This window comes from Marinobacter lipolyticus, from assembly GCF_018424605.1.
In the GTDB taxonomy this organism is placed as follows: Bacteria; Pseudomonadota; Gammaproteobacteria; order Pseudomonadales; family Oleiphilaceae; genus Marinobacter; species Marinobacter lipolyticus_B.
Window position 1 is genome coordinate 1 of record NZ_QTKT01000010.1, and the last position, 57,021, is coordinate 57,021.

A 57,021-nucleotide genomic window follows, 5' to 3' on the forward strand; every position below is an offset into this window, starting at 1 on the left:
GTCTGTTCCCCGTGTTTTTATTGCTTGGAAATACAAACCGACTCAAAGCAAAAATGCCCCGGACAATGTCCGAGGCATTTTGCTTGCCAGCCCAGGGGCTATGTAAATCGAGTTTTTACACAGCCTCCTTCGGGGCCCCTTTTTTGTTCGCGGTATAAAAAACGCCAGCCCGAAGGCTGGCGTTTTTACGGAACTAAACCTGAAAGGTCAGCGCTTAAGCAACGTTCGCTTCAGCCGCCTTCTTGGTGTAGTTCTCCATCTGGTCGAAGTTGAGATACTTGTAGATCTCTTTCGACATGCTGTTCAGGTCCTTGGCGTACTCCATGTACTCCGCCGGGGAGGGGAGTTTGCCCAGTACCGCACCGACCGCTGCCAGTTCCGCGGAGGTCAGGTACACGTTGGCACCATCGCCGAGGCGGTTCGGGAAGTTACGGGTGGAGGTGGACAGCACGGTGGACTTGGCTGCTACACGTGCCTGGTTACCCATGCACAGGGAGCAACCCGGCATTTCGGTGCGAACACCGGCGGTGCCGTAGGTGTTGAAGTAGCCTTCTTCCATCAGCTGCGCCTGATCCATCTTGGTCGGCGGAGACATCCACAGGCGGGTGCTCAGCGGGCCTTTGTGCTGCTCGAGCAGTTTACCGGCGGCACGGAAGTGACCGATGTTGGTCATGCAGGAGCCGATAAACACTTCGTCCACCTTGTCGCCAGCCACTTCGGACAGGAACTTGGCGTCGTCCGGGTCGTTCGGGCAGCAGACGATCGGCTCTTTGATGTCGGCCAGATCGATTTCGACGACGTGGGAGTACTCGGCGTCTTTGTCGGCACGCATCAGCTTCGGATCGGCAATCCACTCTTCCATCTGCTTGGCGCGACGCTCCAGGGTACGCGGATCGCCGTAACCTTCGGCAATCATCCAGCGCAGCATGGTGATGTTGGAACGCAGGTACTCGGCCACGGACTCTTCAGACAGGTTGATGGTACAACCAGCAGCGGAGCGCTCGGCAGAGGCGTCAGACAGCTCAAAGGCTTGCTCAACGGTCAGGTGCTCGAGGCCTTCAATTTCCAGGATACGACCGGAGAACTCGTTGATCTTGCCTTTCTTCTCAACGGTCAGCATGCCCTGCTTGATGCCGTACAGCGGGATGGCGTGTACCAGGTCACGCAGGGTGATGCCCGGCTGCATCTCGCCTTTGAAGCGCACCAGCACAGATTCCGGCATATCCAGCGGCATAACGCCGGTAGCAGCGGCAAAGGCCACCAGGCCGGAGCCGGCCGGGAAGGAAATGCCCATCGGGAAACGGGTGTGGGAGTCACCGCCGGTACCCACGGTATCCGGCAGCAGCATGCGGTTCAGCCAGGAGTGGATGATGCCGTCACCCGGACGCAGGGCAACACCGCCACGGGTCTGAATGAAGTCCGGCATGGTGTGCTGCATTTCAACGTCCACCGGCTTCGGATAGGCAGCGGTGTGACAGAAGGACTGCATCACCAGATCGGCCTGGAAACCGAGACAGGCCAGGTCTTTCAGTTCGTCACGGGTCATCGGGCCAGTGGTGTCCTGGGAGCCGACGGTGGTCATGTGTGGCTCGCAGTAGGTGCCCGGGCGAACGCCCTGGCCTTCTTCGAGGCCACAGGCCTTGCCAACCATTTTCTGGCCCAGGGTGAAGCCCTTGGTGCCGGCTTCCGGATCTGTCGGCAGGCGGAAGATGTCAGTAGCGCCCATGCCCAGAGCGGCGCGTGCCTTGGCGGTCAGGCCACGACCAATGATCAGCGGGATGCGGCCGCCAGCCTGGACTTCGTCCAGAATGACGTCGGACTTGAAGTTGAACTCGGAGATGGTTTCGCCAGCTTCGTTCAGGATCTTGCCGTCGTACGGGCGGATCTCGATGACGTCGCCCATGTTCATGTCGTCGACCGGAGCTTCGAATACCAGGGCGCCGGCGTCTTCCATGGTGTTGAAGAAGATCGGGGCAACCTTGTTACCGATACAGACACCACCAGCACGCTTGTTCGGCACGCCCGGGATATCTTCACCGAAGAACCACAGCACCGAGTTGGTAGCGGATTTACGTGAGGAACCGGTACCGACCACGTCGCCCACAAAGGCAACGGGCAGGCCTTTGGCCTTGATTTCGTCGATCTGGCTCATCGGGCCGGTCACGCCGGGCTCTTCCGGCTTCAGGCCGTCACGTTCCATTTTATAGGCAGCGCGGGCGTGCAGCGGGATGTCCGGGCGGGACCAGGCGTCCGGTGCCGGGGACAGGTCGTCGGTATTGGTTTCGCCGGTGACCTTGAACACCACCATCTTGGTGCTTTCCGGTACCTTCTTCTTGTTGGTGAACCACTCGGCATTGGCCCAGGATTCAACCACTGCCTTGGCGACCGCGTTGCCGGCGTCCATCTTTTCCTTCACATCGTTGAAGGCATCGAACATCAGCAGAGTCCGCTTGAGCTGTTCACCGGCCAGTTCGGCCAGTTCGGCATCGTCCAGCAGGTCGACCAGGGTGGCGATGTTATAGCCACCCTGCATCATGCCCAGCAGCTTGACGGCCTTGGGCTTGTCGAGCAGGGGAGAGGCGGTTTCGCCTTTAACAATGGCAGTCAAGAACGCGGCCTTGACGTAGGCAGCTTCATCGACGCCCGGCGGAATGCGGTTTTCCAGCAGGTCTACCAGGGTGTTTTCTTCACCGGCCGGTGGGTTCTTCAACAGTTCTACCAAAGCGGCAGTCTGCTCGGCGTTCAGGGGCTTGGGGGGAATACCCAGAGCCGCACGTTCGGCAACGTGTTCACGATAGGCTTCTAACACGATATGGACCCTCATCAGTTGGAATGTCCCGCGCCGTGGGCGTCAGTGCCTGGCGGGAGTTTTATGGCGGAAAAGGCCTTAAACTGGCGCAGCATTCTATAGGAAAGCCCTTATAAAGTTAAGTTGGACAGTGGTCGGAGTGATCTGTTAAGTGCGCTATACTCGCTTGTCCCGACGCCACTGCTGTACTCCCGATATGAACGACGCCCTACAAGAGATTCACAACTTTCTGCCCTGCCGCACACCGCATCGCTGGATCGAGAACGCTCTGGACCAGCAGGCGCTGATGTTGATTGACCACGCCCACTGTGAGAAGAAGGCAGCCTCGACCGCCCTGAGCCTGATGTACCGGTATGTCGACAACACCGAGCTGCTCAACAAGATGTCGCGACTGGCGCGGGAGGAACTGCGACATTTCGAGCAGGTACTGGCCATCATGAAAAAGCGTGGGGTGACCTACGACCATCTCACCCCGGCCCGATACGCCGCGGGCCTGCGGCGGGAGGTGCGCACCGACGATCCCGGGCGCCTGGTCGATGTGTTGATTGTCGGTGCCATTATCGAGGCCCGGTCCTGTGAGCGCTTTGCGGCACTGGCGCCCCATCTGGACGACCGGCTGGCCGAGTTTTACACGGGGTTGCTGAAATCCGAGGCGCGCCACTACCAGGACTACCTTGCGCTGGCCGAACAGGCCAACGGCGGGCCGGTGGACGAGCGGGTGAGGGTGTTTCTGGATATTGAACAGTCACTGATCGAAGAGCCGGACACGGAATTCCGTTTCCACAGCGGACCGGTGCTATAGCTGTCGGCACAGCTCCATCCAGCGATCGATGCCGGCACTGCGGTACTTCTGTTTGTGCAGGATGAAATAGAACTGCCGGTCAAAGGCCCGGTAATCGGGTACCTTTAATGGCACGAGACTTCCGCGCCGGAATGCGTCCGCCAGACAGACCTGAGACAGGCAACCGATGCCCAGGCCCGCATCCACCGCTCGCTTGATGGCCTCGGTGTGCTCCAGCTCAAGCAGGATGTTGAGATCCGGAAGCAGGCCGTGCATACCCCGCTCAAAGCTTTGGCGGGTGCCGGAACCGGGTTCACGCATAATCCAGGTGGCTTCTCGCAGATCGTCGTCATCCAGTTGCTTTTTCGCCGCCAGCGGATGGTCGGGCGAACAGAACACCACCAGTTCGTCGCCCCGCCAGGGAATGACTTCCAGTTCCGATGACTGCAGTTCGCCCTCAATCAGCCCGATATCCAGCTCGAAATCACTGACCCGCTTGGCAATGGTGCGGGTATTGGCCACCTCAAGGGCAACTTTCGCTCGGGTAGGGGTGTTCATGTATTGGGCCATCACACCAACCGCCAGATAGTTGCCGATGGTCAGGGTGGCGCCTACTTTCAGCGCGCCTACCTCAGAGTGTTTGCTGAACGCCTGTTCCAGCTCCCCTGCCTGGGCCAGCAGTGCTTCCACTTTGGGTCGATACAGGCGCCCGAGCTCGTTGAGCTGCAGGCGTTTACCAACGCGGTCGAAGAGCTGAATATCGAACTGGCTTTCCAGTTCCTTCAGCGCGCTGCTGGCGGCGGACTGTGACATGGCCAGAGATTCTGCCGCGCGGGTGATGTTCTGGAAGTGGGCTGCAGCGAGGAAAACTTCAAGCTGACGAAAACTGTATTTCATAAAACACGCTGCCGTAATCGATTAAGCCGAATAAGGTTATGAAAATATCCCATTTTGTCGATAGGTTAGCTGGGGGTTAGAATTTATGCAATTCAGATCTTCCACTTAACGCGCCAATAGAAGTACACGGCGCGAAACGAACAGGCGAGAGTTATCATGAGCAACCTGATCAAAGAGAAAGTCACCAGCGTCCGCCACTGGAACGATACCCTGTTCAGCTTCACCACAAGCCGCGATCCCGGGTTTCGATTCAAGAATGGCCACTTCACCATGATTGGTCTGGAGACCGACGGCAAGCCGCTGATGCGCGCCTACAGCATTGCCAGCGCGAACTACGAGGAAGAGCTGGAGTTCTTCTCTATCAAAGTGCAGGACGGCCCGCTGACCTCACGTTTGCAGAAGATTCAGGTGGGGGACGAGATCCTGGTCAGCCGCAAGCCCACGGGCACGCTGATTATGGACAACCTGCTGCCGGGCAAGAACCTGTGGCTGATCAGCACCGGTACCGGTCTGGCACCGTTCATGAGCATCATCAAGGACCCGGAGGTCTATGAGGCCTACGACAAGGTGATCCTGACCCACGGTGTTCGTTACATCTCCGAGCTGGCGTACCAGCAGGAAATCGAAGACCTGCCCAACAACGAGTTCTTCGGTGAGATGGTTGATGGCAAGTTGCTCTATTACCCTACCGTGACCCGCGAAGAATTCCGCAACAAAGGCCGCCTGACCGACGCCATGGAAAACGGCAAGCTGACCAGCGATCTGGGACTTCCGGAATTCGACCTGGAGAACGACCGCTTCATGATCTGCGGCAGCCCCAGCATGCTCAAGGACACCTGCAGCATCCTCAATAACATGGGGTTCAAGGAAGCCCGTGGTGGCGATCTGGGTCACTATGTGATTGAGCGGGCGTTCGTGGAGCAGTGAAGTAGAAAGGGCGATGAGAGGGGCAGCCTATTTCTCTGCTCCTCTTGCGCCTATAGTTCAAAAACCTATCTGACACTTCTCACTGCTTGTCCTCAGCAGATTATCCTCGATATCCCCAAGGTGCTGGTACTGATCGTACCTGCACCCTCGCACTTGCCTGTCGCCAACCCCTACCTCTGGCAGCGGAGGGTTTTCATACTGGGAGAAAGTTACCGCCCTAGTGTAAATCTTACCTGAGCATCAGCCCGCTCCCGGTCACGACCGCAACGCACATCGTTGAAAGTAGGCCAGAAAAACGGGCGAGCTGGATTGGTCTGGCGTTTGCGTTAGTAACCGTGTAGCCGGGGAAAGGTGCCCAGCACTTGCCTACGAAAGTACGGCTACGCAACAGAGCAATTTTCAGGAGGTCTATTATGGCTAAGAAGCAGAGTGATACCAGGGGCTTTGCATCAATGGATGAGGATAAGCAACAGGACATCGCCCGCAAGGGTGGCAAAGCCGCTCACGAGCAGGGCAGCGCCCATGAGTTCGACTCTGAGGAGGCGCGACAGGCCGGTAAAAAAGGGGGAAAAGTAGCGCATGAATCCGGCAATGCCCACGAATTTGATTCAGAGGAAGCCCGAGAGGCTGGCAAAAAGGGCGGGCAACAAAGCCGGAAGGGGCGCTAGCGGGATTTCGCCCTACCCGTTAATTGTCTTGCTGGGCATCCCTCTTATGGGAGCCCAGCGTGTTGCTTCATGGGCCTCTGAACCACCAGCTCTGCCATTGATACTGTGCCACCTTTGCGGGACGCCATTAGGGCCTGACGAAGGCCGGAGTCCACGTCTTTCATCTCGACGATCTCTGGCCCCTGGCTTCTAGCAAGTTCCCAATGGCGTCCCTGGGGTGGACGACGCCCGGGTCAGCAACAGTATCGACTCAGACATCTTCGTTCCCGTACCAGCAGACAGCTTTCACGATGGCCTCCTGCCGGCATGGGTTTTACCATCGAATTGACTGTTGGTGGGAATCTCACCGGTTTCCAGCTGTGCTTTCAGATTTCGCAGGTTCTTGGACAGCACCGAGGACTCAAGACTCCGCAAGAAGTTTGCGGTGGCGCTGCCGGTTACTCCGCCCGGCGGGTTAAAGTTGAAGCTGAGCGAGACCTCGGTTACCCGACCGTCACCTCTGGGTTCGAATACCACTGTTCCCCAGGTATTGAGGTCTGAACCCTCCAGCGAACGCCAACTGAGCTGATGCTGGGGGGTGTCCTCAACCAATTCCGAGTCCCATTCAAGGGCTGGGCCCTTGGGTACTCTTGCTACCCAATGGCTGATCCGACCTTCTCTGGGTTCCACTTTCTCTAGAAAGCTCATCACTTTCGGGAGATTCGAGAAATCTCTCCAGAATTTGTAAATATCGGCAGCCGACCGATTTATCGAGACGGAGCTGCTCAGGTGGATATCCCGGCCCCGATCGGGAGCGGAGGGGAGCCGCCTGGTTTGCGCGCGGCCAGCAGAAACGGCTTTATACAACAGGCCTGCCCCAACGATTGCGAGGAGTACCCCCATGACTCCCCCTCGCCTTGACGCGAGTGCGATCAACCCTCCGCCGGCTGAGCCGCCGTGCTGGGCCAGTGAACGCGAAATTCTACGGTTGGATGGTGCCATGGTCTCCTCCTGATCCCTGATTGAGGTGCATGAAGTCTCGTTCATCTTGCCCACCACAAGGACCGAGAGAAATTATCCTAGGTTAAGCCAAAAGTGCTTTTTTGCTCCGTAAGAATGACCAAACGCTCATGATCCCGGCAGGATTCTCGTTTCTGTTAGACCTGGCAACCCGTTACGGGCGAACGGGCTTCAGGGGGGCGGGCGAAAGCGATTGTGAAGGTGGCATTACCAAACGGAGAAGGGGGCGGCGAAGGTTCGATTACTCGCAGCTCGTACTCCGGCGTTTTTATGTTTTGAGGTCATTGGGTTAGGTAATCTTCGGCTGCGGGGGCAGTGCCGTTCCCCTGACCCCGTCCCTGGGTGTCGTCGTTAATAACATAACCTATGTTGTGCCAGGCTATTGCTCCTGCCTGTACGGTCACTCCTACATAAACCGAGATGGAGATTGGTAACAATGTTGGATCGAACTGACTATTACCGGAGCAGAGAAGACATTGCGGGAGCAATGTATCCAAGGAACGAGCCTGTAGTTCACGGTTCGGGGAAAGCAGGCGGCCTCCTGAATTCGCAGCAGATCAAGAATTATGAGCGCGACGGTTTCCTTTGGCTGGATAGGTTCTTCCCTCAGCACATGATCTCGTCTTTTCTTGAGGAGCTGGACGTCATGGCGCAAGACCGCCATTTTTGCGAGCGCGAGGAAGTGGTTATGGACTCAAACCGCGAACGCATACGTTCGGTGTTTGCCATGCATGAGATTTCCTCTGCATTCGACGAACTGACGCGGGATCCTCTCTTGCTGGACATGGTTCAGCAGTTGCTCGGCGGTGATGTGTACATCCATCAATCGCGAATCAATAGTAAATCTGGGTTCAGTGGCAATGGCTTTGAATGGCATTCGGACTTCGAAACCTGGCACAGTGAAGACGGAATGCCAGAGATGCGGGCGATAAGCGCCTCAATCATGCTGACCGAGAATAACCCCTTCAATGGTCCACTCATGTTGATTCCGGGCTCACACGAGTACTTCATTCCCTGCGCGGGCACGACGCCTGACAATAATTGGGAGCAATCTTTGAAGCAGCAGACCGTGGGTTTGCCTCCGCAGCAGGCAGTCAGCACTCTGGCTCAGAAACATGGTATTAAAGCCCCTACTGGCCCGGCTGGTTCTCTGTTGCTCTTCGAGTGTAACACCCTGCATGCCTCAAACCGGAATATGTCGCCATGGCCGAGAGCCAACCTGTTCTTCGTATACAACAGCGTCGACAACCGTTTGGTGCAGCCGTTCGCGCGCACCCCCCGCAGGCCCCATTATCTGGCCGCGCGGGATAGAACCGAAGCGCTGACGCCCCATCATCGGGCATGATGTCGCGCCACCCGGCGCAGCAAGTTGGCGCCGGGTGTCTGGGCGGTAGGCGTTAAACCTTGTTTACACTGCCCTGGCGCTCCCAGTGCCGCAGTTCTTTGCATGAGTTTAGAAAGTCGGTCGCATCACTGGCCTTCCGGATAGAAATACACCCCGCATCGAGCTTACTTTCCAGGCCCGCTGACTGGAATAAAGGAAGTGCATCCATGGTGTAGCCAATAAATTTGCAATGCGCAAAAGCGTCATTGACGAAGTCCCTGGCAGGGCCATGGTTTATCAGCTTATCTGCTCCCTCTTCAGCAATCAGGACGACCACCGCATCGAACAGAACGGATGGACCTCCGTCTACTTTCTCGTTTGCGGCTATAGAGGTGCCATCGCTGGCGGTAACGCCCCCCACCGTAGGCGCGACGACCGCTACAGTGGCGCCTTCCGAAACGGCGGCATCCTTCAATGCGGAGAATAGATTGGCGTCAACCCCCTCTGAAACCAGAACGCCCAGCTTCCGCCCTTTGAAGCTTCCGGGGCCGTTAAGCAGAATGCTCAGTTTGGGGGAGGCGGGTAAATCGGTGCGGGTGGGTATGGCTGCTTTGGCCGGTTCAGGTAGCGATGCCAGGCCCAGCCCCTGAGCAACGTTGTTTGCCAGATCCTGATCTACGTTGAGTAGATGGCTCACCATCCGCAACCGGATGTCTTCCCGCTCGACTTTACTGAGCTCAAACACAAACGCATCCGCGATGTGCTCCTGCTCCACATCGGTCTGGCTTATATAGAACTGCCGCGCCTGGCTGTAGTGATCCGCAAAGGTTTCAGAGCGCACCCGCTGTTTCTCGCCTTCGATCTGTTGCGGATAGCTGCGAAATCCTGTGTCGGGGTTTTCTCTTGGGCCTTCGCCGTTGTCCCAGCTGTTCGGTTCGTAATTTGCCCGTCCGCGTGGGTTGGTCATGGCCATGTGCCCATCCTGCTGGAAATGATGGATCGGACATTTTGGTGCATTAACCGGAATCTGGGTGAAATTAGGGCTGCCCAGGCGTTTCAGCTGGGTGTCGAGATACGAGAAATTGCGCCCTTGCAGAAGCGGGTCATTTGAGAAATCTATGCCTCGCACAATGTTCTGGGTGCAGAACGCCACCTGCTCCGTTTCAGCGAAGAAGTTATCGACCACGCGATTAAGCACCAGCTTGCCGATAGGCTTCACTGGTATCTGCTCTTCAGGAATGATTTTGGTCGAGTCGAGAACGTCAAACTCGAACTGATCGGCAAAAGCATCATCGAACACCTGCACGCCGAGTTCCCACTCAGGGAAATCCCCTCGCTGAATGGCGTCCCACATGTCCCGGCGGTGGAAGTCCGGATCCGCACCGTTGATTTTCAGGGCTTCGTTCCACACAACGGACTGGAGCCCGAGAGCCGGCTTCCAGTGGAATTTGACGAACCTTGCTTCGCCCGCTTTGTTAATAAAGCGGAAGCTATGAACACCAAACCCTTCCATAAACCGGAACGAGCGGGGGATTGCACGGTCTGACATTGCCCACATCAACATATGCATGCTTTCCGGCATCAGGGTTACAAAGTCCCAGAAATTATCGTGAGCACTCTGAGCTTGTGGAAAACCTCGGTCAGGCTCTTGCTTGGCGGCGTGGACCAGATCGGGGAATTTGATTGCATCCTGGATAAAGAAAACGGGAATGTTATTACCCACGAGATCCCAGTTTCCCTGTTTCGTATACAGTTTGACGGCGAAACCACGCACATCGCGGGGGAGGTCAGCGGAGCCTTTATTGCCCAACACGGTGGAAAACCTCACAAACGCCGGCACCTGTTCGCCCGCACGCTGAAAGATATCCGCTTCGGTAATGTCGGATAGAGATTCGTAATTCTCGAAATAACCGTGGGCACCAAATCCGCGTGCGTGAACCACTCTTTCGGGGATCCGCTCATGGTCGAAGTGGAATACCTTCTCCCGCATGACCTGATCTTCGAGGAGAGTAGGCCCACGGCGCTCGGCTCTCAGAGAGTTCTGGTCGTCTGCAATGGGCACACCCTGCTGCGTGGTCAGGGTGTCCGACTTACCTGTGGCGGACTGATGAATCTCACCACCGGCACCGACGGGGTACTCCGGATTGCTGTTCTTTGATTTGGCCATGACCGCGCTCCTTTGCTAGTGTCGAAGAGAACAGTTAAAGGTCAGATGTGCATCCGCCCGCCGGTGACCCCGTATATTTCGCCCACCACGTAACTTGCTTCCGGAGAAGCGAGGAACACATAGGCTGGAGCAAGTTCAGCAGGCTGGGCCGGGCGTTCGAGCAACGTGTTCGAACCGAACCCGGGCACTTTATCCTCAGGGATCGTTGCCGGGATGAGGGGTGTCCATACCGGCCCCGGGGCAACGCCATTCACCCTTACTCCCCGCTTGATGGCATCCGCTGCGAGCGCGAGAGTAAAATTTGCAATGGCGGCCTTGGTCGCAGCATAGGGGGCCAGGTGAATGCTGGGGGCAAATGCCTGAATAGAGGTGGTATTAATGATGCTGCCACCGGGCGGAAGGTGGCGCAGTGCTGCTCTGCAGAAGTAGAAGTAGGCCTCGATATTGGTACTGAACGTATAACGGAGTTCATCGTCAGGTATATCGTCCAACTGGTCGTAACTGAGCTGAACCGCCGCGTTGTTGACCAGAACGTCGAGGTGAGAGAACTGATCCAGTACTTTCTCCACGACTCTGTCGCACGCTTCACTCGAGCTTTGGTCCAGTCTCAGTGCCAAGGCTTCCTGCCCTGCGTCCTGGACCAATTGTACGGTCTGTGCTGCATCCGCCTCTTCGCTCAGGTAGGTGAACGCAACGGCGGCGCCTTCCCGCGCGTAGGCGAGGCAGACCGCACGACCGATTCCGCTATCGCCGCCTGTGACCAGGGCAACTTTGCCCTCAAGTTTGCCGGAGCCCGTGTAGGTCATTTCGCCATGGTCGGGGCCAGGGGACATGTCATCCTCCTGGCCCGGCAGTGCTTGGGGTTGTTTCTGGAATTCAGGCCGGGGATAGCGATAACGAGGATCTCGGGTTTCATGGTCATGCATGCCCAACTCCGTCGGTGTTTTCGGCTACTGAGAACAGCTATTTAAACAGACCCCCCTGGCGGTGAATTTAACCTGTGTTAATTACCGTGCATGGTATTCAGGGATACTCGGGCGTTGTTTGGTACAGCGATGAGGAATACCCATGGATCAGGACCTGGTTTATCTCATAAGTGGTGCAACCGTTATTACCGTGGTAATGCTGGACGTTCTATGCACAACGCTGACCACTCAGGGTAGCGGACCTATTACCCAGGTTGTTACCGCGGGCGCTGGCGCGGTCTCACAGCTGATGCTTCGCGTGACAGGCACACGAGAGATGCTCATTACGGTCGGCCCCGGAACCATGGTCCTGCTGGGTACACTCTGGCTGTTGTTCCTGTGGCTGGGCTGGTGGCTGGTCTTCTCGGCGTTCCCGTCAGGCATTTTGCATGCGCAAAGTGGTATGGCAGCGGACCTCGCCGATCGGGCTTATTTTATCGGCTTTACACTCTCTACGTTGGGTGTGGGGGATTTCAAACCCAGTGGGGAGGTGCCGAAACTTTTAACCGTCGTGGCTGCTTTCAACGGGCTGGTGCTGGTGACGTTGATTATTACCTACGCACTGCCGTTGGTGCAGGCAGTTATTGTACGCCGAACAGTGGCTTTCAGGGTGTCACTGCTCGGAGCCAATCCGCAGGAGGTGGTGCATACCGCGTGGCAAACGGGGAACCGCCGTTCGTTCGAAGATGAGCTTGACGCCATTTCGGGGCACGTCATCGAATGCGCCGAGCAGCGTCTTGCTTACCCCATGCTGGATCTTTTTTACGGAAAACAGGCATGCTTCTCCCTTGGGTTGCAACTGACCATACTGGATGAAGCCCTAAGCGTTCTGAGGAGTGGTCTCCAGGCCGATTATCGGTGGTACTCTCTGAAGATAAGCAAGACGCAGGCGGTCATTACGCATTATCTCAGGCGAGTGGGGCTCCCGATGGAAGATCAGAATCCGCCGACGCCGCCGGTGCCTTCCACGTGCCATCTGAAGAGGTTGGCCGTACCGGTTGCGGACAATCTTGAGGCGTCATTTCAAACCCTGGCCCGGCGGCGCGCCAGATTGCATGCGCTGGTGCGCAAGGAAGGTTGGGACTGGGACTCAGTAGAGTCTGGTGAGTGCGAGGGCGAGGATAGCCCTTCCGCCGCCCCCCCATGAGCCCATCACTCATCTATCGTCCTTTTTAATGAGGGGCCTGCTCCAGCTCGTCTTTTGACAACTCACCATCGTCATCACTGTCGTACATGTCAAGCAGCTGCTCGCCTTGATCGCCGGGCGGGTTTTGCTGATTGCCCGCTGCGGTGCTGCCATAGCGGTTGAGTTCGTCTTCATTCAGTTTACCGTCACCGTCGCGGTCCAGCTCATCAAACTCCATTCCCTTCGGCGAGGCACTGGCCTGGCCGCCGGCATCATTCTGTCCCGGTTGCTGGCCAGTGGTTTGCGGATTTTCAGTATTGCCGCCGATGCCCTGAGCCAGCAAAGGGGTAAAAACCAGAGCTGTGCAGATCGCGGTAGACAAAAGCATTTCCTTTAACATGGTAATCCTCCGTTTCCTGGGCAAAGATATTAGTGGCCGGTCAAGCCGGCCGCGAGAGGGTCTTTGCAACCTCTGTGCCACGCTTTGCCCTGCTTTTTCTCGCCCTCCAGTTACCCGCCCAGTCCCTTTCCTTCCTAACTCCCGCGCAGGCAGGGTCGCTGATCTGAACGAACCGCTGAGCTTGTGCTTGGGTGTCAGATTTGCCTTCGGATTGCCGTTTTTACGGGGTTTCGCACCAGACCAACCTTACTCCGTGACCGAGGAGAGCCCCGAGATCGGAACGTATTCCCGAGTACCCGGAGCGCGTAAAAAATTCTCCACCTTGGCGTCGAAATTGCGCAGAGATAATCGCTTCATTCTTTTTCGCGGGGCGTTATCCCGCCGTAATGCCGGCAAACCTTCCGCCAGGTGGCCGGGTACTTCCAGTAGTCTGATGCTGCTCACTCCATGAACTTTGCCAGCGGTCTCGCGCAACCGCTCCCAATCCAAAGGTGCCTGATCGTGGAGGCGATACACCATACCTTTACCTGCCAGGGGGCAGATATGAACCAGCAGGAGCCGCACCGGAGCGATCTTCGAATGGTCATAAAGATGATCGCCGAAGGTGGACTTCACGGTCAGGCCCAGCTCCGGGTATTGCTGATTCAACCGTTCCAGTTCACCCATGAAAAAGGCACCATGGCCCCGGTTCACATAAGGCTGGCCCGGAAGAGGGGACTCATCCAGAAGCGCAGGATCCCCCGACCGGCGAAAACGCTGGTGGGCGAGCATATGGATCATTTCATGAACGAGGGTGCTCAGCAGGGCGCGTGGGTGATCACATAGTCGGCGCGAAATGGTGATGCCCCAGTCCAGGTGGCTCTCGAGGCAAAAACTGAAACATCCAGACAGGCGAACGGACCGGGAAAAGGTCAACCTGAATCCGGGTGAGGGCTGCAGTTCATTACTGAAGTACTGACGATTGCAGTAATCGAAAAGTGCAGGGAGATCGTTAGTTGGAATGCCTGCAATCGTGGGGACTGATTGTTCAAAAGGGTGACTCTCAGCACGTACTCTCGCATTCATATACAGAGGGGCTCCGGCGGACTTGGCTGGCACGCATCATCGGCCAACCAGCTCCTGAGAACCACTGCAGAGCGTAACTCTGGGTTACGGCGTGTGAGGTCTCACGCGTTTCACGACATACTTCTTATTTCAGCTTATAAGCAAGTACATAGTCCCCGATAGTCGTCCCAATAGACCCATGTCCACCGGCCACCTGAACAACCATTTGTTCCCCGCGACTGTTCAGGTATGTCATGGGTGTTGCTTGCCCCCCGGCAGGCAAACGCGCCCGCCAAAGCACTTCTCCATTCGTCAGATCATAAGCGCGCAGATAGTTATCTACGGTTGCGGCCAGGAATACCACGCCGCCTCTGGTAATAACCGGGCCGCCGATTCCCGGCACGCCGAGCTCAAGGGGGACCGGCAGGGGGGACATATCCTCAATGGTTCCGTTTTTGTGCTTCCATACTATCTCCCCGGTCCGCAGGTTTACCCCGGCTACGTAGCCCCAGGGCGGTCTCTGACAGGGAATCCCTAGTGGCGACATCAATGGTTGAAGCTCAATCCCGTACGGGGCTCCTGCGTTCTCGTTGAGCCCCTGTTCCCCGCTATTTGAGGCTTCTTCTGAAACTTCCTTGTCCTTCGGCACTAGCCGGGAAGTAAACGCCATATAGAGCGGCATGCCGAACATGACCTGGCGCTCAGGGTCGACGGCAATTCCTCCCCAATTGAAAACGCCGAAATTTCCGGGATAGACCACGGTGCCCTGGAGAGATGGTGGGGTGTATTGACCCTCATAGCGCAGTGACTGGAACTTGATCCGGCAGATCATCTGATCGATGGGGCTGGCACCCCACATGTCGGACCCTTTCAGGGCTGGCGGGCGGAAGCTCAGCCCGGAAACAGGCTGGGTAAGAGCGGCGTAGTCGCCCTCGATCGTCCCCTGAGGTGCTTTCTTCTCCGTAATGGGTATCAGCGGCGCTCCGGTTTCCCGGTTCAGTACGTAGACGTCGCCCTGTTTGGTTGGGACGACCAGGCCGGGCTCGAGACCTTGGTCTGTCTGAATGTCAACCAGGCTGGGCTGTGCCGGAGTATCCATGTCCCACAGATCATGGTGAACAAATTGCTGAACCCACTGAACCTGGCCCGTCTCGAGGCTCAGGGCCACGACCGACGAAGAATAGGTCTCTTCCGCCGGTGTGCGGTACATCCCGAGTTGATCAGGTGTGCGATTGCCCATGGGAAAATACACCATGCCGAGTTCCTCATCGGCGCTGGCAACGGCCCAACTGTTGGGCGAACTGGTAGAGTAGGTCCCCTCGGCGGCGATTGGCTGAGTCTGTTCCGGGTTGGCTGGGTCCCAGTTCCATATCAACTCCCCCGATTTGACGTCGTAGGCCCGAATGACACCGGATGGAGCATTGATGTCGTAGTTGTCGTTCACGGCCCCGGCCACGACGACCACCCCATTAGCAACAACAGGGGGCGAAGTGGAGTAATAGAAACCGTCCTGCTTGTGGGGCATGTTATGCATCAGGTTCAGTTCACCATCGCTGCCAAACTCGGTACAGCGGGCACCGCTGGAGGGATCGAGGGCCAACAGCCGGGCGTCGGACGTTGGTAGAAACAGCTGGGCATCACAATGCACACTGTTCAGTTGTTCGGCAGGCATCTCGGCTGTCTCTACCGGTGGCAGGTTGTTCTGTGCGGGTGGAAGGTAGGAGACTCCTCTGCAGGTCTGGTGCTGGCGCTGGCTCTCAGGGGGAACCTGAGCATCGTATACCCAACGTTCTTCTCCGGTATCGGCATCAAGTGCTACCAGCCAGTTGTGGGGGGTACAGAGGAACAAAGTATTGCCCACCTTCAAGGGAGTGGCCTCGTATGTGGTTTCAACCACGTCTTCGGGACCTTTTCGGTCGCCGGTCTGGTATTCCCAGGCCAGTTCCAGCTGATCAACGTTGTCGGGCGTTATCTGTTTGAGCGGCGAGTACCTCTGTCCCAGGTTACTCCTGCCGTAGCTTAGCCAGTCTCCTTCGGGCACACCCCCGAGGCGGGGATTGGTGACAACTGCTTCAGTTGGCAATTCCCCGTCGATGCGATGCGCATCGTGAAGTAAGCTGGCCACAGTAAACAGCCCTACACCCACCCAGACAACGCCCAGAACTGCCGCCCCCCACCGTGGATTGCCGATCCCCGGGAACAGCAAGGGGATTGCCAGCAGCAGTAAAACACCGAGTCGCGATGCCAGCGGCCACCAGTCAAACCCCGCTTCCCAGAACGCCCACACGGTCGTGGCGAGCAACAGGGCGGCGTACGCCACCTGTGCAGCGGGCCGTCGGTTCTTTATCAGAAGGGCAACAATCATCATTGCAGTCCCGGCAAGCAAGTAATACCAGCTGCCGCCAACTAGGAGGAGCCAGACGCCTCCGGCCAACAGAGTGGCACCGAAGATGATGAAAATAACGATGAGTAAGATCATACTGGCTGTCTCCGAAAGTTGTCAGAACCCGCCGGCGCGCTTACGGTCAGCCCTGATGCTCCAGGTAGTGCACGCTGAAATAACCGCAGCCATCGGTCCACACTTTTCGGCATGTAAAACCGGAGCGTTGGGCCAGCGTCTGGAACCCTTCAATGGAATACTTGTACGAATTCTCGGTGTGAATGCTTTCTCCTTCCCGGAACTGGAAGGTTTCACCGGCAATGGCCACAACCTGTTCCACGGTGCTCACCAGGTGCATCTCGATACGGCTGTGTTTCTCATTGAAGAAAGCACGATGGAAAAATCGCCCGGAATCAAGCTGGGCGTCCAGCTCGGTTTCAAGCCGCGTCAGTAAATTAAGGTTGAACAGCGCGGTTATGCCAGCCGCATCATTGTAGGCAGCTTCCAGAGTGGAGGGATCTTTGATCAGATCGACGCCGATTAGGAGGGCGCTACCCGGAGGCAATGCATGATAGATCCCCGCAAGGAACGCGCTGGCCTCGGCTGGAGTGAAGTTACCGATACTGGAACCGGGAAAAAAGGCAACAATCCGCCCATCTGTAAGCTCAACGGGAAACGGGATCCGTTTGCTGAAATCCGCGCAGATTGCGTGCACGTTCAGCCAGGGGTAGTCGGTGGCCAGCTTGCTGGTACTCTCAATCAGGAAATCCCGGGAAATATCCACCCCGAGATAATTACTGATGCTCATTTGCTCCAGTAACAGGCGGATCTTGCGGCTGGCCCCACTGCCAATATCTATAAGGGAGAGTTGCTCCCCGGCAAGTTCCCCGATTTCATCCACCACGGAGGCCAAAATAGCTTCCTCGGTACGGCTGAGGTAGTACTCCGGCTGCCGGCAGATTTCTTCAAATAAAACGGATCCGTATTGATCGTAGAGGTACTTGGGCGAAGAGACTTTAGGCCGGCCGCGAAGCCCCTTCAGAATGTCCTCCCGCATCGACAATGAATAAGCCTCAGTGGGTTCATGGTCGTAGAAATGAACGGCGGTTGTCATGGTTCAGTCCTCCCTGGCTAAACGAAAACCGGAAAATGCCCAACGTGCGTGGGGCGGGTAAAAGTTGCGGTAACTGGCGCGAATATGAGAGGCGGGAGTGGCACAACAGCCGCCGCGCAACACCATCTGACCTGACATGAACTTGCCGTTATACTCTCCCAGGCTGCCCCCGAGGGGCTTGAAACCGGGATAGGGGCGGTAGGCGCTTCCCGTCCACTCCCAAACGTCACCGAACAGCTGCACCGGCCCGGGCTCCTCGTTGGCGGGAGGCAAGGGCTGGAGTTGGTCGTTTTCCAGGAAGTTACCCGTAAGGGGACTTTCAGTGGCGGCTACTTCCCATTCGGTTTCGGTGGGCAGGCGAGCGCCCGCCCACCTGGCATAAGCGTCGGCTTCATAAAAGCTCACATGGCATACCGGGGCAGCCGGGTTGACGGTCTGGCGCCCCGCCAGCGTGCGGTATAACCATTTTGAACCTGATCGTTCCCAATAAAGCGGAGCGGCCCAGCCATTGTTCTGTGCTGTGCTCCAGCCATCAGAAAGCCAAAGCTCTACGCGCTCATAGCCACCATCATCGATAAAATCCATGAACTCACGATTGCTGACTGGTCGGCTGCCAAGCCAGAACGCAGAGACATACTGCTGATGCCGGGGGCTTTCATTATCAAAAGCGAAATCGGCAGCTTTTCCGCTGTGGCCGACTGGTTTCATGCCGTCGGCATAGCCGATCCATTCGAGGCCGGTAGGCTCGGTAATCCGGGGCTGCGCGACATCGCTTCGATAAACAGGCGCCAGCGGGTTCGAAGCGAGTATGTGTTTGATATCCATCAGGAGTAATTCCTGATGTTGTTGTTCATGGTGCAGCCCCAGTTTCAGGCGAGACAGTATCTCGTCCGATGCCCCTCCCCCGTTGGGGGAAAGTAGTGAATCCAGTAGCAAATGTTCCATCGCTGCATCCACGTGGTGGCGGTAAGCATAAACCTCCGCCACCGTCGGACGGGACAGCCACCCGCGGGCCGGACGAGGGTAAGGGGAGCCGTGGGTTTCGTAATAAGAATTGAATAGGTGGTCATACACCGCGTTAAATGGCTCGTAGCCAGGTAAGAAAGGCCGAAGCAGAAATGTCTCGAAAAACCAGGTAACGTGCGCCAGGTGCCACTTGGGTGGGCTTACATCATCCATAGTCTGAACCACGTAATCCTCATTAGCGAGAGGTGCGCAGATCGCTTCGGTTGCCGCACGAATCGCCCGGTAGCTTCGCACGGGCACAAGATCGGGTATGGGAAAATCGGAATGGACTTCGGGTGAATTTAACTCTGCTTGAGGCAGTGACATGGTGACCCTCCTTGTTGGTCAGCACCCCTTTCTCTTTACGTTGAGAACGGCGTCATGTGTTTCAGTAAAGAGCAGTACCGAATTTGCGTCAAACTGAATTTTTAGCAATGAGCATGCCGCTATTGTCACTCACCAGCATTCAGAGAGTTGGTGGTTCTATAAAGTTGGGTAACGTTCGGCCGTGCCGCAACTGCTAAAGTTAAGAACGGGCACATAAAGGAGATGAACGATGCCTTACGAAAAGAACTCGGATTTGCCTGACAACGTGCGTGGGAACCTGCCGTCCCATGCCCAGGAAATTTACCGCAAAGCTTTCAATTCGGCGTGGGACGAGTACAAAGACCCGAACGACCGCCGCGGAGATTCCGGCCGCGAGGAAACCGCGCACAAGGTGGCCTGGTCTGCAGTGAAGAACGAGTACCATAAAGAAGGCGATACATGGGTGAGGGACAAGTCCTGAAGTTAGCTGGAACGGGGGTGTATCGCCTTCGAAAAATTTACACAAGGCCCTTGGCTAAAGCTTTGCTACGGGAATAATGACGTAAACCCGCCAGAGAGACAAAAAAAGAGCAAGACCGTAGCCTTGCTCAAGAAGAGACACTCGATACAAACCACCGGTGATGAGCCGGTAACTCCAGGGCAGCAGATTCTGTGCCAGTAACGTCTTGTCCAGCCTGAAACTGCGATGCAAACGGCACATGGGCCAGCACGTCACGATCGTTGAAAACGAAACCCGGAAAACTTTCCCGAAAACTGGTAAAAATTGCCGAATCGTTTGTGGCGGTTGCGCCCAGGATTCAACCAGACGTCGTTTTCACCTTGGCCTGATGTTTGCCTCGCCTGTAGCAAAGTCAACTGTCAGGAGAGTTTGAAATGCGCCATCTCGTTTCCGCCTCGAGTCCCCATTTTCGTCAGGCTGAGGATGGAGGCTCTCATGCTCCGATCGGCCTGATCAGGGCGGAACACGAAGCCATACTGGAATGCTTTAATCGGATTGGAGCAGAAGCACAGACAGAAGAAGAGGCTGTGTCGTTAATCCAGCGACTATGCGACCAGTTTACGCTCTACCTGTCCCTCAAGGAGGAGGTTGTCCTTCCTGCATTACGTAACCTGCCACCTGAAGCTAGCCTTAGCACGCAGATTGACGAAGCTGTTGTCGAGCACTTCTGCCTCAAGATCCTGCTTGAAACCCTGGATGGGCAAGGCTTTGATGACGAACTGTTCCACGCAAAAATTTCTGTCTTGCAGCGACATTTTATCCGGCACGTCGCGTTGGAGCAGAGATTTCTGTTCCCGCTTATCTCCCACGCTCCCCTTGATCTTGAATTCAAAATGCTGGAACACAAAGAAAAGCTCCGAAAAGAAGACCGAAGGGATCAGTACTAATTGAAAAATAGGAGAAGGAATTAGCTCATTACTCATACATCTAATAAACATGCATTAGCATATGTTTAGTTGTATCGAATAGACTCACTGAGTAAATCTGGGTTTGCTGTAACCTTTTGTTATTGCAGAAAGATTGTCAGTTTCACTTAATGATAAATTTTCGTAATTAATGGGTGTGATGAGAGTTTTTTATTCGAATGCACGGGATATCAATTACCTGCCGACGTTACCTCCGAAACCGCATCTCATTTTAGTAATGTATTAAAATATGATGGTTGCGTTCCCGTACGGTGAAATTATATTTGAGAAGCGGTAGTGCATAGTCCCGGGCCAGGGTCTCGGGTCGTTATCATCCTATGACGCAATTAAACAAGGAGCTCGTTATGACAGTTGCTGATTCGACCGAGTTATCTATGCCGGTAGAGGAGAGCGTCTGCGATCGCCTGTTAATCGTCAGCTACAGCGAGGAGGGGCGTTCGTTGGCAGAAATATTGGCGCCTGCTCCGATTGAAATAACGTACACGGAAGTGGCGAGTGACGCACAGCTGACTATCAGTCATTCCTCGCCTTCTTGGCTATTGTTATATCTGGACACAGAGGCGATCGGGCCTCTCGAAGTCATAAAGGCGGCAGTTAATCATGGTGCAACGGTCATTGTTATCGGCCCCGGTACGTCCACTAAAATGGCGCGACAGTGTCTTAACAGAGGAGCGAGCCAGTATCTCGCCAGCCCGGTTTCAGTGAAACGCTTATTCAGTGCATTGAACATTCCGCTCTCTGAAGAGATGAGCGAGTTCAACAGCTGCGGAGCAGAAACCAGAATGAGCGGTGTAACGTTCGGTTCCCGATTCAGCGCATCGAACAGAATGCAGCAGGTAGAGCGGGAGATTGAGCGGGTAGCGCCTACCTCGGCTACGGTTTTCATTCAGGGAGAAAGCGGGACAGGGAAAGAAATAGTGGCTCGAACGATCCACCAGCGAAGTAGCCGCCGGCATAAGCCTTTTATCCCCGTCAACTGTGGCGCCATCTCTCCTCAACTCATTGAAAGTGAACTGTTCGGGCATGAGAAGGGGAGTTTCACCGGGGCAGTGAGAGAGCATCGTGGTGTCTTTGAGCGCGCGAACGGAGGCACTCTTTTCCTTGACGAGATTACCGAAATGCCCATAGAGCTGCAGGTGAGGCTACTACGCGTACTGGAAACCCACCGGTTTAACCGAGTAGGGAGCGACCGGGAACTAGAAACCGACATCCGCGTGCTGGCAGCGACCAACTGCTGTCCTGATGTGGAGGTGCGGGAAGGTCGCTTCCGCGCGGATCTGCTCTATCGGTTGCAGGTTTTTCCCATCCTATTACCGCCGCTGCGGGACCGGCGCGAGGACATTACCTCGCTGGCGGAGGGTTTTCTTACAGAGCTTAATGAACGCGAAGGCTGCCAGAAGCGACTCACTGAGGAAGCATGCGCGATACTGAACGAATACCTCTGGCCGGGGAATCTCAGAGAGCTCAGGAATGTGATCCAGAGAGCCTTTATCATGGCGGACCGCACGATCGGGCGCCAGGAACTCCCTCGCGAAATCGTGAACCCTCCGATGTCAGATGACCTGGCGAGAGGGCCATGCCTGAAAGTGAGTGTGGGATCGTCGATCGCTGACGTGGAGAGAAAGCTGATTTTTGCGACTCTCGAGGAATGCAAAGGCCGAAAAGAGAAAGCGGCTAATATTCTGGGGGTGAGCATGAAAACGCTCTATAACCGCTTGAGGGATTATCACGCTGCGGGAAGGGAGACGGCTGCGGATCGGCTGTAGACTTACTGTTATCAGGCCCTTCGCCCCTCCTCGCCATTCTTGCGCAGCGCCGAGATAAGTTCGTTCTTATTCATTTTGCTGCGCCCATGGATGTGGAGCTGACGGGCCTTCTCATAAAGTTCGTCGCGGCTGAGGCTGGCGCTGTTGTCATTGCGCGGCTCCCGGGCTTGCTTAACGTGTTTCCCCTGCAGGCGTTCCTTGAGTATCTGAATGAGGTCGACCACCTCGCCGTCCTGGACGTCGGCTTCGTCCGGCTCGTCAAGGATATCGGATTCAGTGGCAAGCTTTTCATCAACCATTTCCAGCACCCTGGCGGACTGAACATCAGCGAGCAGGCCCGGATCGAAGGTCTTTGACGAGTTTTTTTGAATTGCCTGTTTGAGTATGCGGGTGAGTTTTTTTTCAGCTTTTTCCTGCTCCGGAAGCCCAACCTGCTCGGGGGTGCGGATTTCGTCATAAAACCGAAGGGTTTCGGCCCGCAGGATGCCTCGCTCCGACATGATAGCAATAATGTACTCCTTATCTCGCATGACAAACGTCGCAATGCCCACTCTCTGCTCTTCTTCCATGCTTCTTGCCAGCAGCCGGTACGCCTTGGTGGAGGCGGTGTCGGGCGCGAGAAAGTAACCCCGCTCGAAGAAGACAGGGTTCACCTCATTTTGTGGTACGAAGCGCCTGAGATCGATTTCGCGGGTTTTCTCAGGTGCCAGTGCCTCCAGTTCTTCGTCTTCCACGAGTACGAAACGGCCGTTCTCTATCGGATAACCCCGTACAATTTCCTCTTGCTCGAGCGGCCGGTTTTCTTTTTCGCAGTAGTAGCGCCGGCGTAGCGGATTGCCCTGTTCGTCAACCATGCTGAGTGAAACACTTTTCCCGCGGTTCGCGGGGAACAGGCTCACCGGGAGGCTCACTAGCCCAAACGCAATAATGCCCGACCAGAATGGTCGGGGCGGAGGAGCACTTTCGGATTCTTCAGCCATGTCTTTTCTCCTTTTTCAGCCCCTTAAGGCTGGCTTCGAGAGCGGTTGACACGTCGTCCGACGTTTTTCTCTGTTTGGGTTTGGGGCGACTGATGCGCTTGCCTTTCTGCTTTTTCTCGATCAGTTCCAGAACTCGTTCACGGTATTCATCCCGGTATTCTTTGGGATCAAAGTGTGCTTCCAGCATGCTGATCAGTTGCCGGGCCATGCTCAGTTCCCGGGTGTCCAGAGGTTTGCCCCGGGGAGCCCGGAGCTCTTCCACCGATACGACCTGAGACTGGTAACGCAGCGACATCAGCATGGGGTAGCCCTGGTACAGTCTCAGGGCGCCATAATATTCCTTGTTCCGCATTACCCACCGCACCAATCCTTCACGCTTTGTACTCGCCAGGGCCTCGGTGAGTGCCATGTAACGCTCGGCGGCGCCGTCCGGACCCAGGAAATAGGGCCGGTCGTACCAGCGGTGATCAATGGATTCATACGGCAAGAAGCTCAATAGCGATATGGTTCGGGATTTTTCCGGCCGGGGCGTTTCAAGTTCGTCGTTGCTGAACATGACCCGGGCACCTTCATCGGTCTGGTAGGCACGGCGGGTTTCAGAGAAAGGAATGATTTTCCCGGATTCCGGGTTCACCAGGGCCTGACGTACCGGCTGACTGTCCCGGCTATGCAGCAGCCGGAAACGTACGTTGCGGTCTTCGACCGCGGAATAAAGCTTGACGGGTATGTCAATCGCTTCAAGCGTGAGGATGCCTTTCCAGATTGCTCGGGCGGCCATCACCGGTTCCCCGCGTTGCACTCGGAAAAGTAGGCTTCTGCGCAGCCAGGGCATAGAACCGGGCCCTGGCGATCGTCATAGCGGGCACATATGGCACAGACGGTCTGGTCGCATACGGCGCAGAAGGCCAGTGCCTCCAGGTGAGTCGCCACCTCGCAGGCGACACAAACGTCGCTGCCTCCGGTCAGCCACCACTGACGGTCGCTGCCCGGCGATTCACCCATGGATTTGATCTTCATGTGGATTCTCCTACTTTCAGCCGGTTCAGCACCGCCTGGGTGATGGTGCGGCGCGCTTCTTCATAGCCTTCCCAAGGATCCGCTTTGAGCGCGCTGAGTCTGCGGCGAATATTATCCACGGTGTAGCGGTTAGCAGATGCGCGGTTGTTGAGCTCCTCCCAGCGTATGGGGGTAGCTATCCCCGCGTTGCCGCGGGCACGAGTAGAGTAGCGGGCAATGCTGGTACTGCCCCTTCCGTTACGCAGGTAGTCGATAAACACTTTGCCTTTGCGCTTCGCCTTGGCCATGTTAGTGGTCAGTTTTTTTGGTTCATCACGGGCGTGGGCTTTAGAGATAACCTTGGTTAGCGCCTTGGCTTCGTCCCAACCGGGGCCGGGCCTGATCGGGACGACGAGGTGCAAGCCTTTGCCGCCGGTGGCCTGCAGGAAACTGTTCAGGCCCAGGGAGTCCAGTCGTGCGCGCAGTTCTTTGGCTACTTCGGCTATTGCTTTCCACGGCAGCTCCGGGTCGGGGTCCAGGTCGAAAACAAGGGTGTCAGGCCTTTCCAGGTCATCAAGCCTGCAACCCCAGGGGTGAAGCTCCAGCACGCCGAACTGTACCAGCCATACAAGGTCACTGACCGAATCTACATACACATAATCGGACGTGCCCCCGCGCTTTTCGGGAACCTTTACTCTCGGCACCTGGACAGCAAAATGTTGATCCGGGTGTTTCTGAAAGAAACATTCGCCAGAAAGCCCCCCGGGACACCGAAGGAGGGACAGTGGCCGCCGCCTCAGGTATGGAAGCATCCAGTCTGCGACGTCTCTGTAATACTGAGCTATCTCGAGCTTCGTGAGGTTTGTTTCCGGAAAAAGCACGCGTTCAGGGTGGGTTATTGGCACATTTGAGATAATGTTTCTGCCGTCAGGCTGTTTGTCGTGGTCGTCAGCCATCATCTGGACCTCGTCTGCGGCCTTGTCCTCTCTCACACCCCTGAACACGGGGTGACGCAACACGCCGCTGCTGGTGCGTTCCGAATACTCCACGTCAACGACGATCTCTGGCCGAACCCAGCAGGCGTCCCGGGCGTCGGGTAGCTTTGCCGAGAAGGGCCTATCGGGGGTTCTCAGCTTACTCATTTGCTGCTGGAGGTTCCGCAGTTGGCGACCCGTGAATCCGGCGCCTACCCGGCCTGTGTATAACAGTTCCTCCCCCTGGAAGGCCCCTAGCAACAATGAGCCGAATCCCGGGCGTCGGTCGGAAGGAAGGTAGCCACCGATCACAAATTCCGCCTGTCGCATACACTTGGTTTTCAGCCAATGGCTGTGCCGGCCGGACCTGTAGGGCGCGTCGATCCGTTTCGACACCATGCCCTCCAGACCAAGCTGGCATACCTCCTCAAAGAACCCGACGCCGTGCCCCTGAATGTGATCCGAATAGCGAACCCGGCCATCCTCTGCCGAGGGCAGAAGCTCTTTCAGTATCCTCTTGCGTTCAAGCAGCGGTACGTCCACAAGGCTGTGATCGTTCAGAAACAGAAGATCAAACGCCTGATACGCAAGGTTGGCCTGTATCGGCTTGTTACTGCCAAGGCATTGCTGAAGTCGGCGAAAACTCGTCGATCCATCGGCCCGTGGCACGACCAGTTCACCGTCGATAACGGCGTTTTCTACATTCAGTTGTTCCAGCGCCGTGCGTATGGCAGGGAGCCGACGTGTCCAGTCCTTACCATTGCGGGTAAGCAGGGTTACCGAGTGTTTGTCCAGCCTGGCGATAAGCCGATAGCCATCAAACTTGAGTTCATGAATCCATTGGTCGCCTTCCGGTGGCTTCCTTGTCAGGGTCGCAAGTTGAACGGTTAGATTCTGCGGTAGTGTTGCGCGTTCGCCGGCGTTGGGCTGCCCCGCAATCTGCTCCATGGTACGACCGGATTTAACGCTCAGATCGTCAGGGGGCAGGGCGGGACCGCGCTTGTGCTGGTCGCTGCGCTTGATCAGCAGCCAGTTATTCTTTTTCGCTGTTGCCGCACTTTTTCTGAGGTGGGTTCGCACCAGGGTCCAATGCCCCTTAAGCTTCTCGCCATTCAGGCAGAAGTCGATCCGGTCCGGCGTCGGTTTCTGCCTGGGTTCCCACGTGCCGCAATCCCATACCATGACAGTTCCGCCACCATACTCCTCTTTGGGGATCACACCCTCGAAGTCCCCATAATCGAGCGGGTGGTCCTCGACCTCAACGGCCAGGCGCTTTTCCCCCGGTTTGAGACTGGGGCCCTTGGGTACCGCCCAACTGCGCAACACGCCTTCCCATTCCAGCCGCAGGTCGAAATGGTCGTGACTGGCGGCATGCTTATGCATTACATATCGCCCGGATTCACGGTTTTCGGCGGTGCGGCCGGCCGGTTCGGGGGAGCGGGAAAAGTTCCGCTTTTTACGATAGTTCACCAGCTTGTCTGGCATAGGCGTCAGTCTTCTGCGATACCACAAGCGATGGCACGTCCAGTGCCCCCGGTAGAATCGGGCTCGTCTGAGTAGTTGTCGCGCTTGCTATGAAGAACCAGCGCCCGGTTCTGGAAATCTCGGGTGGTGACCCGAGGGGCATAAAGAGCGGTTTCGGCTGTACCTGAGTCATCCACAAACACATTCGGCAAATCACCGCGGTGCCCGTGACCCCAAGGCCCTCCGTGGTTTCCTTTAATGCCAGGATCCCAGTGTTCACCTGCTTCCTCGGCAGGTTCAACGCTAGATCCGGCAGCTCTGCCGGACTCCTCAGTCGCGCCCGCTTCGCAACTGTCACCTTCGTGGATATGCAAACCATGCATGCCGGGGGTCAGGCCTTCAAGAGCGGGTTCAATAACCACACCCGTGGCACGCTGGGATACCCGAATCACTCCGATAACCTCACGTTCTTCGGAGCCGGCAGCTTTCATCTCGATGCGAAGAGCGGTTTCGCCTGTTATTGCCACCGGGCTCCCGGTCCCTTCTCTTTCGCCATAGGCGAGGGTGGCAGCAGATCCTAGCGCCAGCACGAGGTATAAAACAGCGGAGCGATTTAAATGTCTGACGATTGGCTCGTGCTGCATGCGTTTCTCCTCTATAAACGGGCGGTGGAAAATCACTCCACCTGAACAACACCGCAAGCGACGCGTTCACCGCCGCCGCCCAGAGGTTCAGGGGTGTCTGAATAACTGTCTCCGCCGTGATGAATGACAAGAGAGCGCCCGGCAAAGTCAGCAAACTCAAGGTTTGGTGCTAGCTCTGGCTGACTTGCTTCTCCCTGCTGGTTAAAAAAGAGTGCGGGCAGGTCGCCGAGGTGGCCGTCGGTTTCAAACGGGCCTCGATGCGCTTCGGTCTTATCGGGGTCATAATGGCCGCCCGCCGCCGCTGCCGCGACCTGAGCGCCGTCCTGACTGGCAGGACGGCAGTCCGGGTTTTCATGGAGATGAAAACCGTGTAACCCTGGCGAAAGTCCTTTCAGGTCAGGGATGAGCAATACGCCATATTGATGCTCTTTGACGGTGATCGTACCAATCGCACTTCCGGTCCCTTCTGCACTGACTTCGTGTATGTCTACGTCAACCGTTTCGTCCGCTTTCGTCCACTGAGCGGTAACGAGCAGTGCGATAACCGCTGGGATCGCGTAGGCGCCGGTGATAGTTCTCACGTTCTCTTCCTCGCTTCGCTCGAACGTGTTTATCAGACAGGGAGGCATGCCATTCCCTCGCAACGGGTCTGAACAAGACGTCAGGTCTTCTGTTCGATTGTCGTTACGATCCAGGCCCGGTGTCGCCGCTCATCCTCAAGCCCTTTGGTGAGTATGGTGTGGATGTGATCAGGAAATGCCTCCTCAACCATACTCTCGTACTTGCTGTTGGTCTGATCTTCGTTAGTTTTCATGGCCTTGAGGATGGCCTCATCCCCGGCCAGGTCCGCGAGCTGAACTTTGCCCTTGGTGAGAATTTTCTTGAAATCTCCACTGTCTGGCGGAGTGCCGCCTTCCTGGCGAATGACCTCACTCAGATCGCTGATATGACGTTCATGGTCTTTCATGAACTCCGTCAACCTGCTTTTGAAAGTCGTGTTATCCAGTCGCTGTATGGCCTCCTGATAGGCCGCGACAGCATCGTAATCCAGTTCGACTACGTCGGATAACTTATTGATGATCGAATCTTTGTTCAAAATCTCGCTCATGAGGAATCTCCATTTCTTCCGTCTACTGTTTCGTTTACTCAATCGCCTATGCGGCGATGTCCCGACATAGCTCGGCGCATTCCTTACACGCACGTGCGCAGTCCTGACAGTGGGTATGATCATGCTTGCCGCATTCGTCTCCGCATGCCTGGCAAACCTCTGCGCAGGCACGGGCCATAGTGCTCAAACATTCGCTTTCACGGGCCAGCGCACCTGCGGTCAGCCGACAGACATTGGCGCAGTCAACGTCCAGCCGGATACAGCGGACCATCTCTTTGACATTGTCCTCTTCCAGGCAGGCGACCGAGCAGTAATCGCACGTAGCCGCGCAGCGACTGCAGGCTGCAATGCAAGCGTTAAGAACGTCTTTGTCTACCATGATGAATCTCCTTTTTAACTAGCTGGGGCTGCTCTGAGTGGTCAGTGGCCACGCGGCCTTTCAGAGGTGACGCCCTTGAGGATCTCGCCGACGGTCTCCTTGTTCAGGTGTTGCGCCATATCGCCGATGCTGACAACGCCAACCAGCCGTTTGTTGTCCCCCACCACGGGCAGGCGACGCACCTTCAGTTCGCTCATATTGCGCGCTACCTGATCCACATCCTGATCAGCCTCGCAGTAATATAAGGCGTCGTCGCTCAAGACCTCGTCCACCGTTGTGCTGGCCATGTCTTTACCCTTGGCGACGGCCCGCGCTGCGATGTCGCGGTCGGTCAGCGTGCCCTTGAGTTCGTCGTTGGCTCCAATCAACAAAAAGCCAACGTTTTCTTCAGCCATGATGGCTGCTGCATCCTTAAGCAAAGTTGACGGGCTCACGGTTTCTGCGTTCGGGTTCATTACGTCTTTAACATTCATTGTTTGACTCCTTTGTCTCGGTACCTTGGGCGTAACTTCCGGGTATCCCGGTTCTGAATCCCATAAAGGAAGAATGCGAAGAGCACGCCAATATTGGCCGAGCCATCAGTTTTTTTACCGAAATAGGATTCGAGAGAAGCTGAGCAGGGAGAAATGGGCGAGCGTTCGCTCCCAAACTGCGATCGGAGAGCGTGACCTCACGTTCGTTTCGCGAATGGCATGGGCACCTATGTGCCCATATTTACAGGTGACTTGTAATATTTTCTGTCTAGAAACATTCAACCGATGTGTATCGAAAAAGATACGCCCATAATGACGGCACTTATATATAGCCTTATAAAATATAAGGGCAGGCGGACCCTTATTTTTGTGATATTAAAAAAAGATAAATAAAACAGAGTGATAGGTTTATAAAACGAAGATTTACTATCCTTCATACCTTATTGTTCAAGTAAGCGTGGTACTGCTCAGTACAGTGCTCTATTCTGGTATTGGTCCCGTTTCTTTGTGTGGTGCCCTCCTTCCCTCTGGCAACATTTTGGGTGCTGCTTCCGGGACACCTTTTTCGTTAAGAGCCGCTGATGAGGATTGCTGAATGGCCAGGGAGCTGATTAATGCACTTGCTGGGAATGTGGAATGCGTAACAGAGTTGTCAGAAGCGGAACAGCTGATACTGAGTGAAATTGAACCACAACGGATTCATTGTGATAAAGGTTCTGTGGTGTTCCGGGAAGGTGAGCCGGCCCACTCTTTTTTGCTAGTCGAGCATGGTATCTGTTTTAACCACCGCCACCTCGAGGACGGAAGCAGGCAGATCATCGATCTGTATTTTCCGGGCGAGATGGTTGCCCTCGGGGAATTATCCAGTGCCTATCACTCTTCTGGGTTAACAGCTTTTTCGGACGCGGTTATTCTCGGGTACGACAAAGCTGAAATAAAAGAACGCTTTTCACGTTCGCCCTCGCTTTCGCGCCTCTTTATCGAGTTGATGTCTCAGGAACAGGCAAATCTGACAGAGCGCCTTGTGGGAGTTTCCCGCCATTGCGCACGGCAACGAGTGGCGCATTTCCTACTTGAGGTACATTTCCGGTCATCTCGAGCGATGAATTTCAATTCCCGCGTTCCGCGCCCATCTATCTTCGAGATTGGACAACCCGAAAGCGGTCGAAGTGCCCTGGTCTCCATTCCGCAGGTGCTGATAGCCGATGCGCTGGGTCTGAGTGTGGTACATGTTAACCGTGTTCTCCGCCAGTTCCGGCAGGAGGCTCTGACACAAACTCAATGCCATGGGATTGAAATTCTGGATCTCGAGGGGCTGAAAAGTGTGGCAGGCTGGCTTAGTGCTGAACCCCGGATTGCCCCGGCGCAGATGCCGCAAATAAGTAAATAGGTGTACGAAAGCTATAGTAAAAATCGCGGACTTTTCCGAGGGTGTAAGCATCATGGTGTTGGAACAAAGGTCGTCAGACGCAGAAAGTCATGTGCATGAATCTTGCAGTTATTCCTGAGTAGTTAATGATGAACGGAAGGGAGAACTCAGATGCAACCAGGGCATGATGGAGAGACAGGTTTGCAACCGCTCCATGAAATCCTGAGGCGAGGGCGGGAAGCGATTTTGCAGCGGTGGGAGAGCCTGAACCGTCGCACACTGGCCGTGGCATGGGCTTTAACAAGTGAGCAACTTCGAAACAACGTCCCGGATATCCTGAATGAGCTCGCCGATCAATATGAAGGCAGCCTGAACACCTCCCGCTACGAACCGTACCCTGTTGCATGAGCAAGTGGCCCATGAAGTCGCTCACGCGCAACGAAATCATAGTACTTTGGCTTTGCTATACCTGGATCTGGATCTCTTCAAGAGGGTCAATGACATGCACGGTCATGGGGCTGGCGATGACCTCTTGAAGCAGGTAGCCAACAGACTCAAGAACTGCGTGCGGCGGACGGATACAGTGAGCCGGCTGGGTGGCGATGAGTTCGCCATTCTACTGACTGATTTTGATCGGCCAGCCTTTGCAGGGGAGGTCGCAGAAAAAATTGCACACCGACTGAGTGAACCGTTTCTCCTGAATGAAGTAGAAGTCAATATCTCAACCAGTGTAGGGATAAGCATCTTTCCTGACGACGGGCATGACGCAGGCACCCTGCTACTGCATGCGGATACAGCGATGTACCATGCGAAGGCATTGGGAAGAGGACGAACCCAGTTCTTTGCGCAGGAGATGAACCAGCGAACAGCCGAACGCCATGCACTGGAGCAGGATCTTAAGGCAGCGATTGCAAAGGGGCAGCTGTCGCTGTATTTCCAGCCGCAGCTCGAAACGAATTCCGCTGAGATGATCGGGGCGGAAGTTCTATTGCGTTGGCACCACCCACAACAGGGGCTTGTATCCCCGGCCAGGTTTATCCCGATAGCCGAGGAAAGCGGCCATTTAATGGTTTCCCTGGGGAACTGGGTGCTAGAAAACGTTTGTAAGCAAGCCAGGGTGTGGTTAGATGCAGGGTATTCTATCCCGCGGCTATCGGTGAATGTCTCGGCAGTCCAGTTTCGTGATGACCAGTTTCTGCAGCAATTGGAGAGCCTACTGCATAACTGCCACTTGCGCCCGCATATACTACAACTAGAACTCACGGAGTCCATCATTATGAGCGAGGTGGAAGGGGCAACTGATCGGGTCCGCACGCTTAAAGATATGGGTGTTTGCATTGCCATTGATGACTTCGGAACGGGGTACTCCTCCCTCAGTTATCTGAAAGATCTTCCAGTTGATGAGCTCAAGATCGACCAGAGCTTCGTTCACAACATTCAGTCTGACAGGGACAGTGCTGCCATTGTCGAAGCGGTCATTCGCATGGGCGAAAGCTTGAAACTGAGAGTGATCGCCGAAGGGGTCGAGAATGGTGAATCTTTTGCATTCCTCGCCCAGAATGGCTGTGAAGGGCTGCAGGGATATCACTTCAGCAAACCCATTCCCGCGGCGGCTTTCGAGCGCCAGTATCTAATTAATTTCTAGTCGGTCTTTCCGGACGGTTACATAACCGGCGTTTCGTTCTATGCTGGGTAACACCGCAACCGGAGACCGAAGTTTGCGTAGATCATACATGATTTTATGCCTGGCGTTGGCCTTGGCGTTGGGCATCAGCGCGGCATCACGACCGATGGCCGTGGAAGAACGGCTGATTTCCATCCAGGCCCGCGAGCTGCTGCCGGGCTTTGCTGACCTCCGTAACGAACCAGTGGAGATGCAGGCCGCAATCATTGATCTGGGGAATGACCCGCTGGTATTGCTGAAGGCGCAGGCGGCCATGCTGAGCTATCCTGCTATGGCACGCCGGATTTTTCCACTGTATGCGGCGGAACCGGAATTCCGCGAGGTTCTGCGTCGTTACGGCGAACATGCCTTGCCACCCCTCGACTACTTTCTGCGTGAACCGGTCAATTCCATCGAGTGGATGAGTCAGTTGCGCCATCAGTATCAACGTGCCAGGGCGTTCCTCTCGGATGCTGAAGGTGAGAGTGATCAGCTAATGCAGGAGAGTGCAGCGACTGGTGCGGCGTTAACCCCCCAGGAGCGGGGCTGGTATGCGGTGAATTTTATCAGCGCCGAAGGCCACGATTTTCTCGGCCAGTTTGTGGTGGACAGTCAGGGGAAAAGCCAGTGGGTGCAGACGGAGCGTGTACTGGAAGAGCTGACAGCTTTCTTTACCGGCGGTGTGCGACAGCTGGAAACCAGTTACCGGACCGGTGAGGGGGTTACCGCCAGCGACATTGGCTGGGCCTCCGTGGACGTTCTCGTTTTTGCCAGTGCGGTGAAAGTGCTCAGGGCCGGCCGAACGGCCGCCGTCGCCACCCGCAGCGCCAGCCTGTCGACCCGCTCTGCCACCCTGGCGGCCAGGCTGGCCGGGGGCGGCAGGTTGATTCTGGGCAGTGCCAGATATGCCAAATGGCCACTTGTTATTGGCGCGGGTTATCTGGTGATCCGACATCCGGCTATCATTACCGATGTGTTTGCGGGAATCGCGGACATCCTGGGGCTTACGCCCTGGGTTGTCCAGGTTGTCGGCTGGTCGCTGATTCTGGCACCGTTACTCTGGATCGCAAGCTGGTTGCTGGTGCCGGCGATCATGGCACTCCGGGGGATGCTGACGGTATTGCTTGCGCTGGCCGGCCGGCGCTCCCGGGCCGATTATTAATGCACTCGACAATGGCAGCAGGGAGAAAAGGGCAAATGGAGAACCATGTGGGCTGGCGGCGAATCACGGTAGGCTTTCTGCTGGCTCTGGCATTTGGTGTTGCTGCCGGTAGCCTGGTGCAAACCCAGTTCAATCTGCTGGCGTTGCAACGCCTTGGCATCGACATCAGTCTTGGCGCCCGGCTGACAACCAGCGTTGAGGACCTGACCAATTTCGCCCCCCTCTACGGCGTGGTGTTTGGCGCCAGCTTTCTGATCTCGCAATGTGTCGCCGCTTTCCTGGTTCGCCGATTCGCGCTGGCCCGACGATCACCGTTTCTTGCGTTGGGTGGCGCCGTGGGTCTCTGGGTAACGTTCCAGCTGGTGGATGCGCTGGCACCGATGCCGACCTTGATTGCCGCCACTCGCGGTCTCACCGGTTTGTTGGCATTGCTGGCCACCGCCGCAATGGCCGGCTGGTTGTTCGGCGCCTTGACCAGACCGCGGCGCGGGCACGCCGGTGTCAGTGTCCTGGGGGCGGTGATGATACTGTGTGGCGGCATGCTTCCGCCCGACACGGCGTTGGCGGAGCAGGCGGTTGAGTATCGTGTCGAAGTGTTCACTACGGGTCTGGAACACCCGTGGTCCCTGGCTTTTCTGCCTGACGGTCGCGCCCTGGTTACTGAGCGGTCGGGCCGCCTGCGACTGATCAGCGCCAGTGGAGAGCTGGGCGCCGAACCCCTGGCGGGTGTGCCCGAGGTGTATGCGTCGGGGCAGGCGGGGTTGTTCGATGTGCTTATCGCAGAGGATTTCAGGCAGAGCCGGCTGGTGTACCTGGCTTATGCCTGCGGCACGGAAGACGCAAATCACACCTGTCTGGCGCGGGGCCGGCTCGGGCAGGGTGGTCTGTTGGAGGTCGAGGAGCTGTTCCGGGCCCAGCCGGCGAAAGAGGGCAACGCGCACTACGGGGGGCGCATGACGTGGCTACCGGACGGCACTCTGGCGCTGAGCCTGGGAGACGGTTTTGATTATCGGGAAGAAGCCCAGAAACTGAGCAGTCATATCGGCACCCTGGTGCGTCTGAATCCCGACGGGTCGGCACCGCAGGACAACCCCTTCGTGGGCCGGCCCGATGCACTGCCGGAGATATACAGTTACGGTCATCGCAACGTGCAGGGGCTGGTGTTCGACCGGGAACACGGGCGGCTGATTGCCCATGAGCACGGCCCCAGGGGCGGTGATGAAATCAATATCATCGAGCCGGGCAGGAATTATGGCTGGCCCGTGGTCACCCAGGGGCTCGATTACACCGGTGCACGGGTATCACCCTACACCGAGTATATCGGCATGGCCTCGCCAGCACTGCACTGGACGCCCTCCATTGCCCCCTCGGGGCTGGCGTTGTACTCAGGAGACCTGTTTCCGGCATGGCGGGGCGACCTGCTGGTGGGTGCACTGGCGTCGAAAAGTGTCCACAGGGTGGTGCTGGCGGACGACGGCGCGGTGGATATGCAGACGTTGTTCACCGAACTTGACGAGCGTATCCGCGATGTGGTCACCGGCCCCGAGGGGGCTATCTATCTGCTGACAGACAGCCCCCGGGGCCGCATCTTGCGGGTCATGCCGCGGTAAGCTCCGCTGAAGTCCGCCAGTTGGCCGTTGTATTACGTCAGCCGGTCGGCCATGCGGCCGTAGAGTTCGTCCGGAGAGAGGCTGGTCAGGTCTTTATCGATTTCCTTGCTGATGACCGAGCGTAGAGGCGGCTTCATATCTTCACGCAGCCGGCCCAGCAAACGTGGGGGCGCCGCAAGCCACACGGTTTCAATCTCACCGCCGGTACGGGCGGCCTCGAGACGTTTGACAATGGCTTTGCTGAAGCGCTCGAGCTGGACATCTTCCGGGTCTGTTGACGGTTCCATGGTGCCTTGCGCCATGCCATCGGAGGACTGATGCTCTCCGCGATCATCCCGGGTCAGGTCGCCGCGGTGCATGCGGCCCTCGGGGTTGATGTCGGCGTCCAGTTCGGTGAGCGATCGGTCTGTGGGATCGAGATCAAAGTAACGGGCTTTGCTGGCGTCGGCTACGACAATGCGGGTTTTCGGGGTTGCCATAAGAGCTGCCTCCTGCAAATGAAGTGAAGGGCCTGTGTTGCCGCTATTGCTCTTGCATTAACGCTACTGCTCTTCCATTAACATAGTTGAAGCGCCGGCCCCTTGGAAGCCCCCGGGGAGCCGGATGGACGGATGGCAATGGGCGTCGGCTCGCCGGGGCGGGCGGTCAGTCAGGCGGTCGTGACGAGCGCGACAGGGTCGGGCGGCATCCGCTGGCGCGCAGGATGTTGTCGCGGATGTTGAGGTACCAGCGCTCGCCCGCCGCGCTGAACTGATCTTCCTCCACGATCAGAGTGTTGCTGTGAGGGGTGTCCTGTTGCAGGGTTCCGTCCTGGTGGCGGTAGACGCACTGCACTCCCAGCGTCACCCGTTCACCCGCCGGCACCTCGACGAAACCGTCCCCACGCACCGCTGGCGTCCGGTCGTCGATCGATACAACCCGCAGGCAGGGGCCGTAATGAACCCGCTTCAGGTCCTCAGCATAGTCGCTCAGGCAGGTTTCCCCTTGTACAAACACCACGTCCCGGGCGCGCCCTTCCTGTGCGGACGGTAATGACTGGCAGCCGAGCATCAGCAGGCATACGAAAAGCATCAGGAGTTGCTGCACGCCGGTTCACCTTGGTCATCTTGCTGTGGGGTTTACTATCGCCGCTGGCGGTTATGACTGGCAATGTCAGAGAAGGTTCATCTGTTCGCCAGAGGGGCGTCGAAACAGATCGGTGCGCAGGGGTTCTGCCTCATGCCGGCCAAGTCCCAGAGCCCGCGCTTTGCGGTTGAAACGCTGACGAATAAGGTCGGCGTAGGGGCCGGTACCGGTCATGCGTTCGCCGAAACGGCTGTCATAGGCTTTGCCACCTCGTAGGTCCCGGATCCGGTTCAGCACATGGGTGGCGCGCTGGGGGAAATGCCTTTCGAGCCAGTCCTGGAACAGTTCGTCCAGTTCCAGCGGCAGTCTCAGCATGATCCAGCTGGCCCGCTCAGCGCCGGCGTTGGCGGCCGCGTCCAGAATGCTCTCGAGTTCCTGGTCGTTGATGAAGGGGATTACTGGCCCAAGGATGATGCCGGTGGGAATGCCGGCCCCCGCTAGCTCACGAATCATCCTCAGACGAGTTGCCGGAGCCGCGGTTCGAGGTTCCATGGTTCGCTTCAGTCTGTTGTCGAGGGTGGTCAGGCTGACCCTGACCGAGCAGAGCCCCTGTGCCGCCAGATCCGAAAGCAGGTCCAGGTCCCGCAGTATCAGTGCGCCCTTGGTGATGATGGACACCGGATGCTGATAATCCCTCAGGACTTCAAGCAATTCCCGGGTAATGCGCCGGTGTTTCTCGATGGGCTGATAGGCATCGGTATTCACCCCCAAAGCGATAGGCTGTGGCCGGTAGCCCGGTCGATCCAGCTCCTTGCGCAATTGCGCGGCGGCCCCCGGTTTGGCGATCAGCCGGGTTTCAAAGTCCAGTCCGGGGGACATATCCCAATAGGCGTGGGTTGGTCGCGCAAAACAGTAAATACACGCGTGCTCGCACCCCCGGTAAGGGTTGATGGACCGGTCAAAAGGCACGTCCGGAGAGCTGTTGCGGCTGATGATGGTACGGACCTGCTCATCGGTGACTTCGGTGGCCAGGGAATCGGGGTTCAGTTCATCATCGGGATCGCAATACCAGTCGTCTGCTTCCCGATCCGTGACAATGGTGCGGAACCGGTTGTGGGGATTCAGTGCTGTGCCGCGGGTTTTCATGGGCTCTCTCGATACTGTTCAAATATACAGTATTCGTTATGCTACGCCTTGCAAAAGAGCCTGTCGACCCCATAAACGCAGCAATTGTGTTAACGTTTCGGCGTTAACCTCCTGTGGTTTCCCAGGCTGGCCCACACATACTCAAGGAACGGACACACCATGGTGAACAATTCTGCTTTGCCGATGCGCCGCACCGGTTTGCGGCTCTCGCTTCTCACATTACTGGCCCTTTTACTGACCGGATGCGGAATCAACAACATTCCGACCTACGACGAACAGGTTAAAGCCGCCTGGGCGCAGGTGGAAAACCAGTACCAGCGGCGGGCCGATCTTGTGCCCAACCTGGTGGAAACGGTCAAAGGGTTTGCCACTCAGGAGCGCGAGACGCTGACCGCAGTCATGGAAGCCCGCTCCCGGGCCACCTCGATTCAGGTGGACGAAAGCATCCTCAATGACCCCCAACGCCTGCAGCAGTTCCAGCAGGCCCAGGGCGAACTGAGCAGCGCTCTCAGTCGTCTGATGGCGGTGTCTGAGCGTTATCCGGATCTGAAATCCAGCCAGAATTTTCTTGCCCTGCAATCCCAGCTGGAAGGTACGGAAAACCGTATTGCGGTGGCCCGGCGGGACTTTATCCAGGCAGTGGAACGCTACAACACCGAGATTCGCACCTTCCCCGGCCGGCTCTGGCACAGCTTCCTCTACAGCGATCTGGAGGTGCGAGCGAACTTTGAGGCAACGGCACCGGACGCTGAGCAAGCGCCTCAGGTGGAATTCTGATGGTTTCAGGCCGTTATCGTTTATCGGGGCTCGTATTGCTGGCGGTGTTGACGGCGTCGCAGGCCCTGGCGCAGTCCGGCCCCGAGTTTCCGGAGTTGACCGGGCGTGTGGTCGACAATGCCGATATGTTGCCCGGTAAGGCAGAAGCAAGGCTGGCAGGCTTGTTGGAAGCCCATGAGCAGGCAACGAATGAGCAGGTGGTGGTGGTGACCCTGCCTAACCTGCAGGGCTACCCGATCGAGGAATATGGCTACCAGCTCGGTCGCCATTGGGGCATCGGGCAAAAAGGCGAGGACAATGGCGCGCTGCTGATTGTGGCTGAGGAAGAGCGCAGAATCCGCATTGAAGTGGGCTACGGACTGGAAGGCCGACTGACCGACGCCGCTTCCGCCACCATCATCAACCAGGTTATTACGCCGGCCTTCAGGGCAGGGGACATGCCCTCGGGTATCGTCAATGGTGCCGAAGCGATGCTTCAGGTGCTTGGCGGCCAGCCTCTGGCAGTGCCGGAGACCCGCTCGCGCCGCGGCGAAGAAAAGCCCCATCCGGCACTGGGCATTCTGTTCCTGATTATCGTGATGCTTTCATTCTTCGGAGGTATGCGGGGTGGCCGTGGTCGCACCGCGCTGCTCGGCGGCCTTGCCGCTGGCGCCATGATGGGTGGCCGCGGCGGCGGTTTTGGCGGTGGCGGCTTTGGCGGCGGAGGCGGCGGCTTCGGCGGAGGCGGCGCTTCAGGTGGCTGGTGAGCCAACGTGCAGACGCCCCGGGCATTACGGGTTCCCTGGAACATAAGAGACCAAATCAACCATGACATTATTAACCGATAACGAACAACAGCAGGTGGCAGCAGCGATCGCCGAGCTGGAGCAGCAGACAGACGCCGAGCTGGTCACTGTGTTGGCGGCCAGTTCCGATGATTACACCTACATTCCCCTGCTGTGGGCCGGTATTCTGGCGTTGCTGGTGCCGGGGGCGCTGAATTTTTTCGGCGGCTGGCTGGGCGTGAACGGCTTGCTGGCGGCTCAGTGGGGCCTGTTCATTACGCTGTGCCTGTTATTTCGGGTATCCGGTGCCAGCCACTGGCTGGTGCCCCGGCGAGTGCGTTTCTGGCGGGCGTCGAATATGGCCCGGCGCCAGTTTCTCGAGCAGAATCTGCATCATACCGACGGTGGTACCGGGGTACTGATTTTTGTCTCGGAAGCCGAGCATTACGTGGAGATACTGGTGGATCAGGGCATCTCGGAGAAAATCGAAAACAGGGTCTGGGAAGGTATTGTCAGCGATTTTACCGCCAAAGTACGGCAGGGTCGCACCCTGGAGGGGTTCCTCGATTGCATTGGCAGTTGTGGCGGCCATCTGAAGAGTCACGTACCGGCGACCCGCGAAAAGAATGAGCTGCCCAATCACCTCATTGTTCTGGGGTGATCGGGGTCTGGGTGCGCACGTGAATGTCCCGCTGAGGGAAAGGAATTTCAATGCCCGCCTCACGCAGCGCGAGGGTGACGGCAGCGTGGATCTCATGAGACAGCGGCATGATGTCCAGCAGGTCGTTCACAAACAGGCGTAACTCGAAATCGATCCGGCTGTCGCCCAGGCCGACGCAGAACACCGCAGGGGCGGGATCGTCGACAACCCGTTCGTTGCTGTGGGCCACCTCCTGAAGGATCTCCTGCACCTGATCCACATCGGAGCCATAGGCGACACCCACATGCAGGATGACCCGGGTAATGGGATCGGAGAGGGTCCAGTTGGTGAGATCCTGGGTCACGAAGGTTTTGTTGGGAATGATCTGTTCCTTGCGATCCCAGTCCACCAAGGTGGTGGCGCGAATGCGGATCCGGGAAACCGTACCGGTGATGCCGCCAATGGTGACCGTATCACCGACGCGGATCGGCCGTTCAAACAACAGGATGATGCCGGATACAAAATTGGCAACGATTTCCTGCAGACCAAAGCCCAGGCCCACACCCAGGGCCGCCACCAGCCACTGCAGTTTCGACCACTGCACGCCGATGACCCCGAGAAAAACCACCACGCCGACGAGCACCAGGATGTAAGTGGTCAGGGTGGTGATGGCATAGCCGGCGCCAGGCTCAAGCTTCATGCGGCTCAGCACCATGACTTCCAGCGTTCCGGGCAGGTTTCGCACGGCCATTACGGTGCCAACGCCCACCAGCAGGGCAAGCAACAGATCACCGAGGGTGATGGGCAGGGGATCGCCCCCTTCAAGGCTGGTGCTGATGGTCCAGAGGGTGATGTTGTCGAACAGTTGCAGGGCCGGAATCAGGTTCGCCCAGAGCAGCCACAGGCCGGTTATGGCGATCACCGAGACCAGAATCCGCAACAGGGACGTACTTTGCTGATTAATGTCCTTGAGGTCCATCTCCGGCATGTCCAGCGACTGGGGTACGCCCTCGCCGGATGATTCGGCGGCCTCTCTGGCTTCGGCCATCTTGCGCTCGGCAGCCCGGTGTTCCCTCAGGCGCTCCAGTGTCAGCCTGCGCTCCCGCACGGCCAGCGCCCTCAGGCCGAGATAAAAGAGCATGGCATTGAATGCCACCCAGCAGATACTGATAAACAGGTTGCGTTCCAGCTCCACGGCGGTGTAGTGGTAGCCCAGCAGGGACGCACCGGCCAGTACCAGCGGTGAGGCGACGGCCAGAACATGGAGGATCTGCAGGAACTTGCTGTTAGGGCGGTCTGACCGCACCGCGCTCATGATGCGCTGGGCGAAGGTGGCCAGCGACACGGAAACGATAATAAACAGCAAGCGCCCGAGGCTGTCGTCAAATTCGGACCCTTCCGGGGTTTCAGTGATCGGCGTTATCACCGTGATCGGGATGATCACCGCCAGCAGAATCGGCAGTTCCCGTCGGATCGCCCGCAGTGAATCGATGTGCCAATGGAAATGGGTCTCGCCCAGCCCCTCGCGGCGGGCGACCTTGAGAATAAAGGCAAGCAACAGGGTGACCAGGGCGGCCGCCGTAAAGCCCTTGGAAAGGGCTGCGTAGAAATCGTTTCCCTCCATCAGCAGGAGGGCGGCAACCGCGAAAATCAGCACGCCGGGCAGCGCCAGCATCAGGCTGTTGGCAAAGGCAAACAGTGTGTAGGCAATGCGATCGCGGCCGACGTTGCCGACATACCGGTTATTGGCAGCAAGGTTGGTCTTGATGCGGCGCCGTTTGATGACCAGTAACGCCAGCACGGTGATCAGGAAGGCAATGCGGCCACCCCGCTCGCTGACGGATTCGGTGATGGCTTCGCGCAACGGATCAAGCCTCAGCTGCGAGGCAAACCAGGCCACCGCCTTGAACAGTTCCGCAAGGGTACCGACACCCACCGACGGCGCGCTCGGCAGCCAGAACAGACGCTGCTGCAACAACGTCTGGTAGGCGATCACCCGATCCTGGAGCGCGGAGACGGTACTGTAGTATTCGTTAAGAACCTGGATGTGCTCCGTCACGGCCTTGTGGAGGGCGCGGATCAGCTCTGCGCGCTGCTGTCGCAACTGATCGCGGGCATCGTCGCCGGGATCGATCACCGCTTCAAACTCTTCCAGTCTCAGCTGTTCCTCCCGCGCGGTGGTGAGCTGATCCTCGATGCCCCTGATCAGGTCGATGGCAATGCCCTGGCGTCGCAGCCGCTCCAGCCTTTGCTGCAGCAAGCTGGCATACTCGCCTGTCAGGTTCAGCCCGGCCTTTTCCAGTCGCAACTCGAAGCTGTTGTATTCGTCTTTCAGGCGGCTGAGCAGTGATTCGGCGTAGTTAAGGCGATTCTGTGTGGAATCTACGGCTACCCGGCGCTGGTTGAGCGACGTTTGCAGGGTATCAATCTGCTGGCGGATATCTGCGGTTTCCGCATCCGGAAGCTCGATCTCGGGCGGGCCCTCGGCCTCGGCTTCCAGCTCGGGTTTGACGGCGGGCCTGGATTCTTCGGGCGTTTCGGCTTCATCCTCTGATTCTGCGTCTTGCCCTTGGCCATTCTGCTCACTGACCTCTTCGGGTTGATCGCCTTTACTGCTATCGCGGCTTTGTTCGGCATAGACGGGCATCGCCAGGGCCAAAAGGGCAACCATCCCCGCCAGCCAGGGCAACAGCATGCGTACTGGACAATAGGGTTCAGAAAGCTTCATGAAATGGCTGTCCTTGCACCGTGAGACCTTGAGTCGGATATAACTTATGTTAACGCCCATAAAGGATCACATGATTTAACATCAATTAATAATTGCACGGAAGCGGGAGTAAAGGATTATGCACCTAGACTTCAAGCCCACTTCTGGTGAGCCTTCTCGCATGCGCGCAGTAACTCGGAGAATAGCGTCGCTCTCAAACCCTGCGCTTTTCGGGCTGTCAGTTCTGACTGTGTTGGTTTGGGTTGCCTCTTCGCAACTCGGGTTCAGTCGCGTCAGTGGATGGCTGCCTTACCACGTACCAGCCAGTATCTTCCTCTCTGCAATCCTGTTGGTCGTGGTGTTCGGGTCGTGGTTGAAAAAACTTAGCGTCGGTGAAGAGCTCGGGCCTTCGATTCGTCGGGGCGTGAAGAAGTGAATTGGCTACTCATGCTGCACATATCGACTCTTGTGTTCTGGGTAGGCTTTCTGCTGTATCTGCCCGCGCTGGTTTCTTTTTCGCCTGACACAGAGCGGACCTCGCTTGCCTCGGATTTCCCGGAGCCGGCAGTCACCCGCATGCTTTTTACCCATGTCGCAACGCCAATAGCCCTGTTGGCTATCATCGCCGGCACTCTTGTTTTTGTCGCTTATCAGATTATTCAACCATGGCTGATCGTCAAAATGACATTGGTGGTTTTGCTTGTCGTGAACCATATCGTGGTGGGGCTGCTGGTGATGCGCGCAGAAACTGGGAATGAACGGTTTCTGCGATCATGGTGTTTGTTGTCAACAGGGACCACCTGTTCATTGGCAACCGCCGTACTCTGGTTAGTGTTGGCCAAGCCAGACCTGGGCTGATGTGGGGCTTGCCAGTGCTCTGGAGAGGTCAGCTTTCAGCTTTTTTCCCGGCGCTCGGCCATTTTCTCCGGCGATACACCCACGGCGTGGTCAAAGATCAATTCTCCTCCCAGCATGCTCGTGAAGCCGATCAACAATCCCGTCAGCAAAGACAGGTAGAGCCCCCAGGGAATAATCACGAGGTCCGCGGATCCTTCCGCCCGGAGAAGCCAGTTAAGGGTCGCAAGCGACAGCAGCATGACAGCGAGCAGTGCGTGGGACCAGGCAATGACCAGCCGTCGGATTTGCGCCACCGACAGCAGGTCTACAAGGCCCACCGCGCCGGACAGCCAACCGCCGACCATCCCTACACCGGCAAGCCAAAGGCTGGCTCGCGCCCAAAAAAAGTCCTGTGTATACATGTAGGCGAGGTCAGTCGCAATAAGACCGATCAGCGCGGCAACCGGGAAGTGGATCAACATCGGATGAATGGGATGGCCCAGAATCGACACGGTGCTGACGAGATGTTCCTTTTCCATAGCGACTCTGTGCTCAGACTGTGGAAGGGTCAAAGGAGGATGACCTCCGCCTGTAGAAGCCTAGCAGCGGCAGCGTTACCTGGCATCTTTTTGATGTTGACGGCCTGTAATCAGGATTTTTCGATTCTGGCCCCGGCGTCAACAAATGCAGGGCGCATTGCCGCGCTCTGGTGGGGCATGTTCTTCTGGTTCGCAGCGGTGCTTATTTGCCTCGTCGGATCATGGATATACGCGATAATGAGATCCCCGGAGGGAACGACCGCGCATCGGGAACGGCAACATCAAAGGCGGTGGTTAGTGGGGGGAGGTTTGGTGCTACCCATTGTTTCAATGGCCGTGATCCTGGCGTTCGGGATTCCGGCCGGGAACAGCATGTTGCCATCGACCCCGGGCGAGGGCGATGTGCTGCGCGTTAATGTTACGGCCTACCAATGGCACTGGGACGTTCACTATCCGGACTCAGATATCCGGCTGGTGGATGAGATCCACATCCCGGCTCATACGGCGATTGATGTTCACCTTTCCAGTGCCGATGTTATCCATTCCTTCTGGGTGCCCAGGCTCGGACGTAAGCTGGACATGTTTCCCGGGCGCACCAACGTGTTGCGGCTGCTCGCAGACGCCCCGGGCGTCTATCGTGGCCAGTGCGCTGAATTCTGTGGCACAGGACACGCCCACATGAAGTTAACGGTCATTGCCCACAGTAACGAGGACTTCCGGAGATGGGAGGAGGGGCGGGATGAATGAGCCGTCGGCCTGGTCTGGCAGAAATCGGGAAGAACAGATGGCCGACGTATGGGGCAACCTTCCTGGGTGGGGAACTCTGGCGGCAGTGAACCATACGTCTGTTGGTTTGCGATTTATGGCGACCGGCCTGCTGTTCTTCCTGGTCGGCGGGCTCCTTGCGATGCTCATGCGCACTCAACTCGCCCTTCCCGAGCAGACAATCGTTGAGCCGGACCTGTACAGCCAGCTATTTACCATGCACGGCACGGTCATGATGTTTCTCTTCGCTATTCCCGTACTGGAAGGGGTGGCCATGTACCTGATCCCTAAAATGATCGGCACCCGGGATCTGGTTTTCCCCAGGCTCAGCGCATTGGGTTACTACTGTTACGTGTTTGGCGGCCTTATTGTGCTGTCCAGTCTGGTTCTTGAAGTCGCGCCGGATTCGGGCTGGTTCATGTACACCCCCCTGAGCAGCCGCGAATATTCGCCCGGTCCCGGGTCCGATTTCTGGCTGCTGGGCATCACCTTTGTGGAAATCTCGGCAATTTCAGCAGGTGTTGAGCTGGTGGTTTCGATCCTCCGAACCCGGGCCAGGGGCATGTCACTGAACAGGATGCCGATCTTCTGCTGGTATATCCTGGCGATGGCGCTGATGATCGTTTTTGGGTTTCCACCTCTGATTCTGGGAAGTGTGCTTCTGGAGCTGGAGCGAGCCGGCGGGATGGTTTTTTTCAACACCACCGGAGGCGGCGATCCGCTGCTGTGGCAACACCTGTTCTGGTTGTTCGGGCACCCGGAGGTTTACATTATTTTTCTGCCGGCGGCGGGGATTGTCTCGACCCTGATACCGGTATTCGCCCGCCACCCTCTTGTCGGCTATCAGTGGATTGTACTGGCCATTGTTACGATGGGCTTCGTGAGCTTCGGGCTCTGGGTGCACCATATGTTCACAGTGGGAATTCCTCACCTGGCCCAGGCGTTCTTCTCGGTGGCCAGCATGCTGGTGGCGGTACCCACGGCAATCCAGATATTCGCATGGCTGGCGACCTTGTGGCAGGGCCGGGTGGTTTTTGATCTGCCCATGCTGTGGATCGTGGGATTTCTGGTGGTGTTCGTCTGTGGTGGCTTGACCGGCGTCATGCTGGCTCTGGTTCCGTTCAACTGGCAGGTGCACGATACGCACTTTGTGGTAGCGCACCTGCACTATGTTCTGGTCGGCGGCATGCTGTTTCCGTTGGTGGCCGGGTTCTACTACTGGCTACCCCATATATCCGGCCGGATGCCCTCGTATCAGCGCGGGCGCTGGGGCTTCTGGTTGTTCTTCGGGGGCTTCAATCTGACCTTCCTGTTGATGCACCTGACCGGGCTGTTGGGTATGCCGCGCCGGGTGTATACCTATGAATCCGGGCTCGGCTGGGACTGGCTGAATCTGCTGTCGTCCCTGGGCAGCTTTATCATGGCGATTGGGGTGGCGGTGATCATCATCGATATTTTCCTTCATTTCCGCTTCGGCGCCAGTGCAACACGGAACCCCTGGGGGGCGGATACGCTGGAATGGGCGATTCCCATGCCGGTGAATTCCTACAACTTTCTGAGTATGCCGGAGGTTTCAAGCCGGCATCCGTTATGGCACACGCCGGAGCTTACTGACCGGATCTCCGCTGGCGAATACGGTCTGGCCGACGCGCGCCACGGACGGCGGGAAATCTACCTGTCGGATGCCGTCAATGGTCATGTCTCGGCGATTGTTCCTCTTCCAAGCAATTCCTGGTTGCCCATGGTTACCGCAGGGGCGTTAGCGATTGTTTGCCTTGGGCTGTTGCTGAAAGCCTATTACGTCGCTCTGGCGGCTGCGTTGATGTCGTTGACGGTGATTCTGAGGTGGAGCTGGGAAAACGGCGCGCACCCTGCGGTTGCTCCCGGCGGAGATGCCAGTCCGGAAGAGCCTCACCTACACTCCCGAACCTCAGATGGGCCCGGGCTCTGGGGCATGGTAGTAGTGCTGATGTCTGACGGAACGCTGTACGTGTCGCTCCTTTTTGGCTGGTTCTACCTTTGGACCGCAGCCCCCGAATGGGCCGTCCCTGACAAGCAGCCAATTTCCGTTGCTCTTTTGGTGGCCAGCGGACTGCTGCTGACTGTCGCGACAGGGCTCTACCAGAAAGCTGTGTCGCGCCTGAAAGGCGGTTGCGCTGACCGCCTCGGTTCCCTTCTGTGGTGGGTGGCGGGGCTGGCGACCGTTCACTGGGTGCTTCTTGTTCTGACCATCGTGATGGGCTCGCTGAAGCCCCAGGAGCTCGCCCACGATGCCGTCATTCTTGTGGCCTTATTGTATCTGGCCATTCATAGCGGGCTGGCGTTAATCATGACAGCCCTGCAGGCCGCTCGTGTGAGGTTCGGGTATGTTGGTGAGGCTTTGCCATATGAGCCGATTGTTATCCGGCCATTCTGGCTCTATACCCTCGGCGTTTTCTGGCTCACCGTGGCCGCATTTTTCCTGATTCCCCTGGTCTGGACAGTGGCATGAATGAGCGTAGCCTGGCACCTGTTCACCTCGTGCTCGGGCCGGTCATCTGGTCTGCCTGGTTTGTCCTGCTGTACGGTGGTTTATCGGTGGCCTGTGAATTTGCTCCTCCCGACCCCGAACAGGGAGCCGGTACGCCCATTAACGTGGTGATGATTGCGTCAGCCGTGCTGCTCGCCGTTGGGCTGGTGTACCTGTCATACCGATGCACTCACGGGGGATCGGCGCCATTGACCGGCACACACGACCCCGCCCGGTCGTTTATTCGCGGGATGTCCTCATCCATGTACGTTGTTTCCGCGGCGGGGATTATCGCATTGACCATTCCGTCACTGGTGCTGCCACCGTGCCTGTGAGTGGCCGAATGGCTCAGCTATTTGCAGTCGCACTGGCAAGTTCGCTTCCCCTCCCTGCGTTTGGTCATAGCGTGAAGGGTGATGTGGGCGACGAATGGCTGGTCTCGCTCATCGGCATGGCGGGCTTCGCTTTGCTTTGGGGGGCGTTTTTAAGGGGGGGCTGGCCGCGGCCTCACCGCAGGCGGCGGTCGTGGTTTTTTCCCGGCGCGCTGTTGATTGGTATGTTCGCAATGTGGGGTCCGCTGGACAGTTGGGCAACAGCGAGCGCCAGCGCGCATATGGTTCAGCATATGCTGTTTATCGGGCTGATGGCGCCGCTTCTGGTACTGAGCCGGGCCTTGCCGCAGATCACCAGGGGGCTGGGTGGCACACCCGCGCGAACGGTAAGTCTGTTTTTTCGGTTCGTGAATCGCCCTTTAGCCATGGGTTACCTGCATGGGCTGACGATCTGGCTCTGGCACCTGCCTTATTTCTACCTGCTCGCACTTCGGGATCCCTGGCTGCACTTGATCGAGCACATCAGCTTTATCGCTACAGCAGTGCTGTTCTGGTGGGCGGTGCTGAACAGCGCAAGTCGCCATATCGGACTGGCACTTTGTTCGCTCCTGTTGACCCTCATGCATACAGGAATACTGGGAGCGATACTGACCTTCGCACAGAGGCCGCTTTATGGTGATCAGTATGCGCTCGAAGACCAGCAGCTGGCGGGGCTGATTATGTGGGTTTTTGGTTCGTTTCCCTATTTTACGGCCGCGCTCTGGGTTACGTGGACGGCGTATCGGCGCCTGCAGGGCAGCGAGCCCGGCGACCGCGTAGCCGACGATTAACGCAGCCAGTTGCGGAGTTTAACGGCCAGCAACTCCGCATCCGAGAGGCTGGCGCGTTCCTGCAACAGCTCGCTGAGGACGTCCGGACGATCGGTGATGATATTGTCGACGCCCATATCGATGAACCGGGACATGGCCGCGGGCTGATTCACCGTCCAGACGTGGAGTTCGTTGCCGGCGCGGTGGGCGCGCGCGACCGCAGTGGGCGTGGCCCGGTTCATACGCAGGCCGAGTACATCGTAGTTATCGTCCCACAGCGGGCCCATCACGAACTGGGCCAGCAGCGTGGTCTTGAGTTCCGGCTCCAGTCGCTTTACTTCCTGCAGGGTTGTCCAGTCGGCGGCAGCCACAATGGTGCCGGCTACAAAGTTCTTTGCCTGCAGCAGGTCGACCACGGCCCGCGCAAGTTGCGGGGTATTGCGATCCGGTTTGAGGTCAACGAACAGGCCGGCGCGACCGCGGGCGGTCTCAATGGCTTCGGCGAGCGTGGCGATGCGTTCGCTGCCGAAGCGCTGATCAAACCATGTGCCGGCATCGCGATTGCGGATGGCGTCGAACGGGGTCTCGCTGATGCGTTGCCCCAGGCCGAAGATCCGCGTCATGTCCGAATCGTGCCAGAGCACAGGCACGCCGTCCGCCGTGAGTTGAACGTCGATCTCGACGTAGTCCGCACCGTCTGCAATGGCTTGCTCAATAGCGCTGAGGGTGTTTTCCGGGGCTTTGAAGGCACTGCCCCGATGCGCGGTCACGGTGACTTCTTCCCGCTGGCCAAGGGTGTCCACCACCAACCATGCCTGCCCCACCGCCAGAATGACCACCAGAGCCTCTGCGATCCAGGCTTTCGGGCCGGCGTTCTCCGGCATCGGATATTGCAGGGCCGGTTCCGGCGCGGTCACGGTTTTGCCGCTGGCACGGTGGTAAAGGCTCACGATGAAGGCGCCATACGCCGCCGTGCCGAAAAACGTGACGGCGACGCCGATAACGATGTAGCAGCTAATGAACACCAGAACAAACGGCGCCAGAACAGCGGCCTGATCGGGCAGGATAGCGAACAGCGCGGTCGCGATCTGATCGAACGCCACCGTCACCAGAACCGGTAACAGCAGCACCGCCGCCAGCCCTGTCGTCAGCACTCCGGTGGCATGACCCCGGTGCCCACGGGTAAGTCGCCTGCTTTCTCGCAGAGCCTCGAGAGGGCTGAAGCTCTCCAGCATCAGGCAGGGTACGGCCAGTATCCAGCGCAGGAAAAGCGTACCGTTGCAGGTGATCAATCCAAGCGCAGCCAGCAGCGCGCCGCCAACGAACCACCAGAATTCCGGTGGCTTTTCGAGGCGAAGCAGGTAGGGGTCATGGTGCTCCAGCAGCCAGCTCCAGCCCAGGCCGATCGCGAGCAGAAAGGGCATGGCCACCAGCAGGTGGGTGACCACCTGCAGCAGGGTCAGCTGAATCAGGGCCGGAAACTTCCGCGCCGTGCCCCAGACCGCACCCAGTGCCGTGCGATAGTGCCGATAGGGTGGCGATGCCGCAATCAGGGTCATCCCGGCCTGCTGAAGCAGGATCACCAGAACGGAAAGGCTCAGAGTTGCAAATACCCAGACGACGCCACCGGGCGAGGTCAGGAACTCAACGATGCCGCCGGTACTGACAGCGGCGCGCCCGGTAACCGGGCGCAGCGAGGCCAGTGCCCAGGTAACCGCGGGTGTCAGCGCAGCCATCGCCAGTCCGGAAAAGAACAGATAGAACGTCAGTAATGCCCGGCGCTGGCGGTGCAACAGGTTCAGTGTGCTGGCAATCAACGTCTTCATAAGCCGGTGACTTCAGGGCTCCTGATGGTTAGCCGTGGCATTGGGCTAGTGGGTGACTGGATCGGCCTGGGTTGTGTTCTCGAACAACGCCATGCGCTCCTCAAGAGACAGGAACGGTGGTTCGTCCGTTTCCTGGAAAGTGCCGAACACCCGCTTGGGATCAAACGACCAGGAGGTGCATCGTGTCAGCATCTCCGTGCAGGAAAGCAGCTGGCCGCTTTCGCGCAGGAAGTATTTCAGCCCGGTGTAGGTGTCGGCGAGCATGATGTCGCGACGTTTGCGGTCGTTGGTCACCAGCAGGCTGCGGCCCACCATTTTCCCCGCCTGGTCGCCGTGCCCGGCGGCATCCAGAATGGTCATGGGAATATCCAGTTGCGCGGTGATGGCGGTGGCCGGCGCGTAGTGGTTCAGGCTCTGGGGATTCGGCGGGCGCACCGCCAGTACCCCCAGATTGCTGTTCAGGGGCAGGGTTTCGTGGTCCTCCCGCACAAACCCACCGGATTCGTCCGACGTCACAATCACCAGGGTGTTGTCGAGGATGCCGTCCGCATTAAGATTTTCGAGAAACGCGCTGAGGGTTGTCTCCATTACATTCATGGCGTTACGCCGTGCCTGCTGGGGCTGCGGCAGGGCCGCTTCCAGTGGGTCTTCCAGCGGCTCGGATTGCCGGGCCTCGATTTCCTGCTCGGCCTCTTCTCCTATCTCAAACGGGTGGTGGGTGCCCACATTCAGCAAGGTGACGAACCAGGGGCTCGTCTGTTGGTCGAGGGCCCGCAGCCGTTTTTCGACGTCATCAAAATAGATCGGGTCGGGCGGCCCCCAGCCGTCGGCGGCGTTTTCGTGGTCGAACCGTTCAGCACCGGTCACGTCCATGAACCCGGCCTTGGGCATAAATTGGTCTTTCTGCATGTACTCAATCGGCGCCGCCTGCCAGTAAGCGGTGTGGTAGCCGTTCTCGCGCAGCTTTTTGGGCAGGCATTCGGGCGTTGCCCGCTCCTCGGCCACATCGGCCATTTTGTTGGACGGCCGGCGGAAATCCGGATAACGCCCGCAAAGGATGGCGAAGGTGCCCCGGTCGGTCTGGCGTTCCAGGCTCAGGGTGTTCTGGTAGAGGCGAAAACCCTGGGCCAGCAGGGTGGCTTCCAGTTGCTCCAGAACGACAGTGGGTGTCAGGTTGTGGTACCTGCTGATGCTGGGGAAGTAACCGCCGGACATGCCTTCGATCATGATCAGCAGCACGTTGGGGGAGCTGTCGCTGGGGCGGGAGGTGATTTGCTGGTGGAAAAAGTTGGTGCGTGCCTCCAGGCTGGCGTCAGCTTCCACCGCTTCATCGCCGATGACAGTGCCCACGGGATAGAGAATGGCGCCCGGTATCTGTGCGAACACGCTGGCCACCACGTTGTTGGCGGGGGTGGTCAGGCTGGGAAAGGAAAGCGAGTAGATGGCCACCACCGCGACGGCACAGCCGGTGAGCGCGGTAAAGCCTCGCGGCGGTTGCGGCACCAGGGCGCGATGAGCACGGTGAAGCGCCCAGGCCAGAAACAGGTAGAGTGGCAGCAGGAACAAATAGACGTTAACGAGACTGCCCGTAATGAAAGTGGGGTCCATGCCTTTGCCGGCAAAGGCGAGTTGAAACAGGGTGCCGTGGGCAGTCAGGTGCATGCCGGCGACATAGGCCGCGCAGCCAAGCAGAACCACCAGTGCGACCCGGAAAGGCCCCCGGGTGATCGTCAGCAGCACGGCAAGAATGAACGCCCCGGCAAGGTCGCCCCCGATGGTGCCTACCGGGCTGGGCCACACGCCACTTTGCAGGATGACGCCGGCGCGCACCAACAGGAGCCAGCCCAGTGCCAGCAGAAAGGTCAATAGAAAGCGACGGTCCGTCAGAACCGAGAGGGATCTCATGGGGGCGTATTCCTGTATCGGATGTATCCATACAGTATGCGCCAGTGGTTTCAGGCTTCAACTGTTGGACCGGCTTTGCCCGGCCCCCTGTCCCAGAATTAATCTGGCAGAAAGGCGGTGGAATGGTTAAATACCGGTTTTAGCATGGGCAAAGGAACGGGTGTCATGGTCAGGATCGGGGTGTCACTGGGTCTTACAGTGTTGCTGTTGTGTATCGCTACCGCTGCATCTGCCCGACAGCCAGACCCACGGCTGTCGCTGACGGAGCCGGAACTGGCGTGGATTGGTGACCAGGTGTTTCAGAACGAATGTGCCGGGCGCCGCGAATGCCTGGTCCATTGGAACGTGGGGGAGGCCTTTCCATCGCTGGGTATTGGCCACTTTATCTGGTACCCGCAGGGGCAGGAGGGTCGGTTCGTGGAGAGCTTTCCGGCATTGATCAGCCACATGAAGGCCCGCTCCGTGTCCCTGCCCGACTGGTTGGCCGAAGACCCGGTGCCCGATGCTCCCTGGCCCAACCGCGCATCGTTCCAGGCGGAAGCGGGCAGTGACCGGGTCACCGCGCTACGGGATTTTCTGGCCGATACGAAAGCTGTGCAGGCCGACTTCATCCTGCGCCGGGCCCGTGCTTCCCTCGATAAGGTGGTGGCAGCTGCGCCGGCCAATGAGCGGGCCTTTATCCGGGCGCGGCTTGGTGAATTGAGCGCATCGCCCGGTGGCGCCTATGCGCTGATCGATTATGTGAACTTCAAGGGTGAGGGGGTGTCGCCGCAGGAGCGCTATGACGGTCAGGGCTGGGGGCTGTTGCAGGTGCTGCAGGCGATGTCCGCCGAGCCCAACCGACCGGCGCTCACCCGATTCCGGGAGGCTGCGGCGCAGGTACTGACCCGGCGCGCAGACAACGCCGAGCGGCCGATTGAAAGGGAGCGCTGGCTGCCGGGCTGGCTCAAACGGCTGGAAACGTACCGGGAGCCAGCCGATGTCAGTATCTGACGACAGCCCCTCAGAGAGGGGCTTTGTCCAGCACGGGCTCGTTGCCCGGCTCGACGCTGAGCCACCATACATGCTGGTCCCAGTCTCCCAACACGATGCGTTTGGCCGGCTTGCCATTGGCTTGCAGTGAATGCTCCGCCGGGCGGTGGGTATGGCCGTGAATCAGCCGCTGAACCCCGTGTTCCTCCATGACCTTCACCACCTCCTCCGGTGTGACGTCCATGATGAACTCTTCTTTGCCCTGGTTTTTCGCCATGCTGATTTCCCGTAACTGCCGCGCCATTTGCTGGCGGTCGGCCAGGGGCCGCTGCAGAATCATCTGCTGCCACTGGGGGTTACGCATGTTCTGGCGGAATTTCTGATACTCCACGTCGGCGGTGCACAGGCTGTCACCGTGCATCAGCAGGGTGGGGGTGCCGTAAAGGTCCACCACCGTTGGATCGTCCAGCAGGGTAGCGCCGGCGCGGGTGCAGAACTCCTCGCCAATGAGAAAGTCCCGGTTGCCGTGCATCAGGAAGATGTCGGTGCCGCCGTCGCTGAGGGCCTTCAAGGCCCCCGCAACGGTTTCCTGCAGCGGCGTGCGCTCGTCGTCTCCGATCCACGCTTCAAAGAAATCGCCGAGAATGTAGAGCCGGCTTACCCCTTGCGCGCGCTTTTCCAGAAAGGCGAGAAAAGCCTCGGTGATGTCCGGGCGGGACTCCTCAAGGTGCAGATCCGAAATGAACAGCGTGGTCACGCCGCGCCTCCGCCCTCAACCACTTCGGCTTTCTCGATCACCACGTCTTCAGCAGGAACGTCCTGGTGGCCGGCCCGCATGGTGGTGCGTACCGCGCGGATGGCATTGACTGTGTCCATGCCGTCCACCACCTTGCCGAACACGCAGTAACCCCAGCCTTCGGCGTTCTTGGCGGTGTGGTCAAGGAAACCATTGTTTTCCACATTGATGAAGAACTGGGCGGTAGCCGAGTGCGGGTCCATGGTGCGGGCCATGGCGACGGTGCCCTGCATGTTGCTCAGGCCGTTATCGGCCTCGTTCTGGATCGGATCGCGAGTCTTGCGTGGCGCCATGCCCGGCTCGAAGCCGCCGCCCTGAATCATGAAGTTGCTGATTACACGGTGGAAAATCAGACCGTCATAAAAGCCGTCACGAACGTATTGCTCGAAGTTCTTCGCGGTTTCAGGTGCCTTGTCGTAGTCCAGTTCCAGAGTGATATCACCGTGGGAAGTTTTCAGCAGAATCATCAGGGTTTCCTGTGTAGAGAAGTGAAAGCGTACGGGGCAACTATTGTACTGAAGAGTTTGTGCGTGTGCATGAGTTAGGGGTGGATTTATGAGTATAATACGCGGTTTCAGATCCACTCCCTTTTGACAGAGAACCTATGAGCGCCGAGTCAAAGAAAGCCCACAACTTTATCCAGAGCCTGATCGAGGACGCGATTGCCAAAGGCGAGCACAGCGGCCAGGTGGTGACCCGGTTCCCGCCGGAGCCAAACGGCTACCTGCACGTCGGCCACGCCAAGTCCATCTGCTTGAACTTCGGAATTGCGGAAACCTTCGCGGGTGAGTGCAACCTGCGATTCGATGACACCAATCCCGAGAAGGAATCCCAGGAGTACATCGACGCCATCAAGCAGGATGTGGAGTGGCTGGGCTACAGCTGGGCGGGGGAGGTGCGTTATGCCTCGGATTATTTCGACGCCATCTATACCTTTGCCGAGGAGCTGATCGAGAAGGGCAAGGCTTATGTGTGTGCGCTGACCGCGGATCAGATGGCAGAGTATCGCGGCTCACTGAAGGAGCCAGGCAAGAACAGCCCCTACCGGGACCGTCCGGTGGCGGAGAATCTTCAGCTGTTCCGTGACATGCGCGATGGCAAGTACCAGAACGGCGAACTGGTGCTGCGGGCAAAGATCGACATGGCGTCCCCCAACATCAACCTGCGGGATCCGATTCTTTACCGTATCCGCTACGCCGACCACCATCAGACCGGTGACAAGTGGTGCATCTATCCGATGTACGACTTTACGCATCCGATTTCCGACGCCCTGGAAGGTATTACCCATTCCCTGTGTACGCTGGAATTCGAGGACCATCGCCCGTTGTACGACTGGGTGCTGGAAAACATCTCCGGCCCCTGCCAGCCGCGGCAGATCGAATTCGCCAGGCTCAACCTGAATTACACCATTACCTCCAAGCGCAAGCTCAGGCGCCTGGTGGATGAAGGGTTCGTGGATGGCTGGAACGACCCCCGCATGCCAACCATTTCCGGGATGCGGCGCCGTGGCTATACTCCCGAATCCATCCGCACGTTCTGCGATATGGTCGGCGTCAACAAGGCTGGCGGAACGGTCGATGTGGGCATGCTCGAGCACGCCATCCGTGAGGATCTGAACACCCGCGCGCCCCGCGCTATGTGCGTGATGCGTCCGCTGAAAGTCACACTGATCAATTATCCGGCCGATCAGGCCGAGACCCTGGTGTTGCCGGTGCATCCGCAAAACCCGGGCATGGGTGAGCGGGAAGTGACCTGGAGTCAGACGCTGTTCATTGATCGCGAGGACTTCGTGGAAGAGCCGCCGCGCAAATGGAAGCGGCTGGCGCCGGATCAGGCCGTGCGTCTGCGTGGCGGTTACGTCATGACCTGTCGCGAGGTCATCCGCGACGACAGCGGTGACATCGTGGAGCTGAAGTGCGAATACGACCCGAATACCCTGGGCGTCAATCCGGGGGGCTACAAGCCCAATGGCGTCATCCACTGGGTCTCCGCGACCGACAGCGTTGAAGCGGACATCAACCAGTACGACCGCCTGTTCAACCACGAAGCTCCGGACAGCGACAAAGACGGCGACCTGGTGGACCATATCAATCCGGAGTCTCTGGTCGTGTTGACCGGTGCCCGAGTTGAGAAGGGGCTGGCCCAGCCGCGCACCGATCTGCCTTACCAATTTGAGCGGGAGGGCTATTTTTTCTGCGACCAGGAGCAGACGGCCGCCGCCGGTCGCCCGGTGTTCAACCGCACCGTCACACTTCGCGATTCCTGGGGTAAGGGGGGCAAGTGATCCGTATCTACAACACGCTCACGCAGCAAAAGGAAGAGTTCAGGCCCATTGAGCCGGGCAAGGTGCGCATGTACGTGTGTGGCATGACCGTCTACGACTACTGTCACCTGGGGCACGCCCGGGTGCTGGTGGCCTTCGATGTGATCACCCGGTACCTGCGTCATCGCGGTTTCGATGTGCATTACGTGCGCAACATTACCGATATCGACGACAAGATCCTGCGCCGGGCGGATGAGAACGGCGAGGTCTATACCGACCTGACCGACCGGATGATCCGCGCCATGCATGAGGATGAGGCCCGCCTCGGCGTGCTGTCGCCGACGGAAGAGCCGCGCGCCACCGCCTATATTGATGAGATCGTGGCGATGATTCACAAGCTGGTGGCCAGCGGACATGCCTATTCCGCGGACAACGGCGATGTCTATTTTGCGGTGGAATCGTTCGAGGGCTACGGCAAGCTCAGCAAGAAAAAGCTGGAAGACCTGGTGGCCGGCGCCCGTGTGGATGTGCAGGAAGCCAAGCGCAGCCCGGCGGATTTTGCCCTCTGGAAGGCCGCCAAGCCGGGCGAGGTGAGCTGGCCTTCGCCCTGGGGCGATGGCCGGCCGGGCTGGCACATCGAGTGCTCCGCCATGTCCAACTGTTGTCTCGGTGAAACCTTTGACATTCACGGTGGCGGGCCCGATTTGCTGTTCCCGCACCATGAAAACGAAATCGCCCAGTCCGAATGCGCCCATGGCCAGACCTTCGTGCACACCTGGATGCACGCCGGCGCCATTCGGGTGAACAAGGAAAAGATGTCCAAGTCCCTGGGCAACTTCTTTACCATCCGTGAGATTCTTGAAAAGTACCCGCCGGAGATCGTGCGGTATTTCCTGGTTTCCAGCCATTACCGCAGTCAGGTGGATTACTCGGAAGAGAGCCTGGCGGAGGCGGGTCGTACGCTGACCAGACTTTACCATGCCCTGCGAGGGGTGATCCCGGCCAAGAATGTGGCGGAAACGGAGCACGACAGGCGCTTCGAGGAGGTCATGGACGATGACTTCAACACCGCTGGCGCCATTGCAGTACTTCACGCCGTGGCCAATGACATCAATCAGCATCGTCGTGACGGCAGAGAAGACGAGGCGAAAGAGGCCGCCGCGGTACTGGTGCGCCTCGGCGGCGTGCTGGGCCTGCTGCAGCAGGACCCGGAAGCCTTCTTTCAGGCGGACACTGGCGGCGAGCTGACGGCCGAGGATATCGAGGCCATGATCCAGGCCCGGGCAGAAGCCCGCAAGGCGAAAAACTTCGCCGAAGGTGACCGTATCCGTGACGAACTGGCGGGAAAAGGCATTATTCTTGACGATTCCCGTGAAGGAACAACCTGGCGCCGGGGCTGACCTGGTACGGATTTTCACGTACA

50 protein-coding genes are annotated in these 57,021 nt (G+C 57.8%); 23 read left to right on the forward strand and 27 right to left on the reverse strand.

The window, feature by feature from the left end; translation table 11 throughout:
• Positions 1-214: 214 nt before the first annotated feature.
• Positions 215-2,809 (reverse strand): bifunctional aconitate hydratase 2/2-methylisocitrate dehydratase, encoded by a 2,595-nt coding sequence (locus DYI22_RS13470; protein WP_213478748.1) that lies wholly within the window; start codon positions 2,807-2,809, stop codon positions 215-217.
• Between the two features lie 196 nt (positions 2,810-3,005).
• Here DYI22_RS13470 and DYI22_RS13475 point away from each other — a divergent pair, with 196 nt between their 5' ends.
• Entirely contained in the window at positions 3,006-3,611 is a 606-nt protein-coding gene (locus tag DYI22_RS13475) for a tRNA-(ms[2]io[6]A)-hydroxylase (protein ID WP_213478616.1), read from the forward strand.
• Here DYI22_RS13475 and DYI22_RS13480 read toward each other — a convergent pair.
• Positions 3,606-4,487 (reverse strand): LysR family transcriptional regulator, encoded by an 882-nt coding sequence (locus tag DYI22_RS13480; RefSeq protein ID WP_213478617.1) that lies wholly within the window; start codon positions 4,485-4,487, stop codon positions 3,606-3,608. The genes DYI22_RS13475 and DYI22_RS13480 overlap by 6 nt on opposite strands.
• 156 nt (positions 4,488-4,643) lie before the next feature.
• Here DYI22_RS13480 and DYI22_RS13485 point away from each other — a divergent pair, with 156 nt between their 5' ends.
• Together DYI22_RS13485 and DYI22_RS13490 are read left to right on the forward strand one after the other, a co-directional pair.
• A complete protein-coding gene (locus DYI22_RS13485) occupies positions 4,644-5,414 on the forward strand; it encodes a ferredoxin--NADP reductase (RefSeq protein ID WP_213478618.1) in 771 nt (256 codons plus the stop codon).
• Between the two features lie 413 nt (positions 5,415-5,827).
• Positions 5,828-6,082: a KGG domain-containing protein gene (locus DYI22_RS13490; RefSeq protein WP_228301032.1), complete on the forward strand. Its 255-nt coding sequence runs from the start codon at positions 5,828-5,830 to the stop codon at positions 6,080-6,082.
• Positions 6,083-6,367: 285 nt separating this feature from the next.
• Here DYI22_RS13490 and DYI22_RS13495 read toward each other — a convergent pair whose 3' ends face one another.
• Positions 6,368-7,108 (reverse strand): SRPBCC family protein, encoded by a 741-nt coding sequence (locus DYI22_RS13495; RefSeq protein WP_323132916.1) that lies wholly within the window; start codon positions 7,106-7,108, stop codon positions 6,368-6,370.
• 409 nt (positions 7,109-7,517) lie between these two features.
• Between DYI22_RS13495 and thpD the strand changes: the two genes are divergently transcribed.
• Positions 7,518-8,426, forward strand: coding sequence for an ectoine hydroxylase (gene thpD / locus DYI22_RS13500; RefSeq protein WP_213478620.1), 909 nt, complete (start codon positions 7,518-7,520; stop codon positions 8,424-8,426).
• Between the two features lie 52 nt (positions 8,427-8,478).
• On the opposite strand, the gene DYI22_RS13505 is transcribed toward thpD, so the two are convergent.
• The gene (locus DYI22_RS13505; protein WP_213478621.1) at positions 8,479-10,572 is read right to left on the reverse strand and encodes a catalase; all 2,094 of its coding nucleotides are present in this window, start codon (positions 10,570-10,572) and stop codon (positions 8,479-8,481) included.
• A gap of 41 nt (positions 10,573-10,613) precedes the next feature.
• On the reverse strand, positions 10,614-11,498 hold the full coding sequence (locus tag DYI22_RS13510; protein WP_213478622.1) for an SDR family oxidoreductase: 885 nt from the start codon (positions 11,496-11,498) through the stop codon (positions 10,614-10,616).
• 142 nt (positions 11,499-11,640) lie between these two features.
• Between DYI22_RS13510 and DYI22_RS13515 the strand changes: the two genes are divergently transcribed.
• On the forward strand, positions 11,641-12,684 hold the full coding sequence (locus DYI22_RS13515) for a potassium channel family protein (RefSeq protein ID WP_213478623.1): 1,044 nt from the start codon (positions 11,641-11,643) through the stop codon (positions 12,682-12,684).
• Positions 12,685-12,709: 25 nt separating this feature from the next.
• On the opposite strand, the gene DYI22_RS13520 is transcribed toward DYI22_RS13515, so the two are convergent.
• The 5 genes from DYI22_RS13520 to egtB form a co-directional block, all read right to left on the reverse strand.
• Complete coding sequence (locus DYI22_RS13520; protein ID WP_213478624.1) at positions 12,710-13,063, reverse strand: EF-hand domain-containing protein; 354 nt, start codon at positions 13,061-13,063, stop codon at positions 12,710-12,712.
• A gap of 246 nt (positions 13,064-13,309) precedes the next feature.
• Entirely contained in the window at positions 13,310-14,128 is an 819-nt protein-coding gene (locus tag DYI22_RS13525; RefSeq protein ID WP_213478625.1) for a SprT-like domain-containing protein, read from the reverse strand.
• A gap of 124 nt (positions 14,129-14,252) precedes the next feature.
• Positions 14,253-16,586 (reverse strand): membrane-bound PQQ-dependent dehydrogenase, glucose/quinate/shikimate family, encoded by a 2,334-nt coding sequence (locus DYI22_RS13530; RefSeq protein ID WP_213478626.1) that lies wholly within the window; start codon positions 16,584-16,586, stop codon positions 14,253-14,255.
• A gap of 46 nt (positions 16,587-16,632) precedes the next feature.
• The gene (gene egtD, locus DYI22_RS13535) at positions 16,633-17,601 is read right to left on the reverse strand and encodes an L-histidine N(alpha)-methyltransferase (RefSeq protein ID WP_213478627.1); all 969 of its coding nucleotides are present in this window, start codon (positions 17,599-17,601) and stop codon (positions 16,633-16,635) included.
• Between the two features lie 3 nt (positions 17,602-17,604).
• Positions 17,605-18,933, reverse strand: coding sequence for an ergothioneine biosynthesis protein EgtB (egtB, locus tag DYI22_RS13540; protein ID WP_228301033.1), 1,329 nt, complete (start codon positions 18,931-18,933; stop codon positions 17,605-17,607).
• Between the two features lie 229 nt (positions 18,934-19,162).
• Between egtB and chaB the strand changes: the two genes are divergently transcribed.
• The 3 genes from chaB to DYI22_RS13555 all read left to right on the forward strand — a co-directional run bounded on the left by chaB (position 19,163) and on the right by DYI22_RS13555 (position 22,124).
• Complete coding sequence (gene chaB, locus DYI22_RS13545) at positions 19,163-19,393, forward strand: putative cation transport regulator ChaB (protein WP_213478628.1); 231 nt, start codon at positions 19,163-19,165, stop codon at positions 19,391-19,393.
• A gap of 413 nt (positions 19,394-19,806) precedes the next feature.
• Positions 19,807-20,319: a hemerythrin domain-containing protein gene (locus tag DYI22_RS13550; RefSeq protein WP_213478629.1), complete on the forward strand. Its 513-nt coding sequence runs from the start codon at positions 19,807-19,809 to the stop codon at positions 20,317-20,319.
• 383 nt (positions 20,320-20,702) lie between these two features.
• Positions 20,703-22,124: a sigma-54 dependent transcriptional regulator gene (locus DYI22_RS13555; protein WP_213478630.1), complete on the forward strand. Its 1,422-nt coding sequence runs from the start codon at positions 20,703-20,705 to the stop codon at positions 22,122-22,124.
• An 11-nt stretch (positions 22,125-22,135) separates the two neighbouring features.
• Here DYI22_RS13555 and DYI22_RS13560 read toward each other — a convergent pair whose 3' ends face one another.
• From DYI22_RS13560 to DYI22_RS13600, 8 genes are all read right to left on the reverse strand, one after another.
• Positions 22,136-23,104 (reverse strand): Ku protein, encoded by a 969-nt coding sequence (locus DYI22_RS13560; protein ID WP_213478631.1) that lies wholly within the window; start codon positions 23,102-23,104, stop codon positions 22,136-22,138.
• Entirely contained in the window at positions 23,097-23,882 is a 786-nt protein-coding gene (locus DYI22_RS13565) for a Ku protein (RefSeq protein WP_213478632.1), read from the reverse strand. The genes DYI22_RS13560 and DYI22_RS13565 overlap by 8 nt, the downstream gene beginning before the upstream one ends.
• On the reverse strand, positions 23,882-24,121 hold the full coding sequence (locus DYI22_RS13570; protein WP_213478633.1) for a hypothetical protein: 240 nt from the start codon (positions 24,119-24,121) through the stop codon (positions 23,882-23,884). The genes DYI22_RS13565 and DYI22_RS13570 overlap by 1 nt, the downstream gene beginning before the upstream one ends.
• Positions 24,118-26,559, reverse strand: a complete 2,442-nt coding sequence (gene ligD, locus DYI22_RS13575; RefSeq protein WP_213478634.1) for a DNA ligase D — start codon at positions 26,557-26,559, stop codon at positions 24,118-24,120. Before ligD ends, DYI22_RS13570 begins: the two co-directional genes overlap by 4 nt.
• Before the next feature lie 5 nt (positions 26,560-26,564).
• The gene (locus tag DYI22_RS13580; RefSeq protein ID WP_213478635.1) at positions 26,565-27,182 is read right to left on the reverse strand and encodes a superoxide dismutase family protein; all 618 of its coding nucleotides are present in this window, start codon (positions 27,180-27,182) and stop codon (positions 26,565-26,567) included.
• A gap of 32 nt (positions 27,183-27,214) precedes the next feature.
• Positions 27,215-27,763 (reverse strand): superoxide dismutase [Cu-Zn] SodC, encoded by a 549-nt coding sequence (gene sodC, locus DYI22_RS13585; protein ID WP_323132917.1) that lies wholly within the window; start codon positions 27,761-27,763, stop codon positions 27,215-27,217.
• 80 nt (positions 27,764-27,843) lie between these two features.
• Positions 27,844-28,290 carry a DUF892 family protein gene (locus DYI22_RS13590; protein WP_213478637.1) on the reverse strand — a complete coding sequence of 149 codons (447 nt, stop codon included), beginning with the start codon at positions 28,288-28,290 and terminating at the stop codon, positions 27,844-27,846.
• 420 nt (positions 28,291-28,710) lie between these two features.
• Positions 28,711-29,142: a CBS domain-containing protein gene (locus tag DYI22_RS13600; RefSeq protein WP_213478639.1), complete on the reverse strand. Its 432-nt coding sequence runs from the start codon at positions 29,140-29,142 to the stop codon at positions 28,711-28,713.
• Between the two features lie 595 nt (positions 29,143-29,737).
• Between DYI22_RS13600 and DYI22_RS13605 the strand changes: the two genes are divergently transcribed.
• From DYI22_RS13605 to DYI22_RS13620, 4 genes are all read left to right on the forward strand, one after another.
• Complete coding sequence (locus DYI22_RS13605) at positions 29,738-30,532, forward strand: Crp/Fnr family transcriptional regulator (RefSeq protein ID WP_213478640.1); 795 nt, start codon at positions 29,738-29,740, stop codon at positions 30,530-30,532.
• Between the two features lie 379 nt (positions 30,533-30,911).
• Positions 30,912-32,156, forward strand: a complete 1,245-nt coding sequence (locus DYI22_RS13610) for a putative bifunctional diguanylate cyclase/phosphodiesterase (RefSeq protein WP_228301034.1) — start codon at positions 30,912-30,914, stop codon at positions 32,154-32,156.
• Positions 32,157-32,229: 73 nt separating this feature from the next.
• Positions 32,230-33,336, forward strand: coding sequence for a hypothetical protein (locus DYI22_RS13615; protein WP_228301035.1), 1,107 nt, complete (start codon positions 32,230-32,232; stop codon positions 33,334-33,336).
• A gap of 35 nt (positions 33,337-33,371) precedes the next feature.
• A complete protein-coding gene (locus DYI22_RS13620; protein ID WP_213478642.1) occupies positions 33,372-34,946 on the forward strand; it encodes a PQQ-dependent sugar dehydrogenase in 1,575 nt (524 codons plus the stop codon).
• Between the two features lie 32 nt (positions 34,947-34,978).
• On the opposite strand, the gene DYI22_RS13625 is transcribed toward DYI22_RS13620, so the two are convergent.
• The 3 genes from DYI22_RS13625 to DYI22_RS13635 form a co-directional block, all read right to left on the reverse strand.
• Entirely contained in the window at positions 34,979-35,425 is a 447-nt protein-coding gene (locus DYI22_RS13625) for a host attachment protein (RefSeq protein ID WP_213478643.1), read from the reverse strand.
• A gap of 166 nt (positions 35,426-35,591) precedes the next feature.
• A complete protein-coding gene (locus DYI22_RS13630; protein ID WP_323132918.1) occupies positions 35,592-36,032 on the reverse strand; it encodes a hypothetical protein in 441 nt (146 codons plus the stop codon).
• Positions 36,033-36,098: 66 nt separating this feature from the next.
• On the reverse strand, positions 36,099-37,157 hold the full coding sequence (locus DYI22_RS13635; protein WP_213478644.1) for a PA0069 family radical SAM protein: 1,059 nt from the start codon (positions 37,155-37,157) through the stop codon (positions 36,099-36,101).
• Between the two features lie 183 nt (positions 37,158-37,340).
• Between DYI22_RS13635 and DYI22_RS13640 the strand changes: the two genes are divergently transcribed.
• From DYI22_RS13640 to DYI22_RS13650, 3 genes are all read left to right on the forward strand, one after another.
• On the forward strand, positions 37,341-37,934 hold the full coding sequence (locus tag DYI22_RS13640; RefSeq protein ID WP_228301042.1) for a LemA family protein: 594 nt from the start codon (positions 37,341-37,343) through the stop codon (positions 37,932-37,934).
• Positions 37,934-38,680: a TPM domain-containing protein gene (locus tag DYI22_RS13645; RefSeq protein WP_213478646.1), complete on the forward strand. Its 747-nt coding sequence runs from the start codon at positions 37,934-37,936 to the stop codon at positions 38,678-38,680. Before DYI22_RS13640 ends, DYI22_RS13645 begins: the two co-directional genes overlap by 1 nt.
• A 61-nt stretch (positions 38,681-38,741) precedes the next feature.
• Complete coding sequence (locus DYI22_RS13650; protein WP_213478647.1) at positions 38,742-39,359, forward strand: TPM domain-containing protein; 618 nt, start codon at positions 38,742-38,744, stop codon at positions 39,357-39,359.
• Here DYI22_RS13650 and DYI22_RS13655 read toward each other — a convergent pair.
• Entirely contained in the window at positions 39,343-42,066 is a 2,724-nt protein-coding gene (locus tag DYI22_RS13655) for a mechanosensitive ion channel domain-containing protein (RefSeq protein WP_228301036.1), read from the reverse strand. The two genes, DYI22_RS13650 and DYI22_RS13655, sit on opposite strands and share 17 nt — an antisense overlap.
• A gap of 411 nt (positions 42,067-42,477) precedes the next feature.
• Here DYI22_RS13655 and DYI22_RS13660 point away from each other — a divergent pair, with 411 nt between their 5' ends.
• On the forward strand, positions 42,478-42,903 hold the full coding sequence (locus DYI22_RS13660) for a CopD family protein (RefSeq protein WP_323132919.1): 426 nt from the start codon (positions 42,478-42,480) through the stop codon (positions 42,901-42,903).
• Between the two features lie 35 nt (positions 42,904-42,938).
• On the opposite strand, the gene DYI22_RS13665 is transcribed toward DYI22_RS13660, so the two are convergent.
• The gene (locus DYI22_RS13665) at positions 42,939-43,421 is read right to left on the reverse strand and encodes a DUF2231 domain-containing protein (RefSeq protein ID WP_213478649.1); all 483 of its coding nucleotides are present in this window, start codon (positions 43,419-43,421) and stop codon (positions 42,939-42,941) included.
• 93 nt (positions 43,422-43,514) lie between these two features.
• On the opposite strand from DYI22_RS13665, the gene coxB reads away from it, so the two are divergent.
• Genes coxB through DYI22_RS13685 form a run of 4 tightly spaced genes read left to right on the forward strand, consistent with a single transcriptional unit; the run spans position 43,515 to position 47,857 of the window.
• Complete coding sequence (coxB, locus tag DYI22_RS13670) at positions 43,515-44,168, forward strand: cytochrome c oxidase subunit II (protein WP_228301043.1); 654 nt, start codon at positions 43,515-43,517, stop codon at positions 44,166-44,168.
• Positions 44,161-46,677, forward strand: coding sequence for a cytochrome c oxidase subunit I (gene ctaD / locus DYI22_RS13675; RefSeq protein WP_213478651.1), 2,517 nt, complete (start codon positions 44,161-44,163; stop codon positions 46,675-46,677). Before coxB ends, ctaD begins: the two co-directional genes overlap by 8 nt.
• Positions 46,674-47,030 (forward strand): hypothetical protein, encoded by a 357-nt coding sequence (locus DYI22_RS13680; protein ID WP_213478652.1) that lies wholly within the window; start codon positions 46,674-46,676, stop codon positions 47,028-47,030. Before ctaD ends, DYI22_RS13680 begins: the two co-directional genes overlap by 4 nt.
• Positions 47,031-47,038: 8 nt before the next feature.
• Positions 47,039-47,857 carry a cytochrome c oxidase assembly protein gene (locus DYI22_RS13685; RefSeq protein WP_213478653.1) on the forward strand — a complete coding sequence of 273 codons (819 nt, stop codon included), beginning with the start codon at positions 47,039-47,041 and terminating at the stop codon, positions 47,855-47,857.
• Here DYI22_RS13685 and DYI22_RS13690 read toward each other — a convergent pair.
• Both DYI22_RS13690 and DYI22_RS13695 read right to left on the reverse strand, forming a co-directional pair.
• Positions 47,854-49,662 carry a glycerophosphodiester phosphodiesterase family protein gene (locus DYI22_RS13690; protein ID WP_213478654.1) on the reverse strand — a complete coding sequence of 603 codons (1,809 nt, stop codon included), beginning with the start codon at positions 49,660-49,662 and terminating at the stop codon, positions 47,854-47,856. The two genes, DYI22_RS13685 and DYI22_RS13690, sit on opposite strands and share 4 nt — an antisense overlap.
• 45 nt (positions 49,663-49,707) lie before the next feature.
• Positions 49,708-51,567 (reverse strand): sulfatase-like hydrolase/transferase, encoded by a 1,860-nt coding sequence (locus DYI22_RS13695; protein WP_213478655.1) that lies wholly within the window; start codon positions 51,565-51,567, stop codon positions 49,708-49,710.
• A gap of 165 nt (positions 51,568-51,732) precedes the next feature.
• Here DYI22_RS13695 and DYI22_RS13700 point away from each other — a divergent pair, with 165 nt between their 5' ends.
• Positions 51,733-52,560 (forward strand): hypothetical protein, encoded by an 828-nt coding sequence (locus DYI22_RS13700; RefSeq protein WP_213478656.1) that lies wholly within the window; start codon positions 51,733-51,735, stop codon positions 52,558-52,560.
• Positions 52,561-52,570: 10 nt separating this feature from the next.
• Here the strand turns inward: DYI22_RS13700 and DYI22_RS13705 are convergent, their stop codons facing one another.
• Complete coding sequence (locus DYI22_RS13705; protein WP_213478657.1) at positions 52,571-53,296, reverse strand: UDP-2,3-diacylglucosamine diphosphatase; 726 nt, start codon at positions 53,294-53,296, stop codon at positions 52,571-52,573.
• On the reverse strand, positions 53,293-53,802 hold the full coding sequence (locus DYI22_RS13710; protein WP_213478658.1) for a peptidylprolyl isomerase: 510 nt from the start codon (positions 53,800-53,802) through the stop codon (positions 53,293-53,295). Before DYI22_RS13710 ends, DYI22_RS13705 begins: the two co-directional genes overlap by 4 nt.
• A gap of 137 nt (positions 53,803-53,939) precedes the next feature.
• On the opposite strand from DYI22_RS13710, the gene DYI22_RS13715 reads away from it, so the two are divergent.
• Together DYI22_RS13715 and cysS are read left to right on the forward strand one after the other, a co-directional pair.
• A complete protein-coding gene (locus DYI22_RS13715) occupies positions 53,940-55,619 on the forward strand; it encodes a glutamine--tRNA ligase/YqeY domain fusion protein (RefSeq protein ID WP_213478659.1) in 1,680 nt (559 codons plus the stop codon).
• Positions 55,616-56,998, forward strand: a complete 1,383-nt coding sequence (cysS, locus tag DYI22_RS13720; RefSeq protein WP_213478660.1) for a cysteine--tRNA ligase — start codon at positions 55,616-55,618, stop codon at positions 56,996-56,998. Before DYI22_RS13715 ends, cysS begins: the two co-directional genes overlap by 4 nt.
• The last annotated feature ends 23 nt before the right edge of the window (positions 56,999-57,021 follow it).

What these genes read in the sequence shown, in the direction of transcription:
- DYI22_RS13475 (WP_213478616.1), top strand. Translation starts at nt 3,006, where the DNA reads ATGAACGACGCCCTACAAGAGATTCACAACTTTCTGCCCTGCCGCACA.
- DYI22_RS13480 (WP_213478617.1), bottom strand. Translation starts at nt 4,487, where the DNA reads ATGAAATACAGTTTTCGTCAGCTTGAAGTTTTCCTCGCTGCAGCCCAC.
- DYI22_RS13485 (WP_213478618.1), top strand. Translation starts at nt 4,644, where the DNA reads ATGAGCAACCTGATCAAAGAGAAAGTCACCAGCGTCCGCCACTGGAAC.
- DYI22_RS13490 (WP_228301032.1), top strand. Translation starts at nt 5,828, where the DNA reads ATGGCTAAGAAGCAGAGTGATACCAGGGGCTTTGCATCAATGGATGAG.
- DYI22_RS13495 (WP_323132916.1), bottom strand. Translation starts at nt 7,108, where the DNA reads ATGAACGAGACTTCATGCACCTCAATCAGGGATCAGGAGGAGACCATG.
- thpD (WP_213478620.1), top strand. Translation starts at nt 7,518, where the DNA reads ATGTTGGATCGAACTGACTATTACCGGAGCAGAGAAGACATTGCGGGA.
- DYI22_RS13505 (WP_213478621.1), bottom strand. Translation starts at nt 10,572, where the DNA reads ATGGCCAAATCAAAGAACAGCAATCCGGAGTACCCCGTCGGTGCCGGT.
- DYI22_RS13510 (WP_213478622.1), bottom strand. Translation starts at nt 11,498, where the DNA reads ATGCATGACCATGAAACCCGAGATCCTCGTTATCGCTATCCCCGGCCT.
- DYI22_RS13515 (WP_213478623.1), top strand. Translation starts at nt 11,641, where the DNA reads ATGGATCAGGACCTGGTTTATCTCATAAGTGGTGCAACCGTTATTACC.
- DYI22_RS13520 (WP_213478624.1), bottom strand. Translation starts at nt 13,063, where the DNA reads ATGTTAAAGGAAATGCTTTTGTCTACCGCGATCTGCACAGCTCTGGTT.
- DYI22_RS13525 (WP_213478625.1), bottom strand. Translation starts at nt 14,128, where the DNA reads ATGAATGCGAGAGTACGTGCTGAGAGTCACCCTTTTGAACAATCAGTC.
- DYI22_RS13530 (WP_213478626.1), bottom strand. Translation starts at nt 16,586, where the DNA reads ATGATCTTACTCATCGTTATTTTCATCATCTTCGGTGCCACTCTGTTG.
- egtD (WP_213478627.1), bottom strand. Translation starts at nt 17,601, where the DNA reads ATGACAACCGCCGTTCATTTCTACGACCATGAACCCACTGAGGCTTAT.
- egtB (WP_228301033.1), bottom strand. Translation starts at nt 18,933, where the DNA reads ATGTCACTGCCTCAAGCAGAGTTAAATTCACCCGAAGTCCATTCCGAT.
- chaB (WP_213478628.1), top strand. Translation starts at nt 19,163, where the DNA reads ATGCCTTACGAAAAGAACTCGGATTTGCCTGACAACGTGCGTGGGAAC.
- DYI22_RS13550 (WP_213478629.1), top strand. Translation starts at nt 19,807, where the DNA reads ATGCGCCATCTCGTTTCCGCCTCGAGTCCCCATTTTCGTCAGGCTGAG.
- DYI22_RS13555 (WP_213478630.1), top strand. Translation starts at nt 20,703, where the DNA reads ATGACAGTTGCTGATTCGACCGAGTTATCTATGCCGGTAGAGGAGAGC.
- DYI22_RS13560 (WP_213478631.1), bottom strand. Translation starts at nt 23,104, where the DNA reads ATGGCTGAAGAATCCGAAAGTGCTCCTCCGCCCCGACCATTCTGGTCG.
- DYI22_RS13565 (WP_213478632.1), bottom strand. Translation starts at nt 23,882, where the DNA reads ATGGCCGCCCGAGCAATCTGGAAAGGCATCCTCACGCTTGAAGCGATT.
- DYI22_RS13570 (WP_213478633.1), bottom strand. Translation starts at nt 24,121, where the DNA reads ATGAAGATCAAATCCATGGGTGAATCGCCGGGCAGCGACCGTCAGTGG.
- ligD (WP_213478634.1), bottom strand. Translation starts at nt 26,559, where the DNA reads ATGCCAGACAAGCTGGTGAACTATCGTAAAAAGCGGAACTTTTCCCGC.
- DYI22_RS13580 (WP_213478635.1), bottom strand. Translation starts at nt 27,182, where the DNA reads ATGCAGCACGAGCCAATCGTCAGACATTTAAATCGCTCCGCTGTTTTA.
- DYI22_RS13590 (WP_213478637.1), bottom strand. Translation starts at nt 28,290, where the DNA reads ATGAGCGAGATTTTGAACAAAGATTCGATCATCAATAAGTTATCCGAC.
- DYI22_RS13600 (WP_213478639.1), bottom strand. Translation starts at nt 29,142, where the DNA reads ATGAATGTTAAAGACGTAATGAACCCGAACGCAGAAACCGTGAGCCCG.
- DYI22_RS13605 (WP_213478640.1), top strand. Translation starts at nt 29,738, where the DNA reads ATGGCCAGGGAGCTGATTAATGCACTTGCTGGGAATGTGGAATGCGTA.
- DYI22_RS13620 (WP_213478642.1), top strand. Translation starts at nt 33,372, where the DNA reads ATGGAGAACCATGTGGGCTGGCGGCGAATCACGGTAGGCTTTCTGCTG.
- DYI22_RS13625 (WP_213478643.1), bottom strand. Translation starts at nt 35,425, where the DNA reads ATGGCAACCCCGAAAACCCGCATTGTCGTAGCCGACGCCAGCAAAGCC.
- DYI22_RS13635 (WP_213478644.1), bottom strand. Translation starts at nt 37,157, where the DNA reads ATGAAAACCCGCGGCACAGCACTGAATCCCCACAACCGGTTCCGCACC.
- DYI22_RS13640 (WP_228301042.1), top strand. Translation starts at nt 37,341, where the DNA reads ATGCGCCGCACCGGTTTGCGGCTCTCGCTTCTCACATTACTGGCCCTT.
- DYI22_RS13645 (WP_213478646.1), top strand. Translation starts at nt 37,934, where the DNA reads ATGGTTTCAGGCCGTTATCGTTTATCGGGGCTCGTATTGCTGGCGGTG.
- DYI22_RS13650 (WP_213478647.1), top strand. Translation starts at nt 38,742, where the DNA reads ATGACATTATTAACCGATAACGAACAACAGCAGGTGGCAGCAGCGATC.
- DYI22_RS13655 (WP_228301036.1), bottom strand. Translation starts at nt 42,066, where the DNA reads ATGAAGCTTTCTGAACCCTATTGTCCAGTACGCATGCTGTTGCCCTGG.
- DYI22_RS13665 (WP_213478649.1), bottom strand. Translation starts at nt 43,421, where the DNA reads ATGGAAAAGGAACATCTCGTCAGCACCGTGTCGATTCTGGGCCATCCC.
- coxB (WP_228301043.1), top strand. Translation starts at nt 43,515, where the DNA reads ATGTTGACGGCCTGTAATCAGGATTTTTCGATTCTGGCCCCGGCGTCA.
- ctaD (WP_213478651.1), top strand. Translation starts at nt 44,161, where the DNA reads ATGAATGAGCCGTCGGCCTGGTCTGGCAGAAATCGGGAAGAACAGATG.
- DYI22_RS13680 (WP_213478652.1), top strand. Translation starts at nt 46,674, where the DNA reads ATGAATGAGCGTAGCCTGGCACCTGTTCACCTCGTGCTCGGGCCGGTC.
- DYI22_RS13685 (WP_213478653.1), top strand. Translation starts at nt 47,039, where the DNA reads ATGGCTCAGCTATTTGCAGTCGCACTGGCAAGTTCGCTTCCCCTCCCT.
- DYI22_RS13690 (WP_213478654.1), bottom strand. Translation starts at nt 49,662, where the DNA reads ATGAAGACGTTGATTGCCAGCACACTGAACCTGTTGCACCGCCAGCGC.
- DYI22_RS13695 (WP_213478655.1), bottom strand. Translation starts at nt 51,567, where the DNA reads ATGAGATCCCTCTCGGTTCTGACGGACCGTCGCTTTCTATTGACCTTT.
- DYI22_RS13700 (WP_213478656.1), top strand. Translation starts at nt 51,733, where the DNA reads ATGGTCAGGATCGGGGTGTCACTGGGTCTTACAGTGTTGCTGTTGTGT.
- DYI22_RS13710 (WP_213478658.1), bottom strand. Translation starts at nt 53,802, where the DNA reads ATGATTCTGCTGAAAACTTCCCACGGTGATATCACTCTGGAACTGGAC.
- DYI22_RS13715 (WP_213478659.1), top strand. Translation starts at nt 53,940, where the DNA reads ATGAGCGCCGAGTCAAAGAAAGCCCACAACTTTATCCAGAGCCTGATC.